Annotated in this window: 45 protein-coding genes and 1 pseudogene (1 of these 46 running past the window's edge); 30 read left to right on the top strand and 16 right to left on the bottom strand. The window is 71.5% G+C overall.

The genetic code is table 11. The features are described 5' to 3' along the window. The 4 genes in view from IE275_RS29380 to IE275_RS29365 are tightly spaced (at most 45 nt apart) and all read left to right on the top strand, a layout consistent with a single transcriptional unit that may run on beyond the window. Positions 1-609, top strand: the final stretch of a protein-coding gene (locus IE275_RS29380; protein ID WP_189714631.1) for an ATP-binding protein. 1,974 nt of this gene lie to the left of the window's left edge; 609 of the gene's 2,583 nt are visible here — the last part of the coding sequence; its start codon lies beyond the left edge, outside the window; the stop codon is at positions 607-609. Beyond that, a complete protein-coding gene (locus tag IE275_RS29375; RefSeq protein WP_189714629.1) occupies positions 603-1,319 on the top strand; it encodes a response regulator in 717 nt (238 codons plus the stop codon). Before IE275_RS29380 ends, IE275_RS29375 begins: the two co-directional genes overlap by 7 nt. Before the next feature lie 45 nt (positions 1,320-1,364). Then, positions 1,365-1,763 (top strand): OB-fold nucleic acid binding domain-containing protein, encoded by a 399-nt coding sequence (locus IE275_RS29370; protein WP_189714627.1) that lies wholly within the window; start codon positions 1,365-1,367, stop codon positions 1,761-1,763. A 3-nt stretch (positions 1,764-1,766) separates the two neighbouring features. After that, positions 1,767-2,513 carry a DUF3159 domain-containing protein gene (locus IE275_RS29365; protein WP_189714625.1) on the top strand — a complete coding sequence of 249 codons (747 nt, stop codon included), beginning with the start codon at positions 1,767-1,769 and terminating at the stop codon, positions 2,511-2,513. Positions 2,514-2,624: 111 nt separating this feature from the next. Here IE275_RS29365 and IE275_RS29360 read toward each other — a convergent pair whose 3' ends face one another. Together IE275_RS29360 and IE275_RS29355 are read right to left on the bottom strand one after the other, a co-directional pair. After that, positions 2,625-3,302 carry a potassium channel family protein gene (locus IE275_RS29360; RefSeq protein WP_189714623.1) on the bottom strand — a complete coding sequence of 226 codons (678 nt, stop codon included), beginning with the start codon at positions 3,300-3,302 and terminating at the stop codon, positions 2,625-2,627. After that, positions 3,302-3,970 (bottom strand): potassium channel family protein, encoded by a 669-nt coding sequence (locus IE275_RS29355; RefSeq protein WP_189714621.1) that lies wholly within the window; start codon positions 3,968-3,970, stop codon positions 3,302-3,304. The genes IE275_RS29360 and IE275_RS29355 overlap by 1 nt, the downstream gene beginning before the upstream one ends. 403 nt (positions 3,971-4,373) lie before the next feature. Here IE275_RS29355 and IE275_RS29350 point away from each other — a divergent pair, with 403 nt between their 5' ends. After that, positions 4,374-6,491, top strand: coding sequence for an APC family permease (locus tag IE275_RS29350; RefSeq protein ID WP_189714619.1), 2,118 nt, complete (start codon positions 4,374-4,376; stop codon positions 6,489-6,491). A 91-nt stretch (positions 6,492-6,582) separates the two neighbouring features. Continuing rightward, on the top strand, positions 6,583-7,911 hold the full coding sequence (locus IE275_RS29345; protein WP_189714617.1) for a class I SAM-dependent RNA methyltransferase: 1,329 nt from the start codon (positions 6,583-6,585) through the stop codon (positions 7,909-7,911). 75 nt (positions 7,912-7,986) lie between these two features. On the opposite strand, the gene IE275_RS29340 is transcribed toward IE275_RS29345, so the two are convergent. Genes IE275_RS29340 through IE275_RS29325 form a run of 4 tightly spaced genes read right to left on the bottom strand, consistent with a single transcriptional unit; the run spans position 7,987 to position 14,235 of the window. Further along, positions 7,987-8,427 (bottom strand): PH domain-containing protein, encoded by a 441-nt coding sequence (locus tag IE275_RS29340; RefSeq protein ID WP_189714615.1) that lies wholly within the window; start codon positions 8,425-8,427, stop codon positions 7,987-7,989. A 32-nt stretch (positions 8,428-8,459) separates the two neighbouring features. Beyond that, entirely contained in the window at positions 8,460-13,235 is a 4,776-nt protein-coding gene (locus IE275_RS29335; RefSeq protein WP_189714613.1) for a putative T7SS-secreted protein, read from the bottom strand. A gap of 2 nt (positions 13,236-13,237) precedes the next feature. Then, positions 13,238-13,888 (bottom strand): hypothetical protein, encoded by a 651-nt coding sequence (locus tag IE275_RS29330; RefSeq protein ID WP_189714611.1) that lies wholly within the window; start codon positions 13,886-13,888, stop codon positions 13,238-13,240. Further along, positions 13,885-14,235: an SseB family protein gene (locus IE275_RS29325; RefSeq protein ID WP_373299309.1), complete on the bottom strand. Its 351-nt coding sequence runs from the start codon at positions 14,233-14,235 to the stop codon at positions 13,885-13,887. Before IE275_RS29325 ends, IE275_RS29330 begins: the two co-directional genes overlap by 4 nt. Before the next feature lie 456 nt (positions 14,236-14,691). Here IE275_RS29325 and IE275_RS29320 point away from each other — a divergent pair, with 456 nt between their 5' ends. Then, positions 14,692-15,750 (top strand): enoyl-CoA hydratase/isomerase family protein, encoded by a 1,059-nt coding sequence (locus IE275_RS29320; protein ID WP_189714607.1) that lies wholly within the window; start codon positions 14,692-14,694, stop codon positions 15,748-15,750. A 121-nt stretch (positions 15,751-15,871) separates the two neighbouring features. Here IE275_RS29320 and katG read toward each other — a convergent pair whose 3' ends face one another. Together katG and IE275_RS29310 are read right to left on the bottom strand one after the other, a co-directional pair. After that, complete coding sequence (gene katG / locus IE275_RS29315) at positions 15,872-18,079, bottom strand: catalase/peroxidase HPI (RefSeq protein ID WP_189714605.1); 2,208 nt, start codon at positions 18,077-18,079, stop codon at positions 15,872-15,874. A 26-nt stretch (positions 18,080-18,105) separates the two neighbouring features. Next, a complete protein-coding gene (locus tag IE275_RS29310; RefSeq protein ID WP_189714603.1) occupies positions 18,106-18,549 on the bottom strand; it encodes a Fur family transcriptional regulator in 444 nt (147 codons plus the stop codon). Between the two features lie 225 nt (positions 18,550-18,774). Here IE275_RS29310 and IE275_RS29305 point away from each other — a divergent pair, with 225 nt between their 5' ends. After that, complete coding sequence (locus IE275_RS29305; RefSeq protein WP_189714601.1) at positions 18,775-19,425, top strand: TetR/AcrR family transcriptional regulator; 651 nt, start codon at positions 18,775-18,777, stop codon at positions 19,423-19,425. 269 nt (positions 19,426-19,694) lie between these two features. Next, entirely contained in the window at positions 19,695-21,329 is a 1,635-nt protein-coding gene (locus IE275_RS29300) for an MFS transporter (protein ID WP_189714599.1), read from the top strand. 251 nt (positions 21,330-21,580) lie between these two features. On the opposite strand, the gene IE275_RS29295 is transcribed toward IE275_RS29300, so the two are convergent. Then, positions 21,581-22,138 carry a MarR family winged helix-turn-helix transcriptional regulator gene (locus IE275_RS29295; protein ID WP_189714597.1) on the bottom strand — a complete coding sequence of 186 codons (558 nt, stop codon included), beginning with the start codon at positions 22,136-22,138 and terminating at the stop codon, positions 21,581-21,583. Positions 22,139-22,257: 119 nt separating this feature from the next. On the opposite strand from IE275_RS29295, the gene IE275_RS29290 reads away from it, so the two are divergent. The 5 genes from IE275_RS29290 (at position 22,258) to IE275_RS29270 (ending at position 26,043) form a co-directional block, all read left to right on the top strand. Beyond that, complete coding sequence (locus tag IE275_RS29290) at positions 22,258-22,773, top strand: YceI family protein (RefSeq protein WP_189714595.1); 516 nt, start codon at positions 22,258-22,260, stop codon at positions 22,771-22,773. A 336-nt stretch (positions 22,774-23,109) separates the two neighbouring features. After that, on the top strand, positions 23,110-23,490 hold the full coding sequence (locus IE275_RS29285; RefSeq protein ID WP_189714593.1) for a cell division protein SepF: 381 nt from the start codon (positions 23,110-23,112) through the stop codon (positions 23,488-23,490). Between the two features lie 268 nt (positions 23,491-23,758). Further along, entirely contained in the window at positions 23,759-25,009 is a 1,251-nt protein-coding gene (locus IE275_RS29280) for a P-loop NTPase family protein (RefSeq protein ID WP_189714591.1), read from the top strand. Then, a complete protein-coding gene (locus IE275_RS29275; protein WP_189714589.1) occupies positions 25,006-25,332 on the top strand; it encodes a nucleotide pyrophosphohydrolase in 327 nt (108 codons plus the stop codon). Before IE275_RS29280 ends, IE275_RS29275 begins: the two co-directional genes overlap by 4 nt. Before the next feature lie 240 nt (positions 25,333-25,572). Continuing rightward, positions 25,573-26,043, top strand: a complete 471-nt coding sequence (locus tag IE275_RS29270; RefSeq protein WP_189714587.1) for a DUF6099 family protein — start codon at positions 25,573-25,575, stop codon at positions 26,041-26,043. An 82-nt stretch (positions 26,044-26,125) separates the two neighbouring features. On the opposite strand, the gene IE275_RS29265 is transcribed toward IE275_RS29270, so the two are convergent. Beyond that, positions 26,126-26,308: a hypothetical protein gene (locus IE275_RS29265; protein WP_189714585.1), complete on the bottom strand. Its 183-nt coding sequence runs from the start codon at positions 26,306-26,308 to the stop codon at positions 26,126-26,128. A 239-nt stretch (positions 26,309-26,547) separates the two neighbouring features. Between IE275_RS29265 and IE275_RS29260 the strand changes: the two genes are divergently transcribed. Then, positions 26,548-27,471, top strand: coding sequence for an LLM class F420-dependent oxidoreductase (locus tag IE275_RS29260; RefSeq protein ID WP_189714583.1), 924 nt, complete (start codon positions 26,548-26,550; stop codon positions 27,469-27,471). A gap of 153 nt (positions 27,472-27,624) precedes the next feature. Here the strand turns inward: IE275_RS29260 and IE275_RS29255 are convergent, their stop codons facing one another. Next, positions 27,625-28,566: a LysR family transcriptional regulator gene (locus IE275_RS29255; protein WP_189714581.1), complete on the bottom strand. Its 942-nt coding sequence runs from the start codon at positions 28,564-28,566 to the stop codon at positions 27,625-27,627. Between the two features lie 136 nt (positions 28,567-28,702). On the opposite strand from IE275_RS29255, the gene IE275_RS29250 reads away from it, so the two are divergent. Next, the gene (locus tag IE275_RS29250) at positions 28,703-29,374 is read left to right on the top strand and encodes an FMN-dependent NADH-azoreductase (protein ID WP_189714579.1); all 672 of its coding nucleotides are present in this window, start codon (positions 28,703-28,705) and stop codon (positions 29,372-29,374) included. 29 nt (positions 29,375-29,403) lie between these two features. Here the strand turns inward: IE275_RS29250 and IE275_RS29245 are convergent, their stop codons facing one another. Then, the gene (locus tag IE275_RS29245; protein ID WP_229870687.1) at positions 29,404-30,012 is read right to left on the bottom strand and encodes a TetR/AcrR family transcriptional regulator; all 609 of its coding nucleotides are present in this window, start codon (positions 30,010-30,012) and stop codon (positions 29,404-29,406) included. Positions 30,013-30,079: 67 nt separating this feature from the next. Here IE275_RS29245 and IE275_RS29240 point away from each other — a divergent pair, with 67 nt between their 5' ends. The 10 genes and pseudogenes from IE275_RS29240 (at position 30,080) to IE275_RS46185 (ending at position 47,744) form a co-directional block, all read left to right on the top strand. Continuing rightward, the gene (locus tag IE275_RS29240) at positions 30,080-30,856 is read left to right on the top strand and encodes an SDR family NAD(P)-dependent oxidoreductase (RefSeq protein WP_189714575.1); all 777 of its coding nucleotides are present in this window, start codon (positions 30,080-30,082) and stop codon (positions 30,854-30,856) included. 86 nt (positions 30,857-30,942) lie between these two features. Next, a complete protein-coding gene (locus IE275_RS29235; protein WP_189714573.1) occupies positions 30,943-31,908 on the top strand; it encodes a DUF4232 domain-containing protein in 966 nt (321 codons plus the stop codon). 114 nt (positions 31,909-32,022) lie between these two features. Further along, entirely contained in the window at positions 32,023-33,492 is a 1,470-nt protein-coding gene (locus tag IE275_RS29230) for a 3' terminal RNA ribose 2'-O-methyltransferase Hen1 (protein WP_189714571.1), read from the top strand. Then, positions 33,489-36,047 (top strand): annotated as a pseudogene (locus IE275_RS29225) (polynucleotide kinase-phosphatase). Before IE275_RS29230 ends, IE275_RS29225 begins: the two are co-directional and overlap by 4 nt. Before the next feature lie 191 nt (positions 36,048-36,238). Continuing rightward, positions 36,239-37,825, top strand: coding sequence for a VMAP-C domain-containing protein (locus IE275_RS29220; RefSeq protein WP_189714569.1), 1,587 nt, complete (start codon positions 36,239-36,241; stop codon positions 37,823-37,825). Beyond that, on the top strand, positions 37,822-38,874 hold the full coding sequence (locus IE275_RS29215; protein ID WP_189714567.1) for an AAA family ATPase: 1,053 nt from the start codon (positions 37,822-37,824) through the stop codon (positions 38,872-38,874). Before IE275_RS29220 ends, IE275_RS29215 begins: the two co-directional genes overlap by 4 nt. Beyond that, positions 38,875-43,194 carry an FxSxx-COOH system tetratricopeptide repeat protein gene (gene fxsT / locus IE275_RS29210; RefSeq protein ID WP_189714565.1) on the top strand — a complete coding sequence of 1,440 codons (4,320 nt, stop codon included), beginning with the start codon at positions 38,875-38,877 and terminating at the stop codon, positions 43,192-43,194. 61 nt (positions 43,195-43,255) lie between these two features. Beyond that, a complete protein-coding gene (locus IE275_RS29205; RefSeq protein WP_189714563.1) occupies positions 43,256-44,434 on the top strand; it encodes an alpha/beta fold hydrolase in 1,179 nt (392 codons plus the stop codon). Between the two features lie 50 nt (positions 44,435-44,484). Beyond that, a complete protein-coding gene (locus IE275_RS29200; RefSeq protein ID WP_229870686.1) occupies positions 44,485-45,582 on the top strand; it encodes an effector-associated domain 2-containing protein in 1,098 nt (365 codons plus the stop codon). Positions 45,583-46,706: 1,124 nt separating this feature from the next. Further along, a complete protein-coding gene (locus IE275_RS46185) occupies positions 46,707-47,744 on the top strand; it encodes an aKG-HExxH-type peptide beta-hydroxylase (RefSeq protein ID WP_229870685.1) in 1,038 nt (345 codons plus the stop codon). A gap of 25 nt (positions 47,745-47,769) precedes the next feature. Here the strand turns inward: IE275_RS46185 and IE275_RS29190 are convergent, their stop codons facing one another. Together IE275_RS29190 and IE275_RS29185 are read right to left on the bottom strand one after the other, a co-directional pair. Continuing rightward, positions 47,770-48,672 carry an NAD(+)/NADH kinase gene (locus IE275_RS29190; RefSeq protein WP_189714557.1) on the bottom strand — a complete coding sequence of 301 codons (903 nt, stop codon included), beginning with the start codon at positions 48,670-48,672 and terminating at the stop codon, positions 47,770-47,772. Continuing rightward, positions 48,669-49,865, bottom strand: coding sequence for an SPFH domain-containing protein (locus IE275_RS29185; protein WP_189714555.1), 1,197 nt, complete (start codon positions 49,863-49,865; stop codon positions 48,669-48,671). Before IE275_RS29185 ends, IE275_RS29190 begins: the two co-directional genes overlap by 4 nt. Positions 49,866-50,005: 140 nt before the next feature. Here IE275_RS29185 and IE275_RS29180 point away from each other — a divergent pair, with 140 nt between their 5' ends. Together IE275_RS29180 and argF are read left to right on the top strand one after the other, a co-directional pair. Then, on the top strand, positions 50,006-51,229 hold the full coding sequence (locus IE275_RS29180) for an arginine deiminase (RefSeq protein ID WP_189714553.1): 1,224 nt from the start codon (positions 50,006-50,008) through the stop codon (positions 51,227-51,229). 188 nt (positions 51,230-51,417) lie between these two features. Next, entirely contained in the window at positions 51,418-52,425 is a 1,008-nt protein-coding gene (gene argF, locus IE275_RS29175; protein WP_189714550.1) for an ornithine carbamoyltransferase, read from the top strand. Between the two features lie 36 nt (positions 52,426-52,461). Here argF and IE275_RS29170 read toward each other — a convergent pair whose 3' ends face one another. Then, a complete protein-coding gene (locus IE275_RS29170) occupies positions 52,462-52,950 on the bottom strand; it encodes an ATP-binding protein (RefSeq protein ID WP_373299303.1) in 489 nt (162 codons plus the stop codon). A gap of 256 nt (positions 52,951-53,206) precedes the next feature. Between IE275_RS29170 and IE275_RS29165 the strand changes: the two genes are divergently transcribed. Both IE275_RS29165 and IE275_RS29160 read left to right on the top strand, forming a co-directional pair. After that, positions 53,207-54,034, top strand: coding sequence for an enoyl-CoA hydratase family protein (locus tag IE275_RS29165; protein WP_189714841.1), 828 nt, complete (start codon positions 53,207-53,209; stop codon positions 54,032-54,034). 7 nt (positions 54,035-54,041) lie between these two features. Beyond that, a complete protein-coding gene (locus IE275_RS29160) occupies positions 54,042-56,363 on the top strand; it encodes a bifunctional salicylyl-CoA 5-hydroxylase/oxidoreductase (RefSeq protein ID WP_189714548.1) in 2,322 nt (773 codons plus the stop codon). On the opposite strand, the gene IE275_RS29155 is transcribed toward IE275_RS29160, so the two are convergent. Further along, entirely contained in the window at positions 56,353-57,612 is a 1,260-nt protein-coding gene (locus tag IE275_RS29155; RefSeq protein WP_189714545.1) for a sulfate adenylyltransferase subunit 1, read from the bottom strand. The two genes, IE275_RS29160 and IE275_RS29155, sit on opposite strands and share 11 nt — an antisense overlap. Positions 57,613-57,671: the final 59 nt, after the last annotated feature.

Below are 57,671 nucleotides of genomic sequence, written 5' to 3'. Positions count from 1 at the left end.
GAGGAGGGCGCGGACCGCCTCGACCACCTGGTGGGCAACCTGCTCGACATGTCGCGCCTCCAGACCGGCACGGTCACACCGATCATCCGGGAGATCGACCTCGACGAGGTGGTGCCGATGGCACTCGGCGGGGTCCCCGACCCGGAGGAGTGCGTGGAGCTGGACATCCCGGAGACACTGCCGATGGTCGCCGTGGACGCCGGGCTGCTGGAGCGGTCGGTGGCCAACCTGGTGGAGAACGCGGTCAAGTACAGCCCCGCCGGCGAACCCGTGCTGGTCTCGGCGAGCGCGCTCTCCGAGCGGGTCGAGGTGCGCGTCGTGGACCGGGGGCCGGGCGTTCCCGACGAGGCGAAGGAGCGGATCTTCGCGCCCTTCCAGCGGTACGGTGACGCTCCGCGCGGGGCGGGGGTGGGACTCGGCCTCGCGGTGGCGCGCGGCTTCGTCGAGGCCATGGGCGGCACCCTCAACGCCGAGGACACCCCCGGCGGGGGCCTGACCATGGTCCTCACGCTCCGCGCGGCGGGATCGCGGCCGCCCGGCGAGGACGCCGAGGCCCGGGCCGCGGCGGAGAAGAGCTCGGCAGAACGGGAAAGGCAGGCTTCATGGTGAGCCCTGCTGGGGGGATCCCCCAGACTCCCACGAGGGTGCTCGTCATCGACGACGAACCGCAGATCGTGCGCGCCCTCGTGATCAACCTCAAGGCGCGCAAGTACGAGGTGGACGCCGCCCACGACGGCGCCACCGCCCTCAAGCTCGCCGCCGCCCGCCACCCGGACGTGGTCGTCCTCGACCTGGGACTGCCCGACATGGACGGCGTCGAGGTGATCAAGGGGCTCCGCGGCTGGACCCGGGTGCCGATCCTGGTGCTGTCCGCCCGGCACTCCTCGGACGAGAAGGTCGAGGCGCTCGACGCGGGCGCCGACGACTACGTCACCAAGCCCTTCGGCATGGACGAGCTGCTGGCCCGGCTGCGGGCCGCCGTGCGCCGCGCCGAGCCCGCCGGGGGCGAGGAGGACGACGTCCTGGTGGAGACCGGCGAATTCACCGTCGACCTCGCCGCGAAGAAGGTCCACCGGGCCGGGAAGGACGTCCGGCTGACGCCCACCGAGTGGCATCTGCTGGAGGTGCTGGTGCGCAACACCGGCCGGCTCGTCAGCCAGAAACAGCTGCTCCAGGAGGTGTGGGGGCCGTCCTACGGGACGGAGACCAACTACCTGCGGGTGTACATGGCCCAGCTGAGACGCAAGCTGGAGGCGGACCCGTCGCACCCCGAGCACTTCATCACCGAGCCGGGGATGGGTTACCGGTTCGAGCGGTAGCACCACGGGTACGGCGGTGTCGGCGGGCACCGGTACGCTTCAGATATGAGTGCTGTTCCTCGTTCCGAAAAGCCGGCGGGCCGGTTCCGGCGCATGCTCGACCGGCTCTCCTCGTCCCAGGAGGACCTGGAGTCGGAGGAGCTGCGAGAGGACGCCGAGACGGCCGGGTGCACCCGGATCGGAGACTGCCAGGACCGCCAGATCGTGACGGTTACTGGTACCTTGCGCACGGTCACCCTGCGCCCGAGGGCCGGAGTCCCGGCCCTGGAGGCGGAGCTGTTCGACGGCAGCGCCGCACTGGACGTGGTGTGGCTGGGCAGGCGCTCCATCGTGGGGATAGAACCGGGACGCAAGCTCATCGCATCGGGCCGGATCTCCATGAGCAGAGGCCGCCGGGTGCTCTTCAATCCGAAGTACGAACTGAGACCCCTCGGTAGGGAGTAGCCGGTGACGTCGCTCGACAAGCCGACCGAAGACACTCAGCAGGACGACGCCCGGGCGGTGACCGAGGCCGCCTTGTTCGAGGCGTTCGGTGGGGTGCGGGGCATGGTCGAGACGGTGATGCCCGGCCTCCTCTTCGTCACGATCTTCACGATCAACAAGGACCTCCACATGGCGGCGATCGCCGCCCTGGTGGTCTCGGTGATCCTGGTCGTGGTCCGCCTGGTGATGAAGGACACCGTCAAGCACGCCTTCAGCGGGGTCTTCGGCGTCGCCTTCGGTGTCGTCTTCGCGATGATGACCGGCAACGCCAAGGACTTCTACCTGCCCGGCATGATCTACACGCTGGGCCTGGCGCTGGCGTACATCATCACGACGCTGTGCGGGGTTCCGCTGATCGGTCTGATCCTCGGCCCGGTCTTCAAGGAGAACCTCTCCTGGCGCACCCGCAACCCGGGCCGCAAGACGGCGTACGCCAAGGCCAGTTGGGCGTGGGGCCTGATCCTGCTCGCCAAGTGCGCGATCCTCTTCCCGCTGTACTGGTGGGCCGACACGGCCCAGCTCGGCTGGGTGCTGGTCGCGCTGAAGATCCCGCCGTTCCTGCTCGCCGTCTGGCTGACCTGGGTCTTCCTCGCGAAGGCGCCCGCGCCGATCGACGTGTTCGCGGAGATGGAGGCGGAGGAGAAGGCGGAGGCCGAGCGGAAGGCTGCCGACGCCGCGGAGGCTGGTGGGCGGCACCGCCGGGAGGGCTAGGCCGTGTCCCCGCAGTCCCGTCCGGCTCGCGGCGCCCGGCACGCGCGCTGCCGATAGGCGAAGGGCGCCCTGAGATCTCAGGGCGCCCTTCGCCGTCGTCGTCCACTCCGGTCAGCTACCGGTGGTGTCCTTGCGTACCGACAGCAGGTCCTCCAGCTGCTCCTCCCGGGCCTGCGCGGCCACGAACAGCAGTTCGTCACCCGGCTCCAGGGAGTCCTCGCGGGTCGGGGTGAGGACGCGCGTGCCGCGGATGATGGTGACCAGGGAGGTGTCCTCCGGCCACTCGACGTCGCCGACCTGGGTGCCGGCCAGGGCCGACTCCTCGGGGAGGGTCAGTTCGACGAGGTTGGCGTCGCCGTGGCTGAAGCGCAGCAGCCGGACCAGGTCGCCGACGCTCACCGCCTCCTCGACCAGGGCGGACATCAGACGCGGGGTGGAGACGGCCACGTCGACGCCCCAGGACTCGTTGAAGAGCCACTCGTTCTTGGGGTTGTTGACGCGGGCGACGACGCGCGGGACGCCGTACTCCGTCTTGGCCAGCAGGGAGACGACCAGGTTGACCTTGTCGTCGCCCGTCGCGGCGATCACGACGTTGCAGCGCTGGAGGGCCGCCTCGTCCAGGGACGTGATCTCGCAGGCGTCGGCGAGCAGCCACTCCGCCTGGGGGACGCGCTCGACCGAGATGGCGGTCGGCGCCTTGTCGATGAGCAGGATCTCGTGGCCGTTCTCCAGCAGCTCGCCCGCGATCGAGCGGCCGACGGCGCCGGCTCCGGCAATGGCGACCCTCATCAGTGACCGCCTTCCTTCGGGCCTTCGGCGAACGACGCCTCGACCTTCTCCACCTCGTCGGTGCGCATCATCACGTGCACCAGATCGCCCTCCTGGAGCACCGTCTGGGAGGTCGGCAGGATCGCCTCACCGAGGCGGGTCAGGAACGCCACGCGGACGCCCGTCTCCTCCTGGAGCTTGCTGATCTTGTGGCCGACCCAGGACGGGGCGGCGTGCACCTCGGCGAGCTGGATGCCCCCGGTGGGGTCGCGCCACAGCGGCTCGGCGCCCGAGGGCAGCAGCCGGCGCAGCATCTGGTCGGCCGTCCAGCGGACGGTGGCGACGGTGGGGATGCCCAGGCGCTGGTAGACCTCGGCACGCCGGGGGTCGTAGATACGGGCCGCGACGTTCTCGATGCCGAACATCTCGCGGGCCACCCGGGCGGCGATGATGTTGGAGTTGTCACCGCTGGAGACGGCGGCGAAGGCGCCCGCCTCCTCGATGCCGGCCTCGCGCAGGGTGTCCTGGTCGAAGCCGACTCCGGTGACACGACGACCGCCGAAACCGGAGCCCAGTCGTCGGAAGGCGGTGGGGTCCTGGTCGATCACGGCGACCGTGTGCCCCTGTTGCTCCAGGGTCTGGGCGAGAGCGGAACCCACTCTGCCGCAGCCCATGATGACGATGTGCACGACCGTCCTTCCGAGGGTCACGAAGTCAAGAGGTCAATCAGTTCTCTTGCATGGCTCTGAACAGGGTCTCAGACCGTCGACCAAGCTACACACGCGCGGTCGTCATGGGGCACCCCTGTGCACGGTTCGGGCGATCAGCGGCGGCTGATGCTCCAGAGACTGAGGAAGGTGAGGATTCCGAGGCCGACGAAGGTTCCGGCGGCGCCGATCAGCTCCGCGGTCGAGTGCATGGAACCTCCGAAGGGCGGCAGCGGGACGGGGTTTGTCATATAGACATGGCGATCGGCGCGGCCACGGAATCCGCAGCCGCGCCGTGGCTGATTTCACCCAGGAGGCAGACGCGGCGTAACGGGGCCGGGGGAGGGTGGGCGGCCCCGTGTTCGAAGGCTTACGATCCTCTGTTGTGTCCAAACTGACCGACGTGCCCAAACGGATTCTGATCGGGCGCGCACTGCGCAGTGATCGGCTGGGGGAAACCCTCCTGCCGAAGCGCATCGCCCTGCCCGTCTTCGCTTCCGACCCGCTGTCCTCCGTGGCCTACGCGCCCGGGGAGGTGCTGCTGGTCCTCTCCATCGCGGGTGTGTCGGCCTACCACTACAGCCCGTGGATCGCCCTCGCGGTCGTCGTACTGATGTTCACGGTGGTCGCCTCCTACCGGCAGAACGTCCACGCCTACCCCAGTGGCGGTGGTGACTACGAGGTCGCCACCACCAACCTCGGTGCCCGGGCCGGCCTGACCGTGGCGAGCGCCCTGCTCGTCGACTACGTCCTGACCGTGGCCGTCTCCATCGCCTCGGGCATCGAGAACCTCGGCTCCGCGGTCCCGTTCGTCGTCGAGCACAAGGTGGCCTGCGCGGTCGCCGTGGTCGTGCTGCTGACGCTGATGAACCTGCGCGGCGTCAAGGAGTCCGGAAAGCTGTTCGCGATCCCGACCTATGTGTTCGTCGCGGGCGTCTTCATCATGATCGCCTGGGGTGCGTTCCGGGGGCTGGTCCTCGGTGACGACCTGCGGGCGCCGACGGCCGACTACACGATCAAGGCCGAGCACCAGGGCCTGGCCGGATTCGCGCTGCTCTTCCTGATGCTGCGTGCCTTCTCCTCCGGCTGTGCGGCGCTCACCGGTGTCGAGGCGATCTCCAACGGCGTCCCGGCGTTCCGCAGGCCGAAGTCGAAGAACGCGGCGACCACGCTCGCGGCGATGGGCCTGCTGGCCGTCACCATGTTCTGCGGCATCATCGTGCTGGCCCTGTTCACCGATGTCCGCATGGCCGAGAACCCGGCCGTCGACCTGCTGCACAACGGTGTCGCGGTCGGCGCCGACTACGTCCAGAACCCGGTGATCACCCAGGTCGCCGAGGCCGTCTTCGGCAAGGGCAGCTTCTTCTTCGTCGTGCTCGCGGCCGCCACGGCCCTGGTGCTGTTCCTGGCCGCCAACACCGCCTACAACGGCTTCCCGGTGCTCGGCTCGATCCTCGCCCAGGACCGCTACCTGCCCCGCCAGCTGCACACCCGCGGCGACCGCCTCGCCTTCTCCAACGGCATCGTGCTCCTGGCCGGGGCGGCCAGCCTGCTGCTGGTGATCTACGGCGCCGACTCCACGCGTCTGATCCAGCTGTACATCGTCGGTGTGTTCGTGTCGTTCACGCTCAGCCAGACCGGCATGGTCCGCCACTGGAACCGCCATCTGGCCACCGAGACCGACCCGGCCAAGCGCCGCCACATGGTCCGCTCGCGCGCGATCAACACCTTCGGTGCCTTCTTCACCGGCCTGGTCCTGGTCGTCGTCCTGCTCACCAAGTTCACCCACGGCGCCTGGGTCGCCCTGCTCGGCATGGTGATCTTCTACGCGACGATGACCGCGATCCGTAAGCACTACGACCGGGTGGCCGAGGAGATCGCGGCGCCCGAGGGCCCCAGCGACGACAGCGTACGGCCCTCCCGCGTGCACTCGGTCGTGCTGATCTCCAAGATCCACCGCCCGACGCTGCGCGCCCTCGCCTACGCCAAGCTGATGCGCTCCGACACCCTGGAGGCACTCACCGTCAACGTCGACCCGGCCGAGACGAAGGCGCTGCGCGAGGAGTGGGAACGGCGCGGCATCGACGTACCGCTGAAGGTCCTCGACTCGCCCTACCGCGAGATCACCAGGCCGATCATCGAGTACGTCAAGAGCCTGCGCAAGGAGTCACCGCGCGACGCGGTGTCCGTGATCATCCCCGAGTACGTGGTCGGCCACTGGTACGAGCACCTGCTGCACAACCAGAGCGCGCTGCGGCTCAAGGGCCGGCTGCTGTTCACCCCGGGCATCATGGTCACCTCCGTCCCCTACCAGCTCGAATCCTCCGAAGCGGCCCGCATGCGCGCCCGCAAGCGGTCCGAGTGGAACGCGCCGGGCGCGGTGCGGCGCGGTCCGGCGGAGGCGGCGCGGCCGAAGGAGGCGTCGGACAGCGCGTCCGGCAAGTCGGCGGGCTCGTCCGGCTCCACCGGCTCGTCCGGCAAGTCCTCGGGCACCAAGGGCTGAGGCTCTCTGGTCAACGGCCGGACGGCACCCACGTAGACTGGTGGGCTGTTGTCCGGCCGTTTCCCTTTCTCGTCACTGGAGTCACCCCGCCATGCAGGAAGAACCGAAGAAAACGCTGGTGGGGACGGAGTACGAGGTCGAGATCGGCCCCGTCGCCCACGGCGGCCACTGCATCGCCCGCACCGACTCCGGCCAGGTGCTGTTCGTCCGGCACGCGCTGCCGGGCGAGCGGGTCGTGGCCCGGGTGACGGACGGCGAGGAGGGCGCGCGCTTCCTGCGCGCCGACGCCGTACAGATCCTGGACGCGTCCAAGGACCGGGTCGAGGCCCCCTGCCCCTACGCCGGCCCCGGCCGCTGCGGCGGCTGCGACTGGCAGCACGCCAAGCCCGGCGCCCAGCGCCGGCTCAAGGGCGAGGTGATCGCCGAACAGCTCCAGCGGCTCGCCGGGCTCACCCCCGAGGAGGCCGGCTGGGACGGCACCGTGATGCCGGCCGAGGGCGACAAGCTGCCGGCCGGCGAGGTACCGCAGTGGCGCACGCGCGTGCAGTACGCGGTCGACCCGGACGGCAACGCGGGGCTGCGCCGCCACCGCTCGCACGAGGTCGAGCCGATCGAGCACTGCATGATCGCGGCACCCGGCGTCAGCGAGCTCGGTATCGAGAACCGTGACTGGTCCGGCATGGCCTCCGTCGAGGCGATCGCCGCGACGGGCTCCCAGGACCGCATGGTGATCCTCGAGCCGCGGCCCGGCGCCCGCCTGCCCCTCGTCGAACTCGACAAGCCGGTCTCCGTGATGCGCGTCGAGGAGAAGGACGGCGGCATCCACCGCGTCCACGGCCGCGCCTTCGTGCGCGAGCGGGCCGACGGCCGTACGCACCGCGTCGGCAGCGGCGGTTTCTGGCAGGTCCACCCGATGGCCGCCGACACCCTGGTCAAGGCCGTCATGCAGGGCCTGCTGCCGCGCAAGGGCGACATGGCGCTCGACCTGTACTGCGGCGTCGGCCTCTTCGCGGGGGCCCTCGCCGACCGCCTCGGCGACAAGGGCGCGGTCCTCGGCATCGAGTCCGGTAAGCGCGCCGTCGAGGACGCCCGGCACAACCTCGCCGGCTTCGACCGCGTCCGGATCGAGCAGGGCAAGGTGGAGAGCGTCCTCCCGCGCACCGGCATCACGGAGGTCGACCTGATCGTCCTCGACCCGCCGCGCGCGGGGGCCGGCAAGAAGACGGTCGAGCAACTGACGTCGCTCGGTGCGCGGAAGATCGCCTATGTGGCGTGTGATCCGGCTGCGTTGGCGCGGGATCTGGGGTACTTCCGGGACGGGGGGTACCGGGTGCGGACGCTGCGGGCGTTCGATCTGTTCCCGATGACGCATCACGTGGAGTGCGTGGCGATTCTGGAGCCGGTGGCGAAGGGGATCTGACCCGCGGCTCTCCGGCCGGGGGCGGTGGCCCGTTCCACCGCCCGCCAGGTCGTCGTCCATGAGGATCGTGCGACCTCAGAATTCGTGCACGACCACCCAGTAGTCGGATTCCTCGACCGAGGCGGCACACAGGTGGCGGCCGTCGACCGAGACGGCCACGAACTCGGGGGAACCCGTCACGCCGGAAATGCGGGACGGGAGGTTCTTGCCGAGCGGGTCCTTCACCCGCACCCAGCCGATCCTGCTCCCGCCGGGTACCGGCGGGAGGATGAGGAAATCGCCGCCCTCCCCGTACAGCGACGCCTGTACGGCGTGGTGGTGCCACGTCTCGTCCAGCTCGTCGGCGGCGTGGGGGGTGGACGCGGGGACGGTGGCGACCGGCTCCACCTCGAATCCGCTGACCGCGTGGATGGCGGCGTTCACCGGCGGGCCGTCGGGCGCCGTCTCCCCCGTCACCTCGACGAGTCCGCAGCGCCGAAGGGTGTCGCGCCACTCCGGTGCCTGCCGGTCGTTCATGATGTCTGGCCCCTCATCGGTCCCTACGGTGTTCAGTTGCCTTCGTAGAACAGGTGATGATCGCCACCCTCCTTGTTTATCTTGGCATACCGCTCCATGGACTCCGGATAGCCGAGGCTGCCGTCGGGACGCTGCACTCTCGCGTTGTCCCAGCCGAAGTTGACGAGCTCTCGGGTGTCGTCGATCTTCGGTTTTCCGGCATGGAAGTGCGGGCCCGCCGGGTCGTGGGTGTGCTCGACGACCACACGCGAGCCGCTCTCGGTTTCGAACTGCCGGAAATTGCCCCAGTGCGCCGGGTCGGGTGAATAGACGTAACCCGGCACGTGCTTCAGCTGCTTGTCCCCGGTGACCACCCACTCGGCGATGGGTTCCTCGCCGTGACGAACACCGGCGAGGTCGAACGCCGCCTTTTCCGCATCCGCGCGGTTGTCGAAGGGGTTGCCCTTCTCGCCACGCGGATACGGGCTGAGTCCGAGGGGGTCGGACCAGGTGTGGGGGTTGTGGACGTAGGCGACGGGATTGGGCGCGGGAGCGAGCCCGAGGGGGTCGGGGGTGAGGTAGCGCGCCGTTTCCGGGTCGTAGTGGCGGAACAGGTTGTAGTGCAGGCCGGTTTCCGGGTCGTAGTACTGACCGGGGAAGCGGAGCGGGGTGTAGGCGGTGCTGGAGCTGCTCCAGGCGGTGGTGCCCCAGAGGGTGGCGCGGGAGCGCCAGGCGATGTCGCCGTCCTGGCCGATCAGCTCGGTGGGGGTTCCGACGAGGTCGGTGGCGATGGCGAAGAAGCGCCGGTCCACCTCCTCCTGCCGGGTGTCCGCCGTGAGGAGGCGTTCGGTCTGCGAGAGGGGGACGCCGGACCGGTGGTCCCAGGTGAGGGCGACCGCGCTGGGCAGGTCCGGGTGGTGAACGGTCTGTTCGCAGAGGGTCATGCCGTCCCATGCGAACCGGGTCTCCTCCACCACGGTCTCGTCGTCCGCCAGACGCTGCTTGGCGACGCGGCGGCCCAGCGGATCGTAGCGGTAGCGCCAACGGGCGCCGTCCGGGGTGATCACCGAGGTGAGCCGGTTCTCGGCGTCCCACGCGTAGCGCCAGGTGTCGGGTCGGCGGGACAGGCGGGTCTTCTGCCGCAGGGTGATGCGGCCGAGGGCGTCGTGTTCGAAGCGGACCGCTCCGGCGCGGGTGATCGCCGTGCCGGCGTAGGTCCGCGGTCCTGTGGCTTCGTTGCCGGGGTGGGAGGCGGGCCAGGACGCCTCGGTCAGGTTGCCGCTCGCGTCGTAGGCGTACCGCTCGGTCCACCCCTGCGCGTGGACGGCGGTGACGTGGCCGACCGCGTCCAGGTCGAAGGTGCGGGTGCCCGACAAGAGGTCGCTGACCGAGCTGAGGTGGCCGTCCGGGCGGTAGGAGTAGGCACGGCTGTTGAGGGTGCGGCCGCCGGCGGTCAGGTGGCTGGCGGAGAGCCGGCCGGCCTCGTCCCAGGCCGAGGTGACGGTGAGAGGGTCGGTGAAGTCCGCGAAGACACGGGCCGTCTCACGACCCGCGACGTCATGGGCGAAGACGACCGGGGACCCTCCGGAGGTCAGGCGCTCGGGACGGCCACTGGCGTCGTAGGCGTACGTGGTCACGTGGCCGGTGGGGGTGATGCGGCGGATGCGGCGGCCCGCGGCGTTGTACGCGTAGCTCATGACGCGGCCGTCGACGAGTTCGGACTTGACCCGTCCCCGGCGGTCGTAGGTGTAGAGCAGCTCGCTGTCCGGGCCGGACGCCTGGAGGAGACGTCCGGCCCGGTCGTAGCCGTAGGTGGTCACCTGGCCGTCGGCGTCCTTCCGGATCACCTGGCCGAGCTGGTCCCGCTCGAAGGAGATGACGTGGCCGAGCGCGTCGGTTCGGGAGACGAGCTGTCCGGCGGCGTCGAGGCGGTAGCGGAGGGTGCGGCCGTCGAAGTCGGTCTCCGACACCGTGCGGCCGGCCGCGTCGTACGCGTAGGTCCATCGCGCGCCCTGCGGGTCGGTGACCCGGACGAGCCGCAGCGAGGCGTCGTACCCGAATTCGTACCGGCTCCCGTTCGGCTGGACGCGCGCCGCCACCAGGTCGAAGTGGGTGTATTCGAAGCGGGACACCCCGCCGACCGGGTCGGTGTGGGTGAGGCGGTTGCCCTCGCCGTCGTAGGTCCACGACTCGGTGACGCCGTCCGGCGCCTCGCGGCGGACCAGATGGCCGTCCGCGTCCCACTCGAGACGCGTGACGCCGCCCGTGGGGTCGGTGACGTGGTGGGTGTTTCCGAGGGCGTCGCGCTGGAGCAGAGTGGTCCCGCCGGCCGGGTCGACGACCTGTTCGGGCCGGCCCATGGCGTCGCAGCGGACCGTGGTGACGGCTCCCAGCGCGTCGGTGATCGAGGTCAGGCATCCCCGGGCGTCGTAGGCGTACCGGACCGTGTGGCCGGCCGGATCGGTGACCGTCACCCGGTTGCCGCGCTCGTCGAAGCTCTGGAGCCAGCGGCTGCCGTCCGGGGCGTGGAGGTCCGTGTACCTCCCGAACGGGCCCGGTTTCATGGCGAGCCGGCTGCCGTCCGGGCGGAGCACCGCGACCATACGGTCGTTCTCGTCGTAGGTGTGGGTGGTGGTGCGGCCGAGCGGGTCGGTGCGGGTGAGGAGGTTCCCGCGGGTGTCGTAGGTGAACCGGGTGGTGTGACCGAGCGGATCCGTGGTGGCCAGGACGCGGCAGCCGGGGCCGATGAGATGGCGGGTGCTGTGCCCCTCGGCGGTGGTCAGCGTGGTGACGCGGTGACCCGTCTCGGGGTCGGGTTCGGTGTAGGCGAGGGTGATCTGGATGTGGCCGGCTTCGCCGCCCTCGGCGACGACGCGGTCGCGGTCGTCGTAGACGTAGTCGTAGCGGCTTCCGTTGGAGTCGATCCAGGCGATGACGCGGTGGCGGTCGTCGTAGAGGAAGGTGGTGACGGCACCGGACGGCTTGGTGACCGTGGTGAGGTCGCCGTCCTGGTAGCCGTAGTGCATCAGGGGCAGGTCCGCGCCGTTCTCGCCCGCGCCGGCCAGGGACAGGGCGGTGACCAGGCCTTCGGCCGTGGTCAGTGTCACCCGGTGGCCCGCCGAGTGGACGAGCGCCAGCGGCAGGCCGTCCTCGCCGCGGTCGACGGTGAGGGTGTGGCCGTTGGGCTCGGCGACGGTGGACAGCCAGGCCGTGCCGTCGCCGCCCGGCTCGCCTCCGGGCGGGGCGGTGAAGTGGCGGGTCAGGCCGGTGTCGGGGTCGGTGAGGGTGAAGTCGCCGTCCGCGTCCCGGGAGAGGAGCGTGCGGGAGCGGCCCGACTGCGGCCGGGTGGGCAGGCCGGGGACCGGGTGCGGGTAGGGGACGAGCAGACCGTCGGCGGTGACGTGGACGACGCCGATGGCGTCGATCTCCAGCCGCTCGTCGACCGTGGAGGTCCAGGAGACGCCGAGGAAACGGCCGGCCGTGCAGCCCGACTCGGTGCGGCGGGTGAACACCAGGGGCAGGACGCCCGGGACCGCGAGGTCGGTCTGGGGCAGGTACATCCGGCCCGAGGCGAGGTCCACCGGGTCCGTGCCGTCGGTGACGCGCTCACCGTCCGGCCGACGGTGGGTGCCGTCCGGGGCGTCGTCGAGCAGTCTGCGCAGCCGTGCGGCGTCGGCGGCCTCCTCGGCGATGCGCACGCCCTTCACGGCGGCGCCGCCGCCTCCGGTGGCGGCCGTCAGTGCCAGGTCGGGGATCAGCCGGCCGAAGCCCTCCGCCGGGTCCTTCATGAAGTCGCCGATCATCTGCTTGCCGGTGCCGACCGGGTCGTTGGCGGCGACCACCAGACCCGCGGCCAGGCTGTTCAGCGACGTGGCGTACTCGGCCGGATGCGTGATGTTGTACGGGTCCATCGGGTTCACGCTGCGGACGAAGTTCAGGATGCCGGCCGTGCCCTTGATGATGCCGCCGCCGACATGGTCGCCCATGATCTGCAACTCTGCGAAGCCGTCGCCCAGTTGATCGGCGTAGTCCGGCTTCTTCGGGGCCATGTCGCGGGCGGCGGCGACGGCCGTACGCGCGGTCTCCGCCGTCGAGTTGCGCTGCTTTCGGGCCTCGGCGAGGAGGTCCTGGGCGTCCTGCATCAGCTTCTTGCCCGGATCGTCGAACGTCGCGGCGGGCTTGGGAGGCAGGGTGGCCGGGTCGCGTTTGTCGGAGGGCTGGGCGTTGTAGCGGTCGACGGCGCTGTTGTAGTCGTCGACCTTCTTGCGGTGGGCGTCGGCGGCGTCCTCGGAGGCCTTGACGCCCTTCTTCCACTGGTCGATCGCCGTCTGCGCCTGTCCCTGCGCCCAGGTGACGGTGCCGGCGAACGCCTCCAGCGCGGCGGCCGCCTTCGTGCAGGCGTCTGCGCCGGTGAACCACTTGGGCGGCTGGGTGCTCACCGCGGTGCGCACCGCTCCGGCCGTCTCGCCCTTGAGGCGGGAGGAGTCCAGGCCCTTGAGGCCCTCGCCGGCGCTGTCGAAGGCCGTCTGGAAGCCGCGGAGTTTCTCGGCGGTGGAGCGGATCTTGTCCGCGCTGCCGTAGATCAGCTTGGTCTTGTCCTCGGTCTGCCCGAGGTCCATCTCGTCGACCTCGGCGCCCAGCCGGTTGGCGACCGAACGGGACTGCTCGCGCACCCAGTCCGCGCCGGACTCCCAGCCGGCGTCGTCCAGCCGGTCCGCGGTCCAGTTCCCGGCGTCCTCGACCCGGTTGCCGACCCACTCCACACCGTCCTCGACCGCGTCCTCGACCGAGTCGGGCGTGATGTCACTGATGAAGTCGCCGATTCCCACGCTCAGTTCCCCCCGGACTCACCCTGCTGTTGCTGCGCGCGTTCCTCCGGCGACGGGCCGAAGGTGTCGTCCAGCGCCTGGTTCCACTGGTCGTCGGAGATGCCCATCGCGTCGTTCAGCATCTCCGACTGCCGGCCGCCCTGACCCTCGGTCAGCACCGTGCGGCCGGTGTCCTTCCACGTCTGCTCCATGTCCTGACCGGCCTTGTCCCACGACTCGGCGCTCCAGTCCGGGTCCAGATAGTCCGGCGTGAACACATCGCCCCAGTCCTGCTGGGTGATCTCCTCCTCGCTCGCGTGCGGATTGCCGCCCATCAGCGCGTTGACGCCCACCTTCAGCGAGCCCGCCACGTACTGGTCGTGCTCCCACTGGGTGCCCGCCGCCAGACCGAGGCGGTTCGCGATCTCGCTCGCGTCGTGCACCAGGGCGCGCACACCCCACTCCCAGCGCTCGCAGAAGTCCTCGAAGTCGACCGAGAGGCCGTGGTGTCCGGCCTCCATCCCGGTCATGGCCAGCTCCGAGAAGCCCTTGCCCATCACCGAACCGGTCGCGCCGCCGAGTTCACCGAGCTGCTCGATGGTGGCGCCGACCCCTTGCGTGAACTTCGCGACGGCTTCCTTGCCGAGCCGAAGGTCCGCTCCCTCACCGCTCATGACCGCGGCCCCTCTCCTGCCGCACCCGCACCCGCACCCGCACCCGCGTCGACGGCGACCGCGTCCGGGACGATGCCGACGACCGGCGGGAAGAACATCGACCCGTCCTCGGTGGCGATGTCGACCGCGAGCCCGGCCGGCTCACCCAGCGCGGGCACGATCTCGTCGACGATGCGGGCGCCCAGCAACGCCGCGTAGTCCATGGGCTGATCACCCGGCGCGTGGCGCAGGGCGAACCGCGCCAGGGCGGTCTCGTCGGTGAAGGCGCAGATCCACCGCACCCCGCCCGAACGCACCGACCACAGCCCCCCGTCCGACACCGGCACCAGAAGCACCGAACGCCTCATCTCACCGACCAGGGCACGGGGGTCGTCACCTCCCTCCCGCCGCCCGGCGATCCGCTCGGCAAGCTCCGTCCTCCGCCGCTGCACGGTTCCTCCCCGGTGGTCGTGGCCTGTTGGCACCGTAGAGCAGGACGATGGTGAGGGAGCGGGTGGTTCTCGTGAAGGTTGGCCCGCACCGGCCCCGGCAAGGGGGCGCGCCGCGGTGGAGGCGTCTGCTCCGGCGGTGCCGGGCCGGCGCGGGGGCGGTGGGCGCCCCCTCGCGGCAGTCGCCGTGGCGGCGGTGAATGCTCGCTCGCGGCAGTCGCCCTCGCGGCCGTGGACACTCCCTCGCGGCCGTCCCCCTCGCAGCGGTTACGGTGGTCAGGGGGCCGCCTGTGACCTGTGCGGTCTCCGGAGCCTGGAAGGAACCGACGAGATCATGTGCGACATCGTGGCCCGCGGGCCGGCGGAGGCGTGGGGATGAGCGGCAGCACCGAGGAACCCGTTCTCCTGCACCGGGCCGGCCGGGCCGCCCACCTCGTCCTCAACCGCCCCCGAGCCATCAACGCCCTGAACCACGACATGGTCGGCCGCATCGACCGCGCGCTCACCGCCTGGGAGCGGGACCCGGCCGTCGAGACCGTCGTGATCACCGGGGCGGGGGAGCGCGGACTGTGCGCGGGCGGTGACATCCGCGCCGTCCACGACGACGCCCGCGACGGCGACGGCACGGCCTCGGCGGCGTTCTGGCGCGACGAGTACCGGCTGAACGCCCGGATCGCCCGCTTCCCGAAGCCGTACGTCGCCGTCATGGACGGGATCGTGATGGGCGGCGGCGTCGGCATCTCCGCACACGGCAGCGTCCGGATCGTCACCGAGCGGTCGCGCGTCGCGATGCCCGAGACCGGCATCGGCTTCGTCCCGGACGTCGGCGGCACCCGGCTGCTCGCCCACGCGCCGGGTGAGCTGGGCATCCACCTCGGGCTGACGGGTGCTCAGATCGGCGCGGCCGACGCCCTGTTGTGCGGGCTCGCCGACCATTTCGTACCGTCCGCGTCGGTCCCGCACCTTCTGGAGGACCTCGCCGCCCACCCCGTACGCGACGCCCTCGCCCGCCATGCGCGGGCCGTGCCGCAGGGGGAGCTGGCCGGCCGGCGGGAGTGGATCGACGGCTGTTACGCCGCCGGCACCGTGGAGGAGATCGTCGAACGGCTCCTCGACCACGGCGACCCGGCGGCCAAGGAGGCCGCCGAGACCCTGCTCGCCAAGTCGCCCACCTCGCTCAAGGTCACCCTGGTCGCGCTGCGCCGGGCCCGGCGGCTCGGCACGCTGGAACAGGTCCTGGACCAGGAGTACCGGGTCTCCCTCGCCGCCCTGACCACCGCGGACCTGGTGGAGGGCGTCCGCGCCCAGGTCGTCGACAAGGACCGCAACCCGCGCTGGTCCCCGGCGACACTCGCCGAGGTCACCGACGCCGACGTGGAACGGTTCTTCGCGCCGCTGGGCGCTCGGGAGCTCGGGCTGGCGCCCGGGGCATGAGGCGCCGGACGCGCGACAGCCGCCCGGACGGACCCTCGCGGGCCGTCCGGGCGGCTGTCGGCGGTCGACGGAATCGGCCGGGGGTGACGGGCCGCGCCCGTCACCGCCCGTCACCCGTCGGTCAGACCAGGTCGAACCGGTCCAGGTTCGACACCTTGACCCACGCGTCGACGAAGTCCTTCACGAACTTCTCCTTCGCGTCGTCGCTCGCGTAGACCTCGGCGAGGGCACGCAGCTCGGAGTTGGAGCCGAAGACCAGGTCGGCACGGGTGCCGGTCCACTTGACCGCACCGGAGGCGTCACGGCCCTCGAAGGTGTGCTGGTCCTCGGAGGTGGACTTCCAGGTCGTCCCCAGGTCGAGCAGGTTGACGAAGAAGTCGTTGGTCAGCTTGCCCGGGGTCTCGGTGAAGACGCCGTGCGCGGTGTCCTGGTAGTTGGCGCCCAGGACGCGCAGACCACCGATGAGGACGGTCAGCTCGGGGGCGGTCAGGGTGAGCAGGTTCGCCTTGTCGAGCAGCAGGTACTCGGCCGGCAGACGGTTGCCCTTGCCCACGTAGTTGCGGAAGCCGTCGGCGGCGGGCTCCAGCGCGGCGAAGGACTCCGCGTCGGTGTGCTCCTGCGTGGCGTCGACCCGGCCCGGCGTGAAGGGCACCTCGATGTCGAAGCCGGCGTCCTTGGCGGCCTTCTCCACGGCGGCGGCACCGCCGAGGACGAGCAGGTCGGCGAGGGAGACCTGCTTCGCGCCGGAGTTGAACTCCGACCGGACGCCGTCGAGGACGCGCAGCACCTGGGCGAGCTGGTCGGGCTCGTTGACCTCCCAGCCGGCCTGCGGCTGAAGGCGGATGCGGGCGCCGTTGGCACCGCCGCGCTTGTCGCTGCCGCGGAACGTCGAGGCCGACGCCCACGCGGTGGAGACGAGCTGCGAGACGGTCAGCCCCGAGTCGAGGAGCTTGGCCTTCAGGGCCGCGACGTCGGCGGCGTCGATGGTCTCGCCCTCCGCCTGCGGCAGCGGGTCCTGCCACAGCAGCGTCTCCGCCGGGACCTCCGGGCCGAGGTACAGCGACTTCGGGCCCAGGTCACGGTGGGTCAGCTTGTACCAGGCGCGGGCGAAGGCGTCCGCGAACTCGGCCGGGTTCTCGTGGAAGCGCTTCGAGATCTCGCCGTAGATCGGGTCGAAGCGCAGCGAGAGGTCGGTGGTGAGCATCGTCGGCAGCTTCTTCGAGCCGCTGTGGGCGTCGGGGATGACCGCCTCGGCGTCCTTGGCCACCCACTGGTTGGCGCCGGCGGGGCTCTGGGTCAGCTCCCACTCGTAGCCGAAGAGGATGTCGAAGAAGTCGTTGCTCCACTGGGTGGGCTTGGTGGTCCAGGTGACCTCGAGACCGGAGGTGATGGCGTCGCCGCCCTTGCCGGTGCCGTAGGTGGACTTCCAGCCCAGGCCCTGCTGCTCGATGGAGGCGGCCTCGGGGTCGTCGCCGACGTTGTCCGCGGGGCCGGCGCCGTGCGTCTTGCCGAAGGTGTGACCGCCGGCGATGAGGGCGACGGTCTCCTCGTCGTTCATCGCCATGCGGCGGAACGTCTCACGGATGTCGCGGGCCGCGGCGATCGGGTCCGGGTTGCCGTTGGGGCCCTCGGGGTTGACGTAGATGAGGCCCATCTGGACGGCGCCGAGCGGGTTCTCCAGCTCGCGGTCGCCCGTGTAGCGCTGGTCGTCGAGCCAGGTGGTCTCGGGGCCCCAGTACACGTCCTCGTCGGCCTCCCAGACGTCGGCGCGCCCGCCGCCGAAGCCGAAGGTCGTAAAGCCCATGGTCTCGAGCGCGACGTTGCCCGTGAGGATCATGAGGTCGGCCCAGGAGATGGACTGGCCGTACTTCTTCTTGACCGGCCACAGCAGACGGCGGGCCTTGTCGAGGTTGCCGTTGTCCGGCCAGCTGTTCAGCGGCGCGAAGCGCTGCTGGCCGCGGCCGCCACCGCCGCGGCCGTCGCTGATGCGGTAGGTGCCGGCGCTGTGCCAGGCCATACGGATCATCAGCGGGCCGTAGTTGCCGAAGTCGGCGGGCCACCAGTCCTGGGAGTCGGTCAGCACCTCGGCGATGTCCTGTTTCACGGCCGCGAGGTCGAGGGCCTGGAACGCCTCGGCGTAGTCGAAGTCCGCACCGAGCGGGTTCGCGACGACGGGGTCCTTGGCGAGGATCTTCAGGTTGAGCCGCTCCGGCCACCACTGACGGTTCCCACCGCCCTGGGTGGGGTGCGCGGCGCGTCCGTGGGCGACCGGGCAGCCGCCCGTCTGCTCCTTCGCGTCGGTGACGATTGCGTCGTGGTTCTCGGACATGGGGGAATCCTTCCGAACTGGGGGGATCACGGTGCCGCGGTGTCGGCGGTGGAACAGTCGGGGCACAGGCCCCAGTAGATGACCTCGGCCTCGTCGACCGAGAAGCCGCGGCTGTCGGCCGCGGTCAGGCACGGGGCGTGGCCGACGGCGCAGTCGACGTCGACGACGACATCGCACGAGCGGCACACGAGATGGTGGTGGTTGTCCCCGACCCGCCCCTCGAACCGGGCCGGGCTGCCCGGCGGTTCGATGCGGCGGACGAGGCCTGCCGCGTGCAGGGCGTGGAGCGCCTCGTACACGGCTTGCAGCGAAATGTGGCCGACACGGTCACGTACTCCGGTCGCGATCGATTCGACGTCGAGGTGGTCGCCGACACGGACGGTTTCGAGCAGTGCGACGCGGGCGGCCGTCACCCGCAGGCCGGCACCGCGAAGCTCCTCGGCGGTGGTCGGAGTCTGGGGTGCAGTCATGGAGACAACCTACTTCCATAAACACGAAGAGTTCAAGAAAACGAGCACTCCAAGTTTGGTGTGTCGTAATTGAGGGGTCTTGTACCGTTATAGAGGTGCGCACGGGGCTGGTGGTGCGGTATGGGGTGGTGTCCCGGGCCCCACGGCGTCACCAGGTGCGCGTGTCAGAATGAGCGCCCCCCGTCCCTCGTTCGTCCGTCCGCACCGATCCATCGAGGACTCCCCGTGACCAACTCCGTGGCCCGCGAGCCGCAGCGACGCAATTCGCGGTCCAACCGGGCGCGCATCCTGGCCACCGCCCGCCGTGAGCTGGGCCGGAACCCGGACGTCACCCTGGAGGAGCTGGCGCGCGCCTCCGGTGTCGTACGGCGGACGCTGTTCGGCCACTTCCCCGGGCGCGCGGCCCTGCTGGAGGCGCTCGCGGAGGAGGCGTCCGAGGCGTTGCGCGGCGCGCTGGCCGTGGCCGCGGAGGCCGAAGGGCCGGCCGAGCGACGGCTCGCGCACTTCGTCTTCTCGATCTGGCCGGTCGGTGATCGCTATCGGCTGCTCCTGGCGCTGGCCCGGCGCGACCTGGGCGCCGAGCGCGTCGCCACGATCCTGGAGCCGGCCCGTGACGTGGTCACGGCCATCCTGGAGCGCGGCCAGCAGGACGGCGCCTTCCATGCCCATCTGCCGGCCGCCGTCCTGAGCGCGGGCCTGGAGGGCATGCACGTCGCGCTTCTGGAGGAGGTCAACACCGGGGCGCTCCAGGACGACGGCACCCGCACCGCGATCGCCACCCTCATCGCGGCCGGCCTGCCGCAGGCGCGGGCGCGCGAGGTGGTCGCCGAGGTCGCGGCCGCCGGGGCCTGGGGGGAGTCCGGCGGCGAGGACTGATCCGCGGGTTTCATCACCGTTCTTTCGAGGCGTCCGTGCGCGACAGGTGCACGGGCGCCTCTTTGCCGTGCCTGGAGGTGGCCGGGGGGCCGATGAGGGGGCGGGGGGAGAGGGGTCGGGGGTGACGGGGTGAGGGCCGAGAGGGCTGAGGGGGCGAGGGGTCGGAAGGGATCGCCAGGGTCACTCAGGCACGCCCTTATTTGCACAGTGATGAGCAATAATCTAGTCTGCACATCAGTGGGCAATTAACGCGTCCCCGAGGAGTTCCGATGCCCTTCCTTGCCACCACCCCGCTCGACCGCACCGCCGGGCCGTACGCGCGCCGCTGGTGGGCCCTGATCGTGCTGTGCCTGAGCCTGCTGATCGTCGTCATGGCGAACACCTCGCTGATCGTGGCCGCGCCCGGCATGACCACCGACCTGGGCCTGACCAGCAGCGACCTCCAGTGGGTCATCGACGGCTACACCGTCCCGTACGCCGCGCTGATGCTGGTCCTGGGCGCGATCGGCGACAAGTACAGCCGCCGCGGCGCCCTCGTCACCGGGCTGCTGGTCTTCGCGGGCGGCTCGGTCATGGGCAGCCTGGTCGACGAGACCGGCCTGGTCATCACGGCCCGGGCGATCATGGGTGTCGGCGCCGCCGTCGTCATGCCGGCCACCCTCTCCCTGCTGGTCGCGATGTTCCCCCGGCGGGAGCGCGCCCGCGCCATCACCGCCTGGACCGCCACCTCCGGCCTCGCCATCGCGGTCGGCCCGCTGGTCGCCGGCTGGCTGCTGGAGGACCACGCCTGGGGCTCCACGTTCCTGATCAACGTGCCCATCGCCCTGCTCGCCGTCGTCGGCGCCTTCATCCTGGTCCCGCCGTCGAAGGCGGAGGGCATGGGCCGGATCGACTACGTCGGCGGCCTGCTGTCGATCGTCTCGGTCGGCTCCCTGGTCTACGCGACCATCGAGGGCCCGCACTTCGGCTGGGGCGCCGGCCCGGTCACCGCCGCCGTGGTCGCGGGCGTCGGCCTGGTCGCCTTCGTCGCCTGGGAGCTGCGCCACCCGCACCCCATGCTGGACGTCCGCAAGTTCGCGCTGCGCCCCTTCAGCGGCTCCATGCTGGCGGTGCTGTTCTTCTTCTTCGGCACCTTCGGCGCGATCTACTACTCCACCCAGTTCCTCCAGTTCGTCCTCGGATACGACGCCCTGGAGACCGGCGTACGACTGCTGCCGCTCGCCGGAGCCGTGTTCCTCGGCGCCGCCGTCACCGGCAGGCTGACCCCCAGGCTGGGCGTGAAGCCGATGGTCGTCGCCGGCATGCTGATCGGCACCGCGGGGGTCTTCCTGCTCACCCGGATCGAGACGGGCTCCACCTACGCCGACTTCCTCGCGTCGATGATGATGCTCGGCTTCGCGATCGGCCTGAGCGTGTCCCCGGCCACCGACACGATCATGGGCACGTTCCCCGAGAACGAGCTGGGCGTGGGTGGCGGCGCCAACGACACCGCGCTGGAGCTGGGCGGCTCGCTCGGCATCGCCGTCCTCGGTTCGCTGCTCGGCACCGCCTACCGCGACAAGCTGACCGACCTGATCGGTGGCCACCTCCCGGCCGCCGCGCTGGACACCGCCAAGGACTCGGTGGGCGGCGGTCTCGCGGTCGCCGGACAGGTCGCGAAGGATCCGGCCGGCGGGGCGCAGCAGGCCCAGGCCCTGGTCGAGGCCGTCCACGAGTCCTTCGCCCACGGCGTGGCGCGGACCAGTCTGATCGGCGGGATCATCATGGCCGCCGGCACCCTGGTCGTCCTCGCGGTCCTGCCGGGCCGCCGGGGCGCCGCCAAGGCAGCGTCGCAGCCGGCGGATCCGACGGAGCCGACGGAGCCGACGGAGCCGACGGCGGAGGAACTGGCCGACGCGCGGTAGGCGCGCGCAGGCTTCGGAGGCCGTCCGGCGAGGCCGTCCGGCGAGGCCGTCCGGCGAGGCCGTCCGGCGAGGCCGTCCGGCGAGGCCGTCCGGCGAGGCCGTCCGGCGAGGCCGTCCGGCGAGGCCGTCCGGCGGCCCCGCCCCGATCGTTCCGGTCGGGCGGGGCCGCCGGACGGCCTCGCCGACGTTCCGTGCGAGGCCCCCACCGCATCTTGTGCGCGCGGGCGCCGACCCTTCTTCGTGCGGGCCGGCTAGCCGGGGGCCGGCGCTTCCTCCTGGTGGGCCGGCGTCTGCCGGTGGTCGTCCGGTGTCGCCGGGGCGGCCTCGTGCAGCCCCGGGACCAACCCGCGTACCGCGGCCCGCTGTTCGGGCCCCATCACATGGCCGAGCGCCCCGGCGACCGTCTCGGCGAGTGCGCCGGAGGCCTCCCGCAGCAGGCCTCGGGCCTTCTCGGTGAGCGCGACCTCGACGCCCCGCTTGTCGCCGCACGCCGACCTGCGGATGACGAGGCCGGCGTGCTGGAGGCAGGCGATCTGGTAGGTGAGCCGGGTCTTGGGGCGGCCCAGCAGCTCGGCCACGCGGGTCATCCGCAGACCCTCGCGGGGGTGCTCGGCCAGCAGGCAAAGGATCAGGAACTCGTCGTGCGAGACGTCGAGCCGCTCCTTCACCACCGAGCGCAGCCGCTGTTCCACCGCGCCCGTCGCGGCCAGCAGCACCATCCAGGCGCGCAGCTCGGGGGGCAGTAGGCCGGTACCCGGCATGGAGGGGCATTGGGGCAGGTCGCTGGGGTGCTCCTCGGGGTCTGCCATGCCGTCGATTCTATCCGTTGTCCAAATTTGCAGTACCGGGTTGTTCAGATTTGGATTACCGACTAACGTGGACCGTCGCAGGCTCATCCAAATTTGGACTATCGATGTGAGGGATCACCATGACCGTCGCCGTGGAAACCGGAACCTGGCAGCTCGACACGGGCGCCTCCACCGTCGGCCTGAAGCACCGGACGATGTGGGGCCTGGTCACCGTCAAGGGAGCCTTCGCCTCGGTCGTCGGCGCGGGCGAGGTCGGCCCCGACGGATCCGCCAGCGGCACCCTGAACCTGGACGTGACCTCCCTCGACACCAAGAACGCCAAGCGGGACGCACATCTGCGCAGCGCCGACTTCTTCGACGCCGAGAACCACCCCGAGATCACCTACGCGGTCCGCGCCGCCGAACTCCGCGACGGCGACACCGTCCACGTGTCCGGCCGGCTGACCGTCCGCGGCATCAGCCGCCCGCACACCCTCACCGCACAGGTGACGCAGGTGGACGGTGACGCGATCACGCTGGCCGCCGAATTCACCGTGGACCGCGAGGAGTTCGGCCTCGGATGGAACCAGATGGGCATGATGCGCGGCCTGACCACCGTCACGGCCACGCTCCGCTTCACCCGCACGGTCGCCTGACGGCGCGGCGACGGTCGCCTGACAGCACGGCACGTGACGGCATGGCCGGCGAGCCACCGGGATCCGGTGGCTCGCCGCTTCTGTCGGGGCGGTCGCCCGCCGGTGAAGAGGCTGACGGCGGCGAGCGTGCCCGCGCCACGGAGGGCCGGGTCCCTGGTCGCAGTCGGCGAAGCTGATGTCACCGCAGGTGATGAGTACCTTCGCGAGGCGGGCGAGAAGTCCCGTTCGGGGCGGGTGTGACGGTCGCGGTCCGTGTCGCTGTTGGGCCGAACGGGTGACTTGGCGTAAGAATTGGCCAGTGCAGGCATTGAGTGCGAGTCAATTCGGGGGGAGCCGGTGAACCGATACGACGTCACCGATGAACAGTGGGAGGGGCTCGCCCAGGTCGTTCCGTTGCGTGGTCGGGACGCCTGGCCGTCGGCGGTGGGCCATCGCGCGCTGCCCGACGCGGAGACGGAGACCCGTCGCCGCTTCGTCGTCATGCGGGTCAACATCTTCGCGGACGCCCGCGAGGTCGCCGAGACCCTGATGGCAGGCATCCCGGTCCTCCTCGACCTCACCGGCGCGGAGACCGAGGTCGCCAAGCGCGTCCTCGACTTCTCCACCGGCGTGGTCTTCGGCCTCGCGAGCGGAATGCACCGCGTGGACCGCAACGTCTTCCTGCTGACCCCGCCGGGCACCGAGGTGAGCGGGATCATGGCAGGGGCGGGGGTCTGACGGGGACTCGGGCCTGACGGACGCGGCCGGGTTTCGAGCCCGGAAGGGGTGAAGGCGGGCCGCGTCCGTCCCGGGCGGGGTGAAGGCGGGTCGCGCATCCGTCCCGGGCGGTGTGAAGGCGGCCGTGTCCGTCCCGGACGGTGTGAAGGTGAGCCGCGTCCTTCCCGGACGGGGTGAAGGTGGCCGTATTCGTCCCGGCGTCGCCCGATCGTAGGAAGCCGGGCGGGCGGAACGGTTCGGCAGTCGCCCGGAGTCCTACGGTCCGGATATGTCCGTGCCGCCCCCGTCGCCCGCCTCCTCGGCAGCCCGCGCCGCGTCCCCCGACCCGACGCCGTCCATGGCACCCGCCCGGGTGCCCGCCCAGGCGTCACCGTCGGCCGCCCCGCCCGACCCGGCCCCCGAGCAGCACCTCCGCCCCTGCCTCACCGAACTGCGGCTCTCCGCCTTCGCCGGGCACCGTCGGGCGGCGTTCCCGCTCGGCACGGTGACCTTGTTCGCCGGGCGGAGCGGGAGTGGCAAGACCACCGCCCTGCGGGCCTACGAGGCGCTCGCCCGGCTCGGCGGTGGCGCACCGCTCGGTGAGGTGTTCCCCGACCCCGTCGCCTGTGTGCCGGAGCGGGCCCGCCCCGACGCCCAGCGGCGCCGCGGCTTCCGCATCGGCTGTACGGCCGACGGACCCGAGGGGCCGGTCCGGCTCGACGTCGCCGTACAGGCCGAACCCGAGCTGCGCGTCGTGGGGGAGCGGCTGAGCGCGGGCGGCGTCGTCCTGCTGGAGACCGCCCTGCGCGACCCGGGGCGGCGTACGGTGCAGGCCGCCTGGCACACCGCCGGATCCGCGCCCGTCACCCGCGCCCCGCTCCCCGACGACCGGCTCGGCACCGCACTGCTGCCGCTGCGCGTGGCCGGCAAGACCGACGGACAGCGCCGGGTGCTCGCCGCCGCCGAACAGATGGTGGTGGCCCTGCGCTCCGTCTTCGCCTGCGACCCCCAGCCCGACTGGATGGGCGCCCCGGTGCCCACCGGCACCGGACGGCTGCTCGGCGGCTGCGACAACCTCGCCGACGTACTCTGGCGCACCCGCGAGGAGTGCGTACGGCGGCACGCACAGCTCGTGGGCGCACTCGCCGCCGGCTGCTCCCGGCCCGTCACGGACCTGCTCGCCGTGCCGCTCGGCGACGGAACGGTCCGCGCCCTCCTCGACCGCGGCGACGGCACCCGCACGGAACTGGCCCGGCTCGGCTACGGCGAACTGCGCTACGTCGCCCTCGCGCTGGTCCTGCTCACCGGCCCCGGCGTCCTCGACCTGGACACGGCCGGCGAGGTGCCGTCCGCGATGCAGACGCTCACCCTCCTCGCCGACAACCTCGACCGGGGCCTCGACGTCCGCCAGCACGCCGAACTGCTGCGGCTGGCCGTGCGGATGGCCGAGCGCGGACACATCCGCTGCACCGGCGCGGTCGGCGACGCCTCCTGGGCCGCCCGGACCCGCGGCGTGACGGTGGTACACCTGGATCCGTGACAGAACACCTCGACGTGGCGAAACTCCAGCGCCGGCTGGCCGAGTTCGCGGCCGCGCGCAACTGGCAGCCGTACCACACCCCCAAGAACCTCGCCGCCGCGCTCAGCGTGGAGGCCTCCGAGCTGGTCGAGATCTTCCAGTGGCTGACGCCGGAGGAATCGGCGCGCGTCATGGACGACCCGGAGAGCGCGCACCGGGTGAGCGACGAGGTCGCCGACGTCCTCGCCTATCTGCTGCAACTGTGCGAGGTCCTCGGCGTGGATCCGCTGGCGGCCCTGGACGCGAAGATCGACCGCAACGAGCGGAGGTTCCCGGCCCCGTAGACCACCACCGGTTCGGCGGGCGCAGGCTACGAGTTCGGCGGGCGCCGGGGGAGTGATGCGATCCGTTTTCACTCTCCGGAGTCGTTCATCGGTCCGAAACCGATTTGTTGTCCACAGATTTCCGTCTTCCTCTGGCTTTTCGTCCCACACGCCCTCACTCTGGGTAGTGGATGCTCCCTGTGTGTGCCAGGGGGCTCGGGCGGACGTGCGAGAGCACGCCGGGACAGACGGGGGCGGCGCATGGATGCGGTGCGGCTCATCCTGACGAGCAGGCGCGCGCTGGCGGACAGCGGCGAAGGACGGACGATCCTCGCGGAGGTGTGGCAGGCGCAGGCCCTGGCGCAGGCGATAGGCAGCCGGCTCGCCGTCTCGGGCCCGCCCGAACTGCGCGGCGAGGCCCTGGGCCTGACCGAGCTGGCCGGCCGGGGCTGCGGGGTGCTGGACGCGCCGGATCTCGATCCCGGGGATCTGCGCGCCGCCCAGCTCACCGCCCTCGACGACGCCCGCCGGGCCCTGCTCGACCTGGGCGTCCTGCTCGCCGAGGTCGGCATCGCCCTCGTGGGAGTGGCGAGCGCCGCGGCCGACGAGGGGACGTACTGGCAGTGCATGGAGGCCATCGACGCGGCGGACGAGTCCCGGGACCGCGTCCTGGAGATGCTGCGCAAGCTGGCGGTCCGGGAGGAACGGGAGAGGGTGCTGCCGGAGCGGTAAGTGCGCGGTGCGTGGGCGGTGCGTGGGCAGCGAGGTGGCGTCGGGGCGGCGCCAGGGGCCGCGGAGTCCGGCGTGGTGGGGCTCAGCCCACGTCACCCTCGGCGGCCCGCGGCCGCTTCGCGCTTCCCGCCGACTGGAGATCCGCGTCCAGCGCGGTGAGGTCCGCGTTCAGCGCCGCCATCAGCTCCTCCATCTGCTGGAGGAGCCCCTTCGGCAGTGCCGGCGCGGGGCTCCCGCCCTGTGGTGGCACGGTCTCTTCGGACATGACGGCCTCCTCGGACCGGGCCCCTGACGAGGCCTCTGCGGGTGACGTCCCGGCGCTGGCCGGCCGGGGTCGGGTGCCGGGTGGTCCGGCTCCGTCCCGGCCAACGATCACCGCAGGGGCGGGTCACTGGGGCGGGCGGCTCCCCGCGCCCGGCGAGGACCTTTTTCACCCGACCGGGGCCACACCCGGCCCGGGGGACCGGTGCCGTTGGCGGGGAGGCCGGCGTGCAGGATGGGGGCATGGACCTCCGTATCTTCACCGAGCCCCAGCAGGGTGCCGACTACGAGACCCTCCTCACCGTGGCGAAGGCCACCGAAGACCTGGGCTTCGACGCCTTCTTCCGCTCGGACCATTACCTCAGGATGGGCTCCGCCGACGGCCTCCCCGGTCCGACCGACGCCTGGATCACCCTCGCCGGCCTCGCCCGCGAGACCAGCCGGATCCGTCTCGGCACCCTGATGACCGCCGGCACCTTCCGGCTGCCCGGCGTCCTCGCCATCCAGGTCGCGCAGGTGGACCAGATGTCCGGCGGCCGCGTCGAACTCGGCCTGGGCGCGGGCTGGTTCGAGGAAGAGCACACGGCCTACGGCATCCCGTTCCCGAAGGAGAAGTTCGGCCGCCTCGAGGAGCAGCTGGCGATCGTCACCGGCCTGTGGGGCACGGAGGTCGGCAAGACGTTCGACTTCGAGGGCGCGCACTACCGGCTCAAGGACTCGCCCGCGCTGCCCAAGCCCGCGCAGGAGAAGATCCCCGTACTGATCGGCGGCCACGGCGCGAGCCGCACGCCCAGGCTCGCCGCCCGCTACGCCGACGAGTTCAACATGCCCTTCTCCTCCGTCGAGGACACCGCCGCCCAGTTCGGCCGGGTCCGCGCCGCCGCACAGGAGGCCGGCCGCGCGGCCGACGCCCTCACCTACTCCAACGCCCTCGTCGTCTGCGTCGGCAAGGACGACCGGGAGGTCGCCCGCCGCGCCGCCGCGATCGGCCGCGAGGTCGACGAACTCAAGACCAACGGTCTCGCCGGCACCCCGGCCGAGGTCGTCGAGAAGATCGGCCGCTACGCCGAGATCGGCTCCACCCGCTTCTACCTCCAGATGCTCGACCTGAGCGATCTGGACCACCTGGAACTGATCGCCGGCCAGGTGCAGGCGCAGCTGTCGTAGCCACGACGGGCCTGCCGCCTGCCTTGACAGGTGGCCGGCCCCCGTCCTCGCCTGCCGCCTGCCTCGACAGACGGCCGGCCCCGTCCTCGCCTCGCGCCGTCCCAGTTCCCCGGCCCCACCCTCGCCCGCAGCCCTGCCGCCGCGCGGCCGTCCCTACCCGCCCCGTGCCCCGCCTTCCCCCGCGCCCGATGCCCGCAGTTCGTCGGCGGCCTCCCGTACGGCCGGCAGCAGGGCGGCCACCGGTGGGCTGTTCAGGGTGCCCTCCCGTACGACGAGGGTGATGTGGCGGACGGGGCCGATGCCCTTCAGGGGGATGCGGGCGACGGGGTGTCCCGGACGGTCGGGTACCAGGTCGGGGGCGAGCGCGACGCCCCAGCCCAGGGAGACCAGCCCGAACACGGCCTGCATGTCGCCGATGTCGGACACGACGTCGGGGACGAAACCGGCGTCGGCGCACAGGTGCAGGGCCAGCCGCCCGAGCCGGGACGTCCGGTCCAGCAGCCACGGTTCCTCCGCGAAATCGGCGAGGTCCCGTGGACCGTCACCCCGGGCCAGGTGATGGCCGGGCGGGACCGCGAGGCGGATCCGGTCGCTGACCAGTTCCTCCTCGTACAGCCCTGGCACCCGCGCCTCGGGGACCTGCGGGTATCCGGCGGCCAGCACCGCGTCCAGCCGGCCGAGGCGTACCGTCTGCCGGCCCTCGTCGGGAGCCACGCCGTGCAGGGTGATCCGCAGCTCCGGATGACGCCCCCGCAGCCGGGTCAGCGCCGGCACCAGCAGCGCCGGACCCTCGTGCAACGGCACCCCGACCCGCAGCTCGCCGACCACCCTGCCGTCCCGCCCGAGCAACTGCGCCTGAGCCGCTTCGAGTTCGGCGAGAACCCGTTCGGTGTGCGTCACCAACAACCGTCCCGCGGCCGTGAGTTCGGCCCGCTTGCTGCCCCGGTCGAGGAGTGCCACGCCCGTCTCGGCCTCCAGTGCGGACAACTGCTGGGAGACCGCGGAACGCGTGTAGTTGAGCGCCTGCGCGGCCGCGGCGATCGACCCCCGCGCCCCCACCTCGCGCAGCAGCACCAGCTTCCGTACGTCCAGCACCGTCACTCCCGCTGACGCGTCCGGTCACGAAGTATCACGCCAGATTACGGGACAGCGTCCCGGGCGGCGCCTTCAATGGAGATCACGGCTGACGCTCTCCGCGGCCCGACATGCCGATCAGGACAAGGACTTCCGCATGCCCACCCTCCTTCACCTCGACTCCAGCCCTCGACGCGGCTCGGTCTCCCGCCGGATCTCCGGCGAGTTCGCGGACGCCTGGCGCAAGGCCCACCCCGACGGCACCCATGTCCACCGCGACCTGGCCGCCGACCCGGTTCCGCACGTCGACCACGCCCAGATCGAGGTGATGCACCGCCTGGAGACGGAAGGCGTGCGCGACCTCGCGGTGGCCCGCGACGCGGGCAGGTCGGCCGAGGAGAAGGCGAGTTGGGCGGTGACCTGGCCCCTGATCGAGGAACTCCTCGCGGCCGACACGATCCTGCTCGGCGTGCCGATGTACAACTTCTCCGTGCCGTCCACGTTCAAGGCGTGGTTCGACCGTGTCCTGATCGCCCCCCTGATCGTCGACCCGGCCACCGGCGAGGGACCCCTGTCCGGGAAGAAGGTCGTGGTGGCCTCCGCCCGAGGCGGCGCCTACGGTCCGGGCACACCCCGCCAGGACTCCGACCATCAGGAGCCGTATCTGAAGTCGGCCCTCGCCATGGTCGGTCTCGCCGCCGACCTGACCTTCCTGCACGCGGAGCTGACCAAGTCGGCGCACGTGCCCCGGCTCGCCCAGTTCAAGGAGCTGGCCGCCACGTCGTACGAGACGGCGCTCGACGGCGCCCGTACACAGGGCGGAGCCTGACCGCCGCCGGCCGTGACGGACCGCGGGTGTCAGGCCCCGTCCTCGAACGGCAGCAGGACACACCGCAACGTACGCGTCAGCCAGGCCACGAGCCGCTCCGGTGCCATCTCGGCCACGGGGCCGCTGCGCAGCACATACCGGCTGAAGGCGACCCCGATGAGATGCGAGGCGAGCAGATCGATGCGCTCGTCCGCGTCGGGCCCGGTCAGCACGGTCCGGTAGGCCTGCGTGCTGCTGCGCCGCATCGCCGCGTAGAGCGCGGTGGCGGCCCGCTCGTCGGAGGCGGCACTGCGGATCAGCGCGAGGAACGGGTCGTTGCCGTCGGCGCGTTCCATGCGCTCGACGAAGGCCCGCGCGATCCGGTCCGGCAGGGTCTCGGCCGGGCCGGGCACCAGCTCGGGCAGGTCGCGGGGTCCGGGCACGGCCGCGAGAAACAGCTGCTCCTTGGACCCGAAGTGCCGCATGACCAGGCCGTGGGTGACCCCGGCCCGGCCCGCGATCTCCCGGATGGTGGCCCGGGCGTAGCCCCGTTCGGCGAACGTGGCCCGCGCCGCCTCCAGGATCGCCGCCCGGTGCGCCTCGGGGGCCCGCACGCGCTTCCTGGCCAGGGTCGGGACGTCGGCGGCTTCCTTGCTCACGCGGCCAATGTACAGCGGCTTAATGTCCATCTGGTCATCAGTGCGGACGGTGGCTAACCTCCTCGAAATGACCAGTAGTTCATCACCTGTCGAGGAACCGCTCGACGAACCCTTCCTCCTGGGACGCACCGTTCTCGTCGTCGGCGCGAGCGGGGGCATAGGGGAGGGGATCACCCGCGCACTGCTGGAACTGGGCGCCACCGTGGTCGCGGCCGGCCGCAGCGAGGCCCGGCTGAACCGCCTCGCCGACTACACGGCCGGCACCGGCCCGGGGGATCTGCGTCCGCACGCCATCGACCTCTCCGACCCGGACAGCGCGGCCGTGCGCACCCGACTCGCGGACCGGCACGGGAAGTTCGACGGAGCCGTACTTTCCATCGGCAACTGGGGCCCGCCGGACCCGACGTCTTTGCTGGACGTGTCCGACGAGGTCTGGGACGCCATGATCGCCGACAATCTCACCAGCCACTTCCGGGCGCTGAGGGTCGTCACCCCGCTGCTCCCCGCGGACGGCGCCCTCGTCCATCTCACCGGCCTCAGCGCGGAGATCGCGTTCCCGGGCGCCGCCCTCGTCGGCGCCACCAACGCGGCCAAGAAGTCCCTGCTGCGCACCCTGACCGCCGAACTCGACGGCGCGGGCCCGCGGATCTACGAACTCGTCATCGGCCGCATCCGCACCCGCCCCCGCGCGGCCATCGGCGTGGACAGTCCGGCCTGGCTGAGCGGAGCGGATCTCGGCCGCCATGCCGGCGCACTGATCGCGCACCGCGGCCCCTGGACCACCGAGCCCCTCCAGTACCTGCTGGACCGGGCCTCGGGCGTGCTCACCACGCTTCCGCAGTAGACGGTGTCCGGAGCTGTGACGCGGCTGTGACCGGAGGTGTGGCTTCCGTCACGGTCAGGCCCCTGCGTCCCTGATGAGGTGGCCGGATGCGCAGACCCACGCTCGTCCTTCCGGCGCTGGCCGTCGTCCTGCTGCTCGCCACGGCCTGCGGAACGGAGAGCCCCGAAGCCCGGACCGGCGTCGGCGCGGCCACCCCGGCGCCCCGGACCCAGGTCACCGATCCGCCGGTGGACGGGGTCCGGATCACCGCCCTGACCCTCCCCACCACCTCCTCGACCCCGAGCCCGTCCGCCGACGGACGGGTCCACGCCGACCCCCTCCCCACCGGCCCCGGGGGCTCCGCCGACTCCGGGGGCTCCGCCGACTCCGGGATCTCCGCCGCGTACGAGGTCACCAACGAGGGCACGGAGACCCTCACCTACACCGTTCTCTTCAGCTTCACGACGAGCGCCGGCGAGGTCATGGGCAACCAGCGCGAGACCGTGCCCGCGGTGGGGCCCGGCCGGACGGTACGGGGGACCGTGGTGCTCGGGAGCCTGCCGCCCGGTGCGTCCCCGGTGACGGCGGCGAAGGTCTCCGAGGTCACCAAGGTCCCGGCGGACGAGGCGCCGTCCGCGTCGGGCGGGTGCCCGGACTCCGGGATCCGGGTCACGGCCGACGACGGCGACGCGGCCATGGGCCTGCGGGTCGTGGGCCTGCGCCTGGAGAACTGCGGAGACGAGGACTACACCCTCGACGGCTATCCCCAGGTCACCCTGCTGGACGAGGACCGCGAGCCGGTCGAGGGCGTCGACGTCGTCCGGGGCGGCGGCGGAATCGCCACCGTGACCGGCTTCGACGACGCGCCGCGGACCGTCACCCTGAAGCCCGGCGAGCACGCGACCGCCGGCCTGATGTGGCGCAACACCACCGGCCTCGGCAGCGATCCCGTCACCGCTCCCTACGCCCGGATCCTGGCGAAGCCGGGCGCCGCCCCGGTCGTGGTGACACCTCACTTCGACCTGGGGACCACCGGGAAGCTGGGGGTCGGCGCGTGGAAACGGGGAGAGTGAGCCGTACCCGAAAATTCCCGGGTGCCCGCGGACCGTTCTCTGTACGTTGGAGAGAGGCGACCAGCGCACGACCAGCGCTTTCGCACCTTCCGAAACCCTTTCGAGGCACCCACCGTGTTCCTGACGATCACCACCACCGGTACTCCAGAACGCCCCGCCACCGACCTGGGCTTCCTGCTGCACAAGCATCCCGACCACGCGCAGGCGTTCTCCACCTCCTACGGCAAGGCGCACGTCCTCTATCCCGAGGCGGACGATCTGCGCTGCACGGCAGCGCTGCTGCTGGAAGTGGATGCCGTGGCGCTCGTCAGGCGCGGCAAGGGCAAGGGCCGCGGCGGCGCCCCCGACGCGGCGCTCGCCCAGTACGTCAACGACCGCCCGTACGCGGCCTCCTCCCTGCTCGCCGTGGCCCTGAGCGCGGTCTTCTCCAGCGCGATGCGCGGGGTGTGCACCGCCAGGCCCGAACTCCCGGCGCAGGCGCGGCCGTTGCGTATCGAGGTACCGGCGCTGCCCGCGCGGGGAGGCCCCGGACTCGTCCGCCGGCTCTTCGAGCCGCTCGGCTGGACGGTGGGTGTCGACCCGGTGGCCCTCGACACCGAGTTCCCGGAGTGGGGCGACTCGCGGTACGTGCGTCTCGTCCTGGAGTCCGAGCGACTGACCGTGGCCGAGGCGCTGCGGCACCTGTACGTGCTGCTGCCCGTCCTCGACGACGCCAAGCACTACTGGGTCGCCTCCGACGAGGTCGACAAGCTGCTGCGCGTCGGCGAGGGCTGGCTGGCCGAACACCCCGAGCAGAAGCTGATCACCAGCCGCTACCTGTCCCGCCGCTGGTCGCTGACCCGGCAGGCCATGGAACGGCTGGAGCTGGTACGGCTCGCCGAGACCGACGACAGCGAGGTCGAGGCCATCGACAACGCCGTCGAGGCGGAGGCGGAGACCGAGGAGAAGCCCACCCCGCTCGCCGTGCAGCGCCGCGAGGCGATCCTGGAGGCGCTGCGCGACCGCGGTGCCGCCCGCGTGCTCGACCTCGGCTGCGGGCAGGGCCAGCTGGTGCAGGCGCTGCTCAAGGACGTCCGGTTCACCGAGATCGTCGGCGTCGACGTGTCGATGCGCGCGCTCACCATCGCCTCCCGGCGGCTGAAGCTGGACCGGATGGGCGAGCGGCAGGCCTCCCGCGTCCGGATCCTCCAGGGCTCGCTCGCCTACACCGACACCCGGCTCAAGGGCTACGACGCCGCCGTCCTGAGCGAGGTGATCGAGCACCTCGACCTGCCGCGGCTGCCCGCCCTGGAGTACGCGGTCTTCGGCTCCGCCCGCCCGCGCACGGTCCTGGTGACCACCCCGAACGTCGAGTACAACGTCCGCTGGGAGAGCCTCCCGGCCGGACACGTCCGGCACGGCGACCACCGCTTCGAGTGGACGCGCGCGGAGTTCCGCGCCTGGGCGGACACGGTGGCCGAACGGCACGGCTACACCGTCGAGTTCATCCCCGTCGGCCTCGACGACCCGGAGGTCGGCCCGCCCACCCAGATGGCCGCATTCACCCTGAAGGCCACGAACGAGAAGGAGGCGAAAGCGGCATGACAGAGACTCAGGAATCCCGACGGCAGGGGCGCGTCCTGCCCGTCACGGACCTCTCCCTCGTCGTGCTGATCGGCGCGTCCGGCTCCGGCAAGTCCACCTTCGCGCGACGGCACTTCAAGCCCACCGAGGTCATCTCCTCCGACTTCTGCCGCGGCCTCGTCTCCGACGACGAGAACGACCAGAGCGCCACCAGGGACGCCTTCGACGTCCTGCACTACATCGCGGGCAAGCGCCTCGCGGCCGGCCGCCGCACCGTGGTCGACGCCACCAGCGTCCAGCAGGACGCCCGCCGGCACCTCGTCGACCTGGCCAAACAGTACGACGTGCTGCCCATCGCCATCGTCCTCGACGTGCCGGAGGAGGTGTGCGCCGAGCGCAACGCGGCCCGCACCGACCGCGCCGACATGCCCCGCCGGGTCATCCAGCGCCACATCCGCGAACTCCGCCGCTCCCTGCGTCAGCTGGAGCGCGAGGGATTCCGCAAGGTGCACATCCTGCGGGGTGTGGAGGACGTCGAGAACGCCACCGTCTCCACCGAGAAGCGTTTCAACGACCTGACGCACCTCACCGGCCCCTTCGACATCATCGGCGACATCCACGGCTGCGCCACCGAACTGGAGTCGCTGCTCGGCAAGCTGGGCTACGCCGACGGCGTCCACCCGGACGGCCGACAGGCCGTCTTCGTCGGCGACCTCGTCGACCGCGGCCCGGACAGCCCGGGCGTGCTGCGCCGCGTGATGTCGATGGTCAGGTCCGGCAACGCGCTGTGCGTGCCCGGCAACCACGAGAACAAGTACGGCCGGCACCTGAAGGGCCGCAAGGTCCAGCACACCCACGGGCTCGCCGAGACCATCGAGCAGATGGCCGACGAGACCGAGGAGTTCCGTGCCGAGGTACGGGATTTCATCGACGGACTGGTCAGCCACTACGTCCTCGACGGCGGCCGGCTGGTCGTCTGCCACGCCGGCCTGCCGGAGAAGTACCACGGCCGCACCTCCGGCCGCGTCCGCTCGCACGCGCTCTACGGCGAGACCACCGGCGAGACCGACGAGTTCGGCCTGCCGGTGCGCTACCCGTGGGCGGAGGACTACCGCGGCCGGGCGGCCGTCGTCTACGGCCACACGCCCGTCCCGGAGGCCACCTGGCTGAACAACACCATCTGCCTGGACACCGGCGTCGTGTTCGGCGGGAAGCTGACCGCGCTGCGCTGGCCGGAACGCGAGCTGGTCGACGTACCGGCGGAGCGGGTCTGGTACGAGCCGGCGAAGCCGCTGCGCGCCGAGGCTCCCGGCGGGCACGACGGGCGGCCGCTGGACCTGGCGGACGTCCACGGCCGCCGGATCGTCGAAACCCGCTACGACGGCCAACGCCGGATCTCGATCCGTGAGGAGAACGCCGCCGCGGCCCTGGAGGTCATGAGCCGCTTCGCCGTCGATCCGCGCCTGCTGCCGTACCTTCCGCCGACCATGGCCCCGACGGCGACCAGCCGCGTCGAGGGCTACCTGGAGCATCCGGCGGAGGCGTTCGCGCAGTACGCCGAGGACGGTGTCGCGCGGGTCGTGTGCGAGGAGAAGCACATGGGCTCGCGGGCGGTGGCCCTGGTCTGCCGGGACGCGGAGACAGCCCGTTAGCGCTTCGGCGTGGACGGCTCGACGGGTTCGCTCTACACCCGCACGGGCCGCCCGTTCTTCGACGACGAGGCGGTCACCGAGGAGATCCTCGGACGGCTGTGCGTCGCCGTCGGCGAGGCCGGACTGTGGGACGAACTCGACACGGACTGGCTGCTGTTGGACGCCGAACTGATGCCGTGGTCGCTGAAGGCCTCCGGGCTGCTGCGCGCGCAGTACGCCGCCGTGGGCGCCGCGTCCGGCGCGGTCCTCCCGGGCGCCCTGGCCGCGCTGGAGGGTGCGGCCGCCAGGGGGGTCGACGTCACGGACCTGCTCGCCCGTCAGCGCGAACGGGCTTCGGACGCGGCCGCGTTCACCGACGCCTACCGCCGCTACTGCTGGCCGACGGACGGCCTGGACGGCGTACGCCTGGCCCCGTTCCAGATCCTCGCCGTCCAGGGCCGCAGCCTCGCGGGCCTGCCGCACGACGAGCAACTGGCGCTGCTGGACCGGCTGGTGGAGCACGACACCACCGGCCTGCTCCGGACGACCCGGCGGCTGTACGTCGACACGGCCGACCCCGAGTCGGTCCGGGCCGGCGTCGACTGGTGGCTGGAGATGACCGGCCGCGGCGGCGAGGGCATGGTGGTCAAACCGCTCGGCGCCCTCGTGCGCGGCGCGGAGGGCCGCCTGGTGCAGCCCGGCATCAAGTGCCGGGGCCGCGAGTACCTGCGGATCATCTACGGCCCGGAGTACACCCGCCCCGACAACCTCGCCCGTCTGCGCGGCCGCTTCCTGAACCACAAGCGCTCGCTGGCGCTCCGCGAGTACGTCCTCGGCCTGGAGGGCCTCGCCCGCCTCGCCGAGGGCGAGCCGCTGTGGCGCGTCCACGAGGCGGTGTTCGGGGTGCTGGCACTGGAGTCGGAGCCGGTGGACCCGCGGCTGTGACCGGGTGACTCCGGGAACGTGACGGGTGCGCCGGTGAGCGCACCCGTCACGCGTTCCGCCACCGTTTCAGCGCGTAGGCACCGAGCTGCCGGGTGAACTGGCTGCGGTTGCCGACTCGCCCTGGATCGGGTGGAGTTGGCGTGCTACGTTCACTGGTCAGACAGGTGTGCCGGCTCCTCGGGGGAAGGTCGGTGAGCACAGCGGCGGGACTGGGCGAGATCGGGCGCACGTCGGGCAGGGATCTGCTGTTCCGCCTGACCGAAGCGCTGTGTGAGCTGAGCTGTCTGGAGGACCAGGCGGGACGCAACTTCTTTGCCCGGGTGCTCGCCGACCAGCTGAACGTGCAGATCGATCTGCGAGGCACCAAGCAGCGCGAGGATGTGATCGCGTTGGCCCAGGCGGCGCTGAGCGTGCCCGCGGGAACCCGGGTGCTCGTCGATGTGGTGCGCGTTTTCGAGGGAGCCCCTACCGCGGACGCGTTGGAGCCGATGCTCAGCCTCATGGGAGAGCCGGCGGGCTATTCCGCGCCGCTGCCCGGCCCCCTGACCGAGCGAGAGGTGACGTCCGCGCTCGCGCTCCTGGACGCGGTGGAAGCCAGGATGCCCACGCACGGCCTGCGCGACGAACTCGCCGTCGAGCTGCACCTCGACCTCCCCCTCGGCCTGACACTCCGGCAACTCTTCACGTTCGTCCTCAACCTGAATGTCCAGCCGGACGGTCTTCCACCGGCCGTGCTCCTGATGGAGCACGCTGCGCTTCTGGCCCGTTCTCCGGGCTGGCAGCAGTCCCTGTCCAACTGGGCCCACAGCTGGGCGGTGCGGACCGGGTTGGTCGACGAACTCGAATGCCGCCGGGGCAACCGCGTGGACGCCATCGCCGATCCCTCTATCCCACGGTGCCTGGTCGTGGCCGTGGAACCCGCCGGTGACTGCTCGGGAGACATCGTGGTCCGCCCCTGGCTGAACACGGTGCCCGGCCACTGGCAGCCGCAGCCGGCCGATCCCCGGACGACCAGCCTCGACGGACTCGGCAGCGCGGTGGAGCGTGCTCTGCGCCAGGTGCTGCGGATCTCCCCCGCCCCTCGTGGACCTGCGCCGGGCGAAGCCGAGCCGGCCCCTCCGTATGTCGAGTTCGTGCTTCCCTACGAGCTGCTCAACCACGACGTGGCCGGGCTGACCGTACGGTCCGGCGACGGAAAACCGCTGCCTCTCGGACTCAAGTACGGGGTCCACCTGCGCAGCCTCGAGCGGATGCGCACCGACGACGGCCTGGTCAGGGCGCAGTGGCGAGAGCGATGGAGCACACTTCAGAACCGGGGGATCGCGGTCCATGGCTGGCGTTCGTCCGACTCCGGCGGGCTGGACGAGTGGCAGACGACTCTGGCGGCGGAGCCCAGCCGTACGGCGGCCGTACTGGACGCCCCCGACGGGGCTGCCGCGACCGAGGCACTCAAGGCGGCCATCGCGGAAGGGATCGGACTCGCGGTCTGGGACCGCAGAGGCGACTTTCCCGAGGAGCGGAGGGAAGTGGTGGCGGCCGTCTTTGCCGCGGTTCAGAAGCCGGGACGGCTTCCGGTCGTCATCCACCAACTGAGACGCAGAGCGGAACTCAACGCGGCAGGACCCGCGTTGCTCGGCAGGCACATCGCGTTCTTCTGGGACGACCCGAATCGATTGGTCGACATCCAGGTCCCACCCGACTTCGAATCCGACACAGGGCACGGCCTCGACCATCGCCACACCAGGCGCACCATGGACAGCGAGGAGACGCCGGTATGAGCGGACCGGACACGGCGGACAGTCATGACCGGCACGTGTTCCGTGCGACAGGCGCCGCCCCGACCGGCCAGCCGCACCCACTGCCACCGGCACCCCCCTGGCGACGGTTCCGGGGCGGACCGCCGCAGCTCCCCCCACCCGATGACGAACAGGCTGCTCTGCGCCGTCTCGGGCACGTCGACGCAGTGCCACAACTTGACCCGGAGAGCGTCGACGTCGTCAACGCCGCCCTGCTGCTGCGCCGTCCCCTGCTCGTCACCGGCGCGCCGGGCGTGGGCAAGTCCACCCTCGCCTACCTGATCTCGCGCGAACTGGGCCTGGGACGGGTGCTGGAATGGAACGTCGTCAGCCGTACGACGCTCCGAGACGGCCTGTACTCCCACGACGCGCTCGGTCGGGCCCAGGCCATTGCCGCCTGGCGCGCCGGACTGGGCACCACCGCGACCACCGACGGCGGCGACAGCGGACAACCGACACCTGCACTCGGTGACTTCATCACGCTCGGACCGCTGGGAACCGCCCTGCTCCCGTTCAGCCGGCCACGTGTGCTGCTCGTCGATGAACTGGACAAGAGCGACATCGACCTGCCCAATGATCTGCTGCACGTGCTCGAGAACGGCAGCTACGAGATCCCTGAGCTGGTGCGCGACGCGACGGACAGCGCAACAGTGCACATCAGCGATCCGGGGCGCTTCGCGGACGTGCGGCACGGACGGGTGGAATGCGCGGAGTTCCCCGTCGTCGTCATCACGAGTAACGGGGAACGCGAGTTTCCCGCCGCGTTCCGCAGGCGCTGTCTCCCGCTGGAGATGCCCACTCCCAGCCGGGAGCAACTGCTCGGCATCGTGGAGAGCCACCTGAGGGCCCGACCGCCGGAGGCGGAGGCTCTCGTCGATCTCTTCCTCAAGCGGGTCGAGGCAGGCGGGACACACTCCCTGGACCAGCTCCTCAACGCTGTGCAGTTGACGACCGCCGGTACGTTCCGGGCCGATGCGGGCGGGCGCAAGCTGCTGGAAATGCTGCTGCGCGACCTCGCGAAGGGCCGATGAATGGACGGTTCCCGCCGGGAGCACGCGCCTGGACCCGACCGTGACGGTACGGGTTCGGGCGTCGTGGCGCATTCCGCGCAGGAGCCGCCCGGGACCGACGGCCCGCCGACCACTCCGCGCTGGCAAGAGCTTGCCGACGCCGTGTGGCTGAGTGCCTACTGGACCCGTACGGGGCGCATCACTTCGGCGGATCCCGCACTGCCCGACAAGGATGAGCAGCCTGTCGGACCGGTGGAGCCGATGCCCCTCCCACCACGCGACGAGCTGCCGTCACCCGGCCCACCCACCGGCACCGCACCACAGCCGGTCCTCACTCCCGACCCGGAGGGCCCGGAGCGCGTACAACTGGGCGCCCCCGCCCTTCCGACGACTCCGCGCGGCCCCCGAGGGCCGAACGGACGGTCCGCGGGACTCGCCCGTTCCCTGCACCGCCTCGCACGGCAGGTGCCGTCGCGCGACACCCTGCGACTGGACGAGGAAGTCACCGCGGAGCGAGGCATCCACGACGAACTGTGGATGCCGTGGTTCCGGCCGGCCGACGGTACGGCGTTCGATCTCGCTCTGCTCGTCGACGGGGGCCCCACGATGCCGATCTGGGAACAGGAGGTATCGGACCTGTCGGCCGCCGCCGAACACAGCGGTGCCTTCAGGGCCGTGCGCACCGTGAGGCTGGTTCTGCCGCCCGGCGGTGAGCCGAAGCTGCGCTGGAACGCGGCGCAGACCATGGCGGACCCCGGAGAGATTCTCAGCGGCAGGGGAGACAGGATCTTCCTCGTCGTCACGGACGGACTGGGACACGGTTGGGCCGCTCCGGCCGCCGACCGCCTGCTCGACCGCCTCGGCCGGGCGGGTCCCACGGCACTCGTCCATCTACTGCCGCCTCACATGCGGCACCGCTCCTCCCTGTACCCTCATGCCGCTGTCCTGGAGGCGGGGGGCTTCGGTGCGGCCAACCAAAGGCTCGGACTGGGCCCCCCGCCGAGCGGACCCGATCCGATGCGCCCGCTGCCCGGGGTGCGTGAGGGGGCTCTTCCCGTTCCCGTGCTCTCGCTGAAGGCCGGGTCCGTCGCGGCCTGGGCGGATCTGGTCGTGGGAGACCGCGGCGTACGCCGCAGGCTGCCGGTGGTCAGGGCCGGAGCACTGCGCCAGGGAGCGCCCGCGCCGGGCCTGCGCGCGCCACGCCGGGCGCGAGCCGCAGCCTCCGCGGTACACCATTTCTTCACCCTGGCCACCCCCTCCGCGCGTCGGCTCGCCACACAACTCGCCGCTGCTCCGTTCGACTTCGACCTCGTCGACCAACTGCGCAGACGGACCATGCCGGAGTCCGGGCCGGAGCACCTTGCCGAGATCCTGATGGGTGGTCTGATCGAATGGGGAGACCACGATACGGCGCGGCCGGAATTCGCCTCAGGGGTCCGTGAGGCGCTGCTGGCGACGACCACACGGACACAACTGGCCACGATCGTCGCCATCCTGGGAGAGCTGCCCGCGGCCGGCAGACATGGTGTCGCGTTGCGCGCCGCGCTGCGGGACCCGGCCCGTGCCCCGCTGTCCGACGTGGACGTCCCAGGGTGGCGGCAATCGGAACTCGCGGTGATGCGGGCGCTCGCAGGACCGTACTCCGAGCGGGCGGACCGCATCGAGGCCGACCGGGGGAGCGCACCCGCCGATCCCGGCAGCCGCCCCGAGACGCCCCTCGCCCGGCTTGCGGACGCGCCTGGCCGCGGGTCGTCGCTCGTCCGCGGGGCGGCAACACCTTCCCACCTGACCGAGCACGCGATGGAGGCATGGCCGGGCATGAAGAGGAAGTCGGCGGAAGCGCCTGCCCTGCTCGTGAACGTTCCCTTGCGGAACACCACGTTCGTGGGCCGCCATGCGCTGCTGAGGGCCGTGGAGGACCAGTTGGCAGCCCAGGACACGGCCGCCGTGCTGCCGCACGCGCTGCACGGCCTCGGTGGTGTCGGCAAGTCACAGCTGGTGCTGGAGTACATCTACACCCATCAGCACGATCACAAGGTGATCTGTTGGATTCCCGCCGAGCGGGAGAGCCTCGTCCTGGCCGCGCTGGCGACCCTGGCGGCGCAACTGGGGGTGGCGCCGACCGAGAGGGACAGCATGGGTGTGCCCGCGGCGGGCACAGCCGTCCCGGCGGTCCTCGAGGCGTTGCGGACGGGAGCACCGTACGACGACTGGCTCCTCGTCTTTGACAACGCCGAGGATGTCGAGATGGTGCGCAGGTTCTTCCCGCCCAACGGGCCCGGGAAGATCATCGTCACCTCACGGAACCGTGCCTGGGAACGGGTGGCCACTCCGCTGCCCGTGGACGTCTTCGAGCGGGGTGAGTCGGTCGAACTGCTCCAGAAGCGCTCGCCCGGCCTGTCGGCGGACGCGGCCGACCGGCTTGCGGAGGCTCTCGGAGATCTCCCTCTCGCGGTCGAGCAGGCAGGCACCTGGCACGCCGTCACGGGGATGCCGGTCGACGAGTACCTCGACCTGCTCGACCAGCGCAGCCCGGAGATCCTCGACCTCGATCCCGCCCCCGACTACCCCGTCTCCGTCGCCGCCGCCTGGGACATATCACTGGAGCGGCTCAAGGAGAACAACCCGGGCGCCCGCCAGCTCCTCGACATCTGCGCGAGCATGGCCCCCGAGCCCATTCCACGGTCCATGCTGCGCGGCAGCCGGGGGGTCAACATCACGCCCGAGATCGATCCCCTGCTGCGCGAGTCGATCAAGCTGAACCGCGCGGTGCGCGACCTCAGCCAGTTCTCCCTGGTGAAGGTCGACCCTCGGTCCGACTCCCTCCAGATGCACCGGCTGCTGCAGACCGTGCTCCTGGCGAAGCTGAGTCCCGGGGAGCGGGAACAGATGCGGGACGCGGCACACCAGTTGCTGTCGGCGGCGAAGCCGGGACCCTACGGCTCGTCGTTCGAGTGGCGTGCCTACCAGGCCCTCCTTCCGCACGTCCTGACCTCCCAGGCGGTGACCAGCACCGACACCTATGTGCGTGAACTCGTCTTCGACACCCTGTGGTTCCTCTATTACTGGGGCGACCATCTGGGTGCGGCCGACTTCGCCCGGCAGGCCTGGACCGCCTGGCTCGGGGTGTCGGGCGAGGAGGACATCCATGTCATCCGGATGACCAAGAGCCTCGGGTTCCTGCTGCGCCAGATCGGCCAGGTTCCGGAGTCCATCCCGCTCAGTGAGCAGGCGCTCGAAGTCTCACGGCGCATCGATGTCGATCCCGAGGAGATGGTCGACTCCCTGTGCGAACTGGCTGACGCCCGCGGATACCAGGGTCGGTTCGAGGAGGCCCGGGACCTCGCGGAGGAGGCCACCGAGCTGGCCCGGTCACTGTTCGGAACCGACGACCCGACCACTCTGCGCGCCACCCACAGCTGGGGCGTCGACCTGCGGCTGTGCGGGAACTTCACGGAGGCCCTGCAACTGGATCAGGAGACCGCCCGGCTGCGCGATCTGCTGTTCGGACCGGCGAACTTCTTCACACTCAACAGCCTCAACGCCGTCACCCTCGACATGCTGGAGTCCGGGGCCTACACGGATGCCCGTGACTTTCAGGAGGACGTGCACCGCAGGGCCCGAACCGCGCTGGGTGACGACAACCCGCTCACCCTGCGCATCGCCCGCACGCTCGCGGTCTGCCGGCGCCGTGACGGTGCGCTCGCCGAAGCCGCCAAGCTCGCCGATGCCACCCTGCGGCGCTTCACGGCCCGCTACGGCACGGATCACTTCGACTCGCTGCAAACGGCGACCAACCTGTCCGTCGATCTACGGCTGGCCGGAGACCTCGACAGCTCCCGCCAGTTGGCCGAGTCGACGGCGCGGAGCTACGCGCGGCATCTCGGCGAGAACCACGCCTACACCCTGCTGACCCAGGCCAACCTGGCTGCCACTCTGCGTGCGTTGGGCATCCTCGACAGGGCGCAGGAGCTGGAGGACCACGCGGCCCGACGGCTCGGTGAGACGGTCGGCCCCCGTCACGTCACCACCCTGACCGTCGCCGTCGGCAGGGCCAACACGGCATACGCGCGACTCGACTTCGAGCAGGCTCATGCGATCGACGACGCGACTGCGCCACTGCTCGGTGAGATCGCGGGCGAGGGGCACCCGTTGAGTCTGGCCTGCACCGCGAATCTCTCCCTCGATCTGCGGGGCATGGGCCGTGGTGCGGAGGCGGACGCCTTGCAGCGCAGGGCTACGGAGGGACTGGCCCGCGTGGTCCGCTCCGACCATCCATGGCTTGTCGCGACGCATCAACGCCGCCGCATCGAGTGCGACCTGTCACCCGTCCCGCTCTAGACGCAGTCCGTCACGACCGATTCCCGGAAGCGTCGGCTTTCCCGGCCGAAGAGGAGGATGCATGTCGACGGTGGTCCTCGTCCACGGAACAGGCGTACGCCGTCCCGGTTTCTCGACGCTCGCGGGGCGCGTGGCCGAGGGGCTCACCGCGCTCCGCGACGGCCTGCACATCGTGCCGTACTACTGGGGAGGGGCACACGGTGCGGCACTGGCGGCAGGCGGTGCCTGTCTCCCTCCGGAGGCGGGCACGGAGAGGGGTATCGGAGAATACGCCGACGCGCTCGGGCCGGACCGGGACGACGACGTGGCCCTGTGGGACACCCTGTACACCCATCCGGACGCGGAACTCGTGCTCGCTGCCGCGGCGGCGGGCGCGGCGGCCGAGCGCCCGCCGGGATCCGTCCTGCCGGAGCAGCGTCTTCAGGAACGCCTGACCGTGCCGACCGCCCTCGCGAGCGATCTCGGTCCGGAGTGGGAGACAGCCGTCGTGGGCGCCGCGGCGCGCCTGAGCGCTCACCCGCTTCTCGGCCGTGCCGCGGAAGCGCTCGGTCCGGACGAACTCGCGGTGGTCGTCGCCCGAGCCGTTGTCGCTCGTGCCGTGGCGGAGGCCGCCGACGCCGGTCAGCCGCTCGTCCCGGACGGTCACGGCCGCGACGAGCTGGTCGACCGTCTCGCGCAGCACCTGGGAGCGGGACCGGCCGGCAGCGCACGCGGGGTACGGTCCTCCCTGTTCGGGATGGCGGGGGCGGCGGCGACCCGCATCGTCGTACGTCGTCGTCGAGCCCTCACCCAAGCCGCCCACCCGGCCGCAGGTGACGTCCTGCGTTACCTCTGTCGAGGCGAGGCCGTACGCGCCGACCTGCGCGCCCTGGTCTCGGGCCTAAAACCCCCGGTCACCCTCATCGGACACAGCCTCGGCGGAGTCATCGCCCTCGACACCCTCGTGACCACCCCGTTGGAGCAGGTCCGGCTCCTGGTGACGGTGGGCTCCCAGGGCCCGTTTCTCTATGAATCAGGCTCCTTGCCGTCGCTCTGTCATCCGCAGCCACTGCCGGCACACGTACCGGAGTGGCTCAACCTGTACGACCGACGCGACCTGCTGAGCTACCTGGGGGCGGGGCTGTTCCCCGGGCGGGTCACCGACGAGGCCGTCGACAGCCGACAGCCGTTCCCTGCCGCGCACAGTGCCTACTGGACGAATCCGGCCGTGTACCGGCGCATCGTGGAGCGCCTCCCGTGAGCCGCCCGGGTCGTCCGGCATCCCCTGTCGATCCCGAGCGGGTACACGCCTTGATCGTCGGCATCGAGGCCTACGAGGCCGGACCCACCTGGGATCTGCCCGGGCCCGCGCGTGACGCCGTCGCCTTCCGACGGCTCCTGGAGGCGGCCGGGGTACCCGCGAGCCAGCTGCGGCTTCACCTTGCCCCGCTGCGTCCCCCGGTCCCTGGTACCGAGTACCTGCCGGCCGACCAGGCCACACTGCGGCGCGCACTCGTACGTGATCTGCCACGCACCCCCGGGGACATCCTGTGGGTCTGGTGGGGTGGACACGGTGTCCTCGACCGAGCCGGGCACTCACGACTGTTCTGCGCGGACGCCACCACGGGGGACAAGGTCTCCATCGATCTGGAGTCGGCGCTCACGCGGTACACCAGTGACGCGGTGCCCGGCTTCACGCAGCAGTTGTGGATCGTGGACGCGTGCGAGACCTTCGAGGAAGCCCTCGCCTTCCGTGACCCGCTGCCTGCTGACACGCTGCCCGCAGGACGGCGCACCCTGGCACACCGCCAGGTCCTGCTGCGTGCGGCAGGGCGCGGTAGACAAGCGGTCAACGATCCAGTGCGGGCGACGGGCCTTTTCTCGGACGTGCTGCTCAGCCTTCTGACGGATTGTTCCTCCGTCCTGCCCGCACTTCCCGATCCCGAGGAACTCTTTGGCGCGGTACGGAGACGGATCGCCGCCCTGCGTGCCGAAGGACGCACTTTGCAGCATCCGGAGATACAGCTGCGGAGTCCCGGGCGGACGGAGACACTGGCAGCCGCCGACGTACAGGCGCCGACCGAGCGTCCAATGTCCCCGCTGGCCCGCGCGGTGGATGCCCTGGTCGCCTATCCGCTGATGGCGGACCCCGTGGAACGACAGGCCGTCGTGGCTGTGCTGGGCACCAACGTCATCGGAACCCTGCCCCGGCACAACAAGCCGAGGACCGACATGACAGGCATCCTGACGGCGCTGGTCCGCCGAGCGCCGGACGCGTTGTGGGAGCTGTACGACGCGGTACTGTCCGTAGACGGCGACCCCGGCCGGAAGGCCGAACTGGCGTCCGCGCTAAGGGAACTGGGTCATGTGCGCAAGCCTCCCGAAGGCCCTGAGCATGATGTGCGATGATCTGGCGGTCGCCGGGAGTCGGATGGGTCCCGGCGCATCGCGTGCCATCCATGAATGACGACGGGGGAGACGTCTTGGAGCAGCCGTCCGCTCTGCACCGTACGGAAGCCGCCATGCGTGAGCCGGCTGCCGCCCTCTCCTCCCACGGCTGGGAGTCGGATCTCGCCGACATCGCGGCGCTTCCTCTGGTTTCCTTGGACACACTCGCCCCGCTCCGCCCCAGCGCCCGCCTCCTCGAAGAGGTTCTGCGAGCACGCAGCAGTATGCGAGGCGGGGGCGAGGGACCCGCTCGGGCCGAGTAGCCCGACCGCCCACGAGGTCGGTGGGACCGACGACGTCCCCGCTGCCCGTGGGCACCGTACGTCCGCCCCGCGACCGGAGGTCTCCCGCCCATGATCAGCGCGCCGCCGTCCGCTCCGTTCCGTATGCCCGGACGGCTCTTCGCGGAACTGGCCGCCGGAGGCGGATCCGTCGAGGCCGTTGCCTTCCTCGAACGGGGTGAGCGGGCCCGTCGGCTGCTGCTCCTGCGGACGCTGCTCGACCGTCTCGACGCGGTGCCCACCCCTCTCGCTCCACCTTCGGAGGCCTGGCGGGTCCTCAGGGAGGCTGCCGCACTGGCGCCCGGTCCGGTCGACCGGTTACTGCTGGCCCCGGCTACCGGCGGCTGGATCGCCCATGTGCTGCGCCGACTGCACGGAACCGCCACGGGGCCTTCGCTCTGGGCCGATGCGGGTCACCTGTGTGCTCTCGCCGTCACCGCCTCTCTGCACGCCGGCACAGAGGCAACCCTTCTGGTCCCGCTCACGGACGGTGGTCTGAATCTCCCAGGCCTGGGACTGGCTCGCCTCCCTGGCGGCGCTACCGGACTGACGGTGGGTCAGGCACGCGTCAGCGGTGGCGAGCTGTCGCTCTCGGGGCCGGGACGGACCGGGACGCCGGTCTGCCTGACCGTCCGTCCGCGAACATCGTCGCTGAGGAGCGGACATCCGACGAGCGCGAGGGCCGTGGACCGGGGGACGCGGAGGGCGGCGGCAGGCCGCGCCAGGGCCGCGTCGAACAGTGCCTCCTGGCTTCCTCTGCGCACGCTCACCCACCCCGCCCCCGCCGGCCCCGTTGCGATCCCGTTGGACGACCTCGACCCTTACCGTGACCTCGACGGCCCGCTGCCACCCGCCCGGCTCGAGGACGCGGAGGCCGCGGCCTGGCAGCGGGTGTTCGAGGGGGCTGCCACGCTGTTGGCGTCGTCCGGCGGTGCCGGGCCCGGACGGATCGACCCGGCCGCGATCCGCGCCGTCGTGCCCTGGGGGCGCACCGATGCCCAGCCCCCTGCCCCACCCACGGTTCAGGTCTCCGCCACCAGCGGCGACTCCTTCGGCGCCATGGTGATCGCGCGTCCCTCCTCACCGCTCGCACTCGCGGAGACATTCGTCCACGAGTTTCAGCACAGCAAGCTCGCCGCCCTCATCCACCTCTTCCCGCTCCTCGACGACGACCGGGACGAGCGGTACTACGCGCCCTGGCGAGCGGATCCGCGGCACCTCACAGGCCTGTTGCACGGCGCGTACGCCTTCACGGGCGTCGCCGGCTTCTGGCGGGACCGCCTGGCAGACGGGGGAGACGACCGGGCCACCGAGGAAGCCGGCTATCACTTCGCGCTGCGTCGCATGCAGTCCCGTCTCGTCGTGCGCACGCTGCTGGGCTGTGACCGTCTCACCGCCCAGGGACGCGCTCTGGTGTCGGGCTTGGCTCGCACACTGGACGGCTGGCTTCGCGAGCCCGTTCCTCCGGCCGCGCTGAGGCGTGCCCGTGCCGCAGCCGTTCTGCACCGCACGGAGTGGCGGCTGCGCAACCTCGCTCCGGAGTCCGACTCCGCCGAGCCGGCGGGACATCCGCGTCTCCGCGCGGACCGCACCCTCTGGCCCGACGTGCGCACCCAGGCCTTCGCCGTCCCGCCCCTCGCCCCGCACACCGGGGATGAGTACCTCGCTGCCGGCGACCCCGTCGGCGCACTGACCCGGTACGCCGACGAACTGGCCGCGAACCCCGCCGAGCCGCACATCCTCGCCGGCTGGATCGTCGCCCACGCCGCCCTCGATCCGGGCCGGGAGTCCCGGCGCATGCTGGCCCGCCCCGAGCTGCTGCGCGTACGGGCCGGTGGCTGACCGCCGCCCTCGCGCGAATCCGTCCTCACCCCACCAACCGCAACCGCTCCCCGCACACCCCCACCCGCACCGTCTGCCCCCACGTCAGCTCCAGCGCGTCGCTCTCGATCCCGTCCCCGAAGGCGATCAGCCGTTCGGACTCGACGGTGAGGCGCAGGCGGTTGCCGGCTGCCAGCTCGCCCGCGACCAGGGAGGTTCCCGTCGCCGGGGACGGCCAGGCCTCGCGGACGAACCACAGGAGCCGGTCCTCCGTGGGGGCGGGCAGCCGCAGGCCGCCGCCGGCCCGCTCGCCCCAGACCGAGCGGATCCAGCCGGTCGCCCCGGTGCCGGTGCCGATCAGTACTCCGGAGGAGGCCTGGGCCTCGACGACACCCCCGTGGTCGTCGAGGCCCAGGCGGTAGCGGGCGGTCTGGTGGCCGGCGGCGCCGAGGTAGATCTCGTTCAGGGCCAGCAGCCGCTGGGTGTCGTCGGCGACGGCCTCGACCATGGTCAGCTCGGACCCGCCGGTGCCGGACGCGAGCACCGAGGCGAGGAGCGGGCCGGCGTCGGCCGGGCGGTGACGGACCAGCACGCCCGGGTTGCGGCCCGGATCGGTGTCGATGCCCACCACCGGCTGTCCGGTCAGGTACTTGGCGACGTTCGCCACCAGCCCGTCCTGGCCGACGACGATCACCACGTCCTCGGGCGCGAACAGGAAGCGGTCCAGGTCGGCTCGCTCCAGGTGTGTCTGACGCCAGGTCAGCGGGACGGCCGCCGTCACCTCCGCCAGTGCCCGCCGGGTGCGCCGGTGCCGGTCCGCCACCTCCTCGATGTCGCGGCCCCGCGAGGAGAGGAAGAAGGCGGCCTGGCCGTGCGTGCCGTGCCGGGCCACCAACTCCTCGTACTCCGTGATGCGATGGACCAGCACGGCCCGCGGGGCGAGGCTCACTCCCGCGCTCCCAGCTTGGCGAGCAGCCCGGTCAGCACGTCCGGCGACACGGTCACGCTGTCGATGTGCGGCAGGTTCTCGGCGAGACGTGTGCCGGTGAGCGCGTGCAGGGTCGCCACATCGACGTCGGCGTGCACCCGCAGCCAGGCCGACTGTGCCTGCGCCCGCGCCTCGCCGACCTCGCGCGCGGCCTCGGCCTCCGCACGGGCGAGCCGTACGGCACGGGCCGCCTCCGCCTCCGCGAGACGGACCGTGCGCGACGACTCCGCCTCGGTCAGCCGTTCGGTGCGCCGCGCCTCGGCGTCGGCCAGCCGGACCTGCTTGGCCGCCTCGGCCTCGGCGAGCTTCACCGCCCGTGCGGCCTCCGCCTCGGCGAGCTTCACCGAACGGGCCGCCTCGGCCTCCGCGAGCCGTACCGTCCGGGTGGCCTCCGCCTCCGCCCGCACCTTGTCGGCGGCCGCGCTCTCCTCCGCCTCGCGCCGGGCGTTGGTGCCGTGCTGCTCGACCAACTGCTCCTCGCGTCGGGCGAGTTCGATCTTGCTGGCGAGTTCGTTCTCGGCGATGGTCCGCTCCCGCTCGACCGCCACCGCCCGCCGCTCGTACGTCGCCCGGTCGGCCTCCTGCTGGATCTGCTCGCGGGCCGGAGTGCGCAGCGCCCGCTCGACCTCGGGCTCCGGGCGCAGGGCTATCACGCGTACGGCCACGATCTCGATGCCGGTGGCCGGCAGTCTCGGTTCCGCCGCCAGCCCCGCCGCCACGCGCTCCCGCACCGAGGTCACCCCGTCGACCAGCGCCGCCGACAGCGGGGTACGGGCGAGGACGGCCAGCGCGTGCTGCTGGGCCGTCTCCGTCAGGAGTGTGCCGAGCTGCTCCACGGGCGCGCCGCGCCAGATCCCCGTGTCCGGGTCGATCGAGAAGTCGAGACGGGCGGCTGCCACGGCGGGGTCGCTGATCCGGTAGGTGACGGTCGCCTGCACCGTGACGTCCTGGAAGTCGGCCGTTCGGGCGTGGAAGGTCATGGCCAACTCGCGGTCGTCGACCGGCACTTCGGAGAGCGCCGCGCTCAGTGAGCGGAACCAGAAGCTGAGTCCGGGTCCGTCGTGCACCAGCTTCCCGGAGCGGTGGTGGCGCACATGCGCCGTCGGAGCGCCGCGCAGATGGCGCCAGCCGAGGCGCCGGGTGATGTCGGCCATGAGAGGTCCCCCCTCGTTCCCGATTGTCGTCACTACGACGATAAGCGGAGCCTCCGCTTGTCGTCAAGGGGACGAAAACAAGCGGTTGCGAAACGGTTCAGAAGCGGGTGAAGGCGAGCCCCGATGGTCAGGATGGAGGCATGGGATTCCAAGTCGACTCCGAGGCCGGGCAACTGCAGCGCGTCATCCTGCACCGGCCGGATCTCGAGCTCAAAAGGCTCACACCCAGCAACAAGGACGCACTCCTCTTCGACGACGTGCTCTGGGTGCGCCGGGCGCGCGCCGAACACGACGGTTTCGCCGACGTGCTGCGCGACCGTGGCGTCGAGGTCCATCTCTTCGGCGATCTGCTCGTCGAGGCCCTGGAGATCCCGGCGGCCCGAGCGCTCGTCCTGGACCGCGTCTTCGACGAGAAGGAGTACGGGGTCCTCGCCACCGACCACCTCCGTGCCGCCTTCGACACCCTCTACGCCCCCGAACTGGCCGAGAGCCTCGTCGGCGGCATGACCAAACGGGAGTTCCTGGAGGCGCATCCCGAGCCGACCTCCGTGCGCTTCCATGTCATGGACCTCGACGACTTCCTCCTCGATCCCCTCCCCAACCACCTCTTCACCCGCGACACCTCCGCCTGGATCTACGACGGCGTCGCCATCAACGCCATGCGCTGGCCCGCGAGACAGCGGGAGACCGTTCACTTCGAGGCGATCTACAAGCATCACCCGCTCTTCCGGGGGGAACCGTTCCACCTCTGGTCCGAGGGGCAGGCCGACTACCCGTCCACCATCGAGGGCGGCGACGTCCTCGTCATCGGCAACGGCGCCGTCCTCATCGGCATGAGCGAGCGCACCACCCCGCAGGCCGTCGAGATGCTCGCCCACAAGCTCTTCGCGGCCGGCTCGGCCCGGACCATCGTGGCCCTCGACATGCCGAAGCGGCGCGCCTTCATGCACCTCGACACCGTGATGACGATGGTCGACGGCGACACCTTCACCCAGTACGCCGGGCTCGGCATGCTCCGCTCGTACACCATCGAGCCGGGCGTCGGCGAGAAGGAACTGAAGGTCACCGACCATCCGCCGGAGCACATGCACCGCGCGATCGCGGCCGCCCTCGGCCTCAGCGAGATCCGGGTGCTCACCGCCACCCAGGACGTGCACGCCGCCGAGCGCGAGCAGTGGGACGACGGCTGCAACGTGCTCGCCGTCGAGCCGGGCGTCGTCGTCGCCTATGAGCGCAACGCCACCACCAACACCCACCTGCGCAAACAGGGCATCGAGGTGATCGAGATCCCGGGCAGCGAACTGGGCCGGGGGAGGGGCGGACCGCGCTGCATGAGCTGCCCGCTCGAACGGGGGCCCGTCTAGGCCTGCGGGGCGCACGGGGCGCACGGGGCGCACGGGGCGCACGGGGCGTACAGGGCGCACGGGGGCGGGCGGATGCGACGGGTGTGCGAAAGGGGCGTACAGGTGTCTGTATATAAATGCCGAGCGTCGTATAGACTTCCAAGGGTCCCTGTCACTGCATCTCTCGATCGCACTTCTGGAGCGCCCCCATGGCGACAGTCCCGACCGCCCTCGCCGGGCGCCACTTCCTCAAAGAGCTGGACTTCACCGGGGAGGAGTTCCGCGCTCTGGTCGAGCTGGCCGCCGAACTGAAGGCCGCCAAGAAGGCCGGGACCGAGACGCAGTACCTGCGCGGCCGGAACATCGCGCTGATCTTCGAGAAGACCTCGACGCGCACCCGCTGCGCGTTCGAGGTCGCCGCCGCCGACCAGGGCGCCTCGACCACCTACCTCGACCCGTCGGGCTCGCAGATCGGCCACAAGGAGTCCGTCAAGGACACCGCGCGCGTGCTGGGCCGGATGTACGACGGCATCGAGTACCGCGGCGACAGCCAGGCGAAGGTCGAGGAGCTGGCCGCCCACGCCGGCGTGCCCGTCTTCAACGGCCTCACCGACGACTGGCACCCCACCCAGATGCTCGCCGACGTGCTGACCATGGTCGAGCACTGCGAGAAGCCCCTCACGGACATCGCCTTCGCCTACCTCGGCGACGCCCGCTTCAACATGGGCAACTCCTACCTGGTCACCGGTGCCCTGCTCGGCATGGACGTCCGGATCGTCGCCCCCAAGAGCTACTGGCCCGCGCCGGAGATCGTCGACCGCGCCCGCGAGCTGGCCGAGAGCAGCGGGGCCCGCATCACGCTCACGGAGTCGCCGGCGGAGGGTGTGCTCGGCGCCGACTTCGTCGCCACCGACGTCTGGGTCTCCATGGGCGAGCCCAAGGAGGTCTGGGACGAGCGGATCGCCGCGCTCGGCCCGTACGCGGTGACCATGGACGTCCTGCGCGCCACCGGCAACCCGGACGTCAAGTTCCTGCACTGTCTGCCGGCCTTCCACGACCTCGGCACCAAGGTCGGCCAGGAGATCCACGAGGCCCACGGCCTGGACTCCCTGGAAGTGACCGACGAGGTCTTCGAATCGGCCCACTCGGTCGTCTTCGACGAGGCCGAGAACCGGTTGCACACGATCAAGGCGGTACTGGTCGCGACGATGGGCTGAACGGGTTGGGGGCCGCCGCCGGAGCGGCTGCCCGCATCACATCGGCAGCGGCCCCCGCTGCGGCGGAACCGCCGACAGCCGGAACCACACCGCCTTGCCCTTCTCGGTGGGCCGGTGGCCGCAGGACGAGCTGAGGGCGCGGATCAGCAGCAGGCCGCGCCCGTGCTCCTGCCAGGGGTCGGGCTCGCCGCCGGACGGACGGGTGAGATCGCCCGGCGGGAGCGGGTCGTGATCGTGCACCTCGATCTGGCAGCCGGTCGGCCTCAGCTCCACCACCAGCTCTATCGGGACGTCCCCGGCGGCGGTGTGCTCCACGGCGTTCGCCACCAGCTCGGCCGTCAGCAGCTCGGCGGTGTCGCTGTCGGCCCCGTGCTCCACTTCCGACAGCGCCGTACGGACCAGTGCGCGGGCCACCGGCACGGCCGCGGCCGAGTGCGGCAGTGCGATCCGCCAGGAGGCGGGCGGGTCGTAGGGGCGATCTTGCAAGGCGAGTCCGTTCATGGCGCAGGGTCCGGTGATCGACATCGGCGGTCCTGCTTTCAACTTCAGGAATGGTACGGCGACCCCCGGCAGGGGCGCACTACGGGCGCCGTACGGGACCTTCGGCCCCGCTACCGGACGGCTTACCCCGGACAACGGTCGGTCTCGCGCGTGCGAGCCCGTTGTTACCGCGTTATCGATGTCCGGTGACACTGCTGCACGCCCGTCTCTATCGCGCCCTCGTGACGGCAGTCACGTATGAGTGATAACTTCGGGAGTGACCGTCGAGGAGGCCGCCCTGATGAGTCCCTTCACCGGATCCGCCGCCCGCACCACCCGCTGGGAACACCTCCGCGTCGAGCATGCCGACGGCGTCGCCACCGTCACGCTCAGCCGCCCCGAGAAACTCAACGCCCTCACCTTCGGCGCCTACGCCGACCTGCGTGACCTCCTCGCCGAACTGTCCCGGGAACGGTCGGTCCGCGCCCTGGTACTGGCCGGCGAAGGACGCGGCTTCTGCTCCGGCGGCGACGTCGACGAGATCATCGGCGCCACCTTCGGCCTGGACACCGCCCAGCTCCTGGACTTCAACCGGATGACCGGCCAGGTCGTGCGGGCCGTACGGGAGTGCCCGTTCCCGGTGATCGCGGCCCTGCACGGGGTGGCCGCCGGAGCCGGTGCCGTCCTCGCCCTCGCCGCCGACTTCCGGATCGCCGACCCCACCGCCCGCTTCGCGTTCCTCTTCACCCGGGTGGGCCTGTCCGGCGGCGACATGGGCGCCGCCTACCTGCTGCCCCGGGTCGTCGGCCTCGGCCACGCCACCCGGCTGCTCATGCTCGGCGACGCCGTGCACGCCCTGGAGGCCGAGCGGATCGGCCTGATCAGCGAACTGACGGAGGCCGGCCGCGCGGACGAGGCGGCACAGGCCCTGGCCCGCCGTCTCGCCGACGGCCCGGCCCTCGCGTACGCCCAGACGAAAGCGCTCCTCACCGCCGAACTCGACATGCCCCTCGCCGCCGCCGTCGAACTCGACGCCGCCACCCAGGCCCTGCTGATGAACGGCGAGGACTACGCCGAGTTCCACGCGGCCTTCACCGAGAAGCGCCCCCCGAAGTGGCGGGGGAGGTGAGGCGGGGATGCGTGTCGCCGTCGTAGGAGGCGGCCCCGGGGGCCTGTACGCCGCCGCCCTGCTCAAACGCCTCGACCCCACCCGCGAGATCACACTCTGGGAGCGCAACGCGCCCGAGGACACCTTCGGGTTCGGGGTCGTCCTCTCCGACGAGACCCTCGGCGGCATCGAGCACGCCGACCCGGTCGTCCACCAGGCCCTCCAGCGGGACTTCGTGCGCTGGGACGACATCGACATCGTCCACCGGGGCGTGCGCCACTCCTCCGGCGGCCACGGCTTCGCCGCACTCGGCCGCCGCCGGCTCCTGGAGATCCTCCACGAGCGCTGCCGCTCCCTCGGCGTCGACCTGCGCTTCCGCACGGAGGCGCCCTACCCGGCCTGGCTGGCGGAGACCTACGACCTGGTCATCGCGGCCGACGGGGTGCACAGCACGACCCGCGAGGCGTACGGCGACGCGTTCCGGCCGCTTCTGACACCGCACCGCTGCCGTTACATCTGGCTCGCCGCCGACTTCGCCTTCGATGCCTTCCGTTTCGAGATCGCCGAGACCGAGCACGGCGTCATGCAGCTGCACGGCTACCCGTACTCCCGCCCGTCGCCCGACCACCACTCCTCAACGAGGCCCTCCGGGCCGCAGAATCAATCCGGCGCCTCCACCGTGATCGTCGAGATGCGCGAGGAGGTGTGGCGGGCACACGGCTTCGACACCATCGACGAGCGGGAGTCCGTCGAGCGCTGCGCCAAGATCTTCGCCGAGGCGCTCGGCGGACGGCCCCTGATGTCCAACAACTCCACCTGGACCACCTTCCGTACGGTGGTCAACGAGCGCTGGTCCCACGGCAACGTCGTCCTGCTGGGCGACGCCGCCCACACCGCGCACTTCTCCATCGGCTCCGGCACCAAGCTCGCCGTCGAGGACGCGCTGGCCCTGGCCGCCTGCCTCACCGAACAGCCCTCCCTGGAAAAGGCGTTGAGTGCGTACGAGGCGGAGCGCAGGCCCGTGGTCGCCTCCACCCAGCGGGCCGCGCGCGCCAGCCTGGAGTGGTTCGAGAACCTCGGCCTGTACCTCGATCAGCCGCCCCGCCGGTTCGCCTTCAACCTGCTCACCCGCAGCCGCCGCGTCACCCACGACAACCTGCGGCTGCGCGACCCGCACTTCACCGAGGCCGTGGAACGGGAGTTCGGCTGCCCGCCCGGCACACCCCCGATGTTCACACCGTTCCGGATGCGCGGCCTGACCCTGCGCAACCGGGTCGTCGTCTCGCCCATGGACATGTACTCGGCCACCGACGGCCTCCCCGGCGACTTCCACCTCGTCCACCTGGGCGCCCGCGCGCTCGGCGGCGCCGGGCTCGTGATGACCGAGATGGTGTGCGTGTCCCCCGAGGGCCGCATCACGCCCGGCTGCACCGGTCTCTACACCGCCAAACAGGCCGACGCCTGGCGGCGGATCACCGACTTCGTGCACACCCGGGCGCCAGGCGCCGCGATCGGTGTCCAGCTCGGCCACTCGGGGCGCAAGGGCTCGACCAAGCTGATGTGGGAGGGCATGGACGAACCGCTGCCCGACGGCAACTGGCCGCTCCTGGCCGCCTCCCCGCTGCCGTACAAGCCGGACAGTCAGACCCCGCGACAGCTGTCCCGTGCCCAACTCACCGATCTGCGCGAGCAGTTCACCGCGGCCGCCTGGCGGGCCGCCCGGGCCGGCTTCGATCTGCTCGAACTGCACTGCGCCCACGGCTACCTGCTCTCCGGCTTCCTCTCCCCGCTGACCAACCGGCGCACCGACGCCTACGGCGGCTCGCTGGCGAAACGGCTGCGGTTCCCGCTGGAGGTCTTCGACGCCGTGCGCGGGGTGTGGCCGGCGGAACGGCCGATGACCGTACGCATCTCCGCCACCGACTGGGCCGAGGGCGGGACGTCGGCGGACGACGCCGTGGAGATCGCCCGCGCCTTCGCCGCGCACGGTGTGGACGCGATCGACGTGTCGACCGGACAGGTCGTCGCCGACGAGGCACCGGAGTTCGGGAGGTCGTACCAGACACCGTTCGCGGACCGGATCCGGCACGAGACGGGCGTCCCGGTGATCGCGGTCGGCGCGATCTCCTCCTGGGACGACGTCAACTCCCTGATCCTGGCGGGCCGTACGGACCTGTGCGCACTGGCCCGCCCGCACCTCTACGACCCGAACTGGACCCTGCACGCGGCCGCCGAACAGGGCTACACCGGCCCGGCGGCCGACTGGCCCGCCCCCTACCGGGCAGGCAGCCGGCCGCCGCGCACCGGACGAGCCGACGAACCCAAACCCCGGCTGACCCTTATGGGTTGACGTCCCCGAGCGTCACCATGCCGGCGGTCAGGGTCGCACCGTCGGCAGGGTCGATCAGGAGGAACGCGCCCGTACGCCGGGAGGCGCCGTAGTCGTCCAGCGCGAGCGGCTCGGCCGTGCGCAGGACGACCCGGCCCAGATCGTTCACCATGAGCGCGGACTCTCCCGCGCTCGGCTTCGCTCGAGCGGAGGGACCCCCGGAGTCGAGATCCTTCACGATCGCCTTGACGGTCCTGGTCGTGTGCTTCAGCAGGACCCGGTCCCCGGCCCGCAGGGGGCGGTCGGCCAGATGGCACACGGACGCCCGCACCTCCTGGGTGAGCGTCGGCACCTCCAGGCCCGCGGTGATCATGTCACCGCGCGACACGTCCCGCTGGTCGGCCAGCCGGACGGCGACGGACTGCGGGGCGTACGCCACCTCGACCTCCGTGCCCAGTACGTCGATGCCGGTGATCTCCGAGGTCTGCCCGGACGGATGGACGGTGACCCGGTCGCCGACCCGCAGCGAGCCCGACACCAGTTGGCCCGCGTAGCGCCGGTCGTCGCCGTGCCGGATGACGTACTGGACGGGGAAACGGGCGGGAGCGTCCGCCGGGTCGGTGCCGACCGGCACGTTCTCCAGGAACTCCAGCAGGGCCGGCCCGCCGTACCAGTCCATGTGCGCCGACCGCTCGACGACGTTGTCACCGGCGAGTGCCGAGACCGGGATCGGGGTGACCCGGGGGAGACCCGACTCGGCCGCGTGCTCGGCGAACGCGTCGACGATCGTGTCGAAGACGGCCTCCCGGTAGCCGACCAGATCCATCTTGTTGACGGCCAGGACGACGTGCGGGACCCGCAGCAGCGCGGCCACCGCCGCATGGCGGCGGGTCTGCTCGACGATCCCGTTGCGCGCGTCGACCAGGATGATCGCCAGTTCGGCGGTGGAGGCGCCGGTGACCATGTTGCGGGTGTACTGCACGTGGCCGGGGGTGTCGGCGAGGATGAAGCGGCGGCGGGGGGTGGCGAAGTAGCGGTAGGCGACGTCGATGGTGATGCCCTGCTCGCGTTCGGCGCGCAGACCGTCCGTCAGCAGGGCCAGGTCGGGAGCGTCCTTTCCACGGTTGCGGGAAGCGGTTTCGACGGCTTCCAGCTGGTCGGTGAGGACCGATTTGGAGTCGTGCAGCAGTCGTCCGACGAGCGTGGACTTGCCGTCGTCGACGGAGCCGGCGGTGGCGAAGCGCAGGGTGTCGATGGTGGTGCTGGACATGGCTAGAAGTACCCCTCGCGCTTGCGGTCTTCCATCGCGGCTTCGGAGAGTTTGTCGTC

Origin of the sequence: Streptomyces phaeofaciens, assembly GCF_014648915.1 — a bacterium.
Classification (GTDB): Bacteria; Actinomycetota; Actinomycetes; order Streptomycetales; family Streptomycetaceae; genus Streptomyces; species Streptomyces phaeofaciens.
The sequence above is the reverse complement of the archived record's forward strand: the minus strand, read 5'-3'. Positions and strand labels throughout refer to the sequence as shown.

What these genes read in the sequence shown, in the direction of transcription:
- IE275_RS29375 (WP_189714629.1), top strand. Translation starts at nt 603, where the DNA reads ATGGTGAGCCCTGCTGGGGGGATCCCCCAGACTCCCACGAGGGTGCTC.
- IE275_RS29370 (WP_189714627.1), top strand. Translation starts at nt 1,365, where the DNA reads ATGAGTGCTGTTCCTCGTTCCGAAAAGCCGGCGGGCCGGTTCCGGCGC.
- IE275_RS29360 (WP_189714623.1), bottom strand. Translation starts at nt 3,302, where the DNA reads ATGAGGGTCGCCATTGCCGGAGCCGGCGCCGTCGGCCGCTCGATCGCG.
- IE275_RS29345 (WP_189714617.1), top strand. Translation starts at nt 6,583, where the DNA reads ATGCAGGAAGAACCGAAGAAAACGCTGGTGGGGACGGAGTACGAGGTC.
- IE275_RS29340 (WP_189714615.1), bottom strand. Translation starts at nt 8,427, where the DNA reads ATGAACGACCGGCAGGCACCGGAGTGGCGCGACACCCTTCGGCGCTGC.
- IE275_RS29330 (WP_189714611.1), bottom strand. Translation starts at nt 13,888, where the DNA reads ATGAGCGGTGAGGGAGCGGACCTTCGGCTCGGCAAGGAAGCCGTCGCG.
- IE275_RS29325 (WP_373299309.1), bottom strand. Translation starts at nt 14,235, where the DNA reads ATGAGGCGTTCGGTGCTTCTGGTGCCGGTGTCGGACGGGGGGCTGTGG.
- IE275_RS29320 (WP_189714607.1), top strand. Translation starts at nt 14,692, where the DNA reads ATGAGCGGCAGCACCGAGGAACCCGTTCTCCTGCACCGGGCCGGCCGG.
- katG (WP_189714605.1), bottom strand. Translation starts at nt 18,079, where the DNA reads ATGTCCGAGAACCACGACGCAATCGTCACCGACGCGAAGGAGCAGACG.
- IE275_RS29310 (WP_189714603.1), bottom strand. Translation starts at nt 18,549, where the DNA reads ATGACTGCACCCCAGACTCCGACCACCGCCGAGGAGCTTCGCGGTGCC.
- IE275_RS29300 (WP_189714599.1), top strand. Translation starts at nt 19,695, where the DNA reads ATGCCCTTCCTTGCCACCACCCCGCTCGACCGCACCGCCGGGCCGTAC.
- IE275_RS29295 (WP_189714597.1), bottom strand. Translation starts at nt 22,138, where the DNA reads ATGGCAGACCCCGAGGAGCACCCCAGCGACCTGCCCCAATGCCCCTCC.
- IE275_RS29290 (WP_189714595.1), top strand. Translation starts at nt 22,258, where the DNA reads ATGACCGTCGCCGTGGAAACCGGAACCTGGCAGCTCGACACGGGCGCC.
- IE275_RS29280 (WP_189714591.1), top strand. Translation starts at nt 23,759, where the DNA reads ATGTCCGTGCCGCCCCCGTCGCCCGCCTCCTCGGCAGCCCGCGCCGCG.
- IE275_RS29270 (WP_189714587.1), top strand. Translation starts at nt 25,573, where the DNA reads ATGGATGCGGTGCGGCTCATCCTGACGAGCAGGCGCGCGCTGGCGGAC.
- IE275_RS29265 (WP_189714585.1), bottom strand. Translation starts at nt 26,308, where the DNA reads ATGTCCGAAGAGACCGTGCCACCACAGGGCGGGAGCCCCGCGCCGGCA.
- IE275_RS29260 (WP_189714583.1), top strand. Translation starts at nt 26,548, where the DNA reads ATGGACCTCCGTATCTTCACCGAGCCCCAGCAGGGTGCCGACTACGAG.
- IE275_RS29250 (WP_189714579.1), top strand. Translation starts at nt 28,703, where the DNA reads ATGCCCACCCTCCTTCACCTCGACTCCAGCCCTCGACGCGGCTCGGTC.
- IE275_RS29240 (WP_189714575.1), top strand. Translation starts at nt 30,080, where the DNA reads ATGACCAGTAGTTCATCACCTGTCGAGGAACCGCTCGACGAACCCTTC.
- IE275_RS29235 (WP_189714573.1), top strand. Translation starts at nt 30,943, where the DNA reads ATGCGCAGACCCACGCTCGTCCTTCCGGCGCTGGCCGTCGTCCTGCTG.
- IE275_RS29215 (WP_189714567.1), top strand. Translation starts at nt 37,822, where the DNA reads ATGAGCGGACCGGACACGGCGGACAGTCATGACCGGCACGTGTTCCGT.
- fxsT (WP_189714565.1), top strand. Translation starts at nt 38,875, where the DNA reads ATGGACGGTTCCCGCCGGGAGCACGCGCCTGGACCCGACCGTGACGGT.
- IE275_RS29205 (WP_189714563.1), top strand. Translation starts at nt 43,256, where the DNA reads ATGTCGACGGTGGTCCTCGTCCACGGAACAGGCGTACGCCGTCCCGGT.
- IE275_RS29185 (WP_189714555.1), bottom strand. Translation starts at nt 49,865, where the DNA reads ATGGCCGACATCACCCGGCGCCTCGGCTGGCGCCATCTGCGCGGCGCT.
- IE275_RS29180 (WP_189714553.1), top strand. Translation starts at nt 50,006, where the DNA reads ATGGGATTCCAAGTCGACTCCGAGGCCGGGCAACTGCAGCGCGTCATC.
- argF (WP_189714550.1), top strand. Translation starts at nt 51,418, where the DNA reads ATGGCGACAGTCCCGACCGCCCTCGCCGGGCGCCACTTCCTCAAAGAG.
- IE275_RS29170 (WP_373299303.1), bottom strand. Translation starts at nt 52,950, where the DNA reads ATGTCGATCACCGGACCCTGCGCCATGAACGGACTCGCCTTGCAAGAT.
- IE275_RS29165 (WP_189714841.1), top strand. Translation starts at nt 53,207, where the DNA reads ATGAGTCCCTTCACCGGATCCGCCGCCCGCACCACCCGCTGGGAACAC.
- IE275_RS29160 (WP_189714548.1), top strand. Translation starts at nt 54,042, where the DNA reads ATGCGTGTCGCCGTCGTAGGAGGCGGCCCCGGGGGCCTGTACGCCGCC.
- IE275_RS29155 (WP_189714545.1), bottom strand. Translation starts at nt 57,612, where the DNA reads ATGTCCAGCACCACCATCGACACCCTGCGCTTCGCCACCGCCGGCTCC.